Annotated in this window: 45 protein-coding genes and 3 pseudogenes (2 of these 48 only partly in view); 17 read left to right on the top strand and 31 right to left on the bottom strand. The window is 59.8% G+C overall.

Annotated elements, in window-relative coordinates; genetic code table 11:
• Window positions 1-314, top strand: partial view of a DISARM system helicase DrmA gene (gene drmA / locus V1286_RS29830; RefSeq protein ID WP_334485702.1) — the final stretch only. 3211 nt of this gene lie to the left of the window's left edge; the window shows 314 of its 3525 coding nt (coding positions 3212-3525); the start codon falls outside the window, past its left edge; the stop codon is at window positions 312-314.
• Window positions 311-2173, top strand: coding sequence for a DUF1998 domain-containing protein (locus tag V1286_RS29825; RefSeq protein ID WP_334485700.1), 1863 nt, complete (start codon window positions 311-313; stop codon window positions 2171-2173). Before drmA ends, V1286_RS29825 begins: the two co-directional genes overlap by 4 nt.
• Window positions 2174-2253: 80 nt before the next feature.
• Here the strand turns inward: V1286_RS29825 and V1286_RS29820 are convergent, their stop codons facing one another.
• The 3 genes from V1286_RS29820 to V1286_RS29810 form a co-directional block, all read right to left on the bottom strand.
• The gene (locus tag V1286_RS29820; RefSeq protein WP_334485698.1) at window positions 2254-2853 is read right to left on the bottom strand and encodes a hypothetical protein; all 600 of its coding nucleotides are present in this window, start codon (window positions 2851-2853) and stop codon (window positions 2254-2256) included.
• 5 nt (window positions 2854-2858) lie between these two features.
• Entirely contained in the window at window positions 2859-3335 is a 477-nt protein-coding gene (locus tag V1286_RS29815) for a hypothetical protein (protein ID WP_334489993.1), read from the bottom strand.
• Window positions 3336-3464: 129 nt separating this feature from the next.
• The gene (locus V1286_RS29810) at window positions 3465-4037 is read right to left on the bottom strand and encodes a hypothetical protein (RefSeq protein ID WP_334485696.1); all 573 of its coding nucleotides are present in this window, start codon (window positions 4035-4037) and stop codon (window positions 3465-3467) included.
• A gap of 340 nt (window positions 4038-4377) precedes the next feature.
• Between V1286_RS29810 and V1286_RS29805 the strand changes: the two genes are divergently transcribed.
• Together V1286_RS29805 and V1286_RS39060 are read left to right on the top strand one after the other, a co-directional pair.
• Window positions 4378-4938, top strand: a complete 561-nt coding sequence (locus tag V1286_RS29805) for an ATP-dependent DNA ligase (RefSeq protein WP_334485694.1) — start codon at window positions 4378-4380, stop codon at window positions 4936-4938.
• 87 nt (window positions 4939-5025) lie between these two features.
• Window positions 5026-5262: pseudogene (locus V1286_RS39060) on the top strand (ATP dependent DNA ligase); the annotation flags it as partial.
• Between the two features lie 176 nt (window positions 5263-5438).
• On the opposite strand, the gene V1286_RS29800 reads toward V1286_RS39060, so the two are convergent.
• From V1286_RS29800 to V1286_RS29750, 11 genes are all read right to left on the bottom strand, one after another.
• Window positions 5439-7079, bottom strand: coding sequence for a recombinase family protein (locus V1286_RS29800; RefSeq protein ID WP_334485692.1), 1641 nt, complete (start codon window positions 7077-7079; stop codon window positions 5439-5441).
• Window positions 7080-7781: 702 nt separating this feature from the next.
• The gene (locus tag V1286_RS29795; RefSeq protein WP_334485690.1) at window positions 7782-10142 is read right to left on the bottom strand and encodes a hypothetical protein; all 2361 of its coding nucleotides are present in this window, start codon (window positions 10140-10142) and stop codon (window positions 7782-7784) included.
• Window positions 10143-10242: 100 nt separating this feature from the next.
• Window positions 10243-12915: a hypothetical protein gene (locus tag V1286_RS29790; RefSeq protein ID WP_334485688.1), complete on the bottom strand. Its 2673-nt coding sequence runs from the start codon at window positions 12913-12915 to the stop codon at window positions 10243-10245.
• 902 nt (window positions 12916-13817) lie between these two features.
• Window positions 13818-15143 carry an acetamidase/formamidase family protein gene (locus tag V1286_RS29785; RefSeq protein WP_334485686.1) on the bottom strand — a complete coding sequence of 442 codons (1326 nt, stop codon included), beginning with the start codon at window positions 15141-15143 and terminating at the stop codon, window positions 13818-13820.
• 333 nt (window positions 15144-15476) lie between these two features.
• On the bottom strand, window positions 15477-15665 hold the full coding sequence (locus V1286_RS29780) for a hypothetical protein (protein WP_334485684.1): 189 nt from the start codon (window positions 15663-15665) through the stop codon (window positions 15477-15479).
• A gap of 290 nt (window positions 15666-15955) precedes the next feature.
• Window positions 15956-16639, bottom strand: a complete 684-nt coding sequence (locus tag V1286_RS29775) for an alpha/beta fold hydrolase (RefSeq protein ID WP_334485682.1) — start codon at window positions 16637-16639, stop codon at window positions 15956-15958.
• A gap of 433 nt (window positions 16640-17072) precedes the next feature.
• Window positions 17073-17891, bottom strand: a complete 819-nt coding sequence (locus V1286_RS29770; protein WP_334485680.1) for a Crp/Fnr family transcriptional regulator — start codon at window positions 17889-17891, stop codon at window positions 17073-17075.
• 256 nt (window positions 17892-18147) lie between these two features.
• A complete protein-coding gene (locus V1286_RS29765; protein WP_334483926.1) occupies window positions 18148-18480 on the bottom strand; it encodes a hypothetical protein in 333 nt (110 codons plus the stop codon).
• 54 nt (window positions 18481-18534) lie between these two features.
• Entirely contained in the window at window positions 18535-19230 is a 696-nt protein-coding gene (locus V1286_RS29760; RefSeq protein ID WP_334485678.1) for a cupin domain-containing protein, read from the bottom strand.
• 82 nt (window positions 19231-19312) lie between these two features.
• The gene (locus tag V1286_RS29755; protein ID WP_057902424.1) at window positions 19313-19681 is read right to left on the bottom strand and encodes a VOC family protein; all 369 of its coding nucleotides are present in this window, start codon (window positions 19679-19681) and stop codon (window positions 19313-19315) included.
• A 236-nt stretch (window positions 19682-19917) separates the two neighbouring features.
• Window positions 19918-20169: a DUF1488 family protein gene (locus tag V1286_RS29750; RefSeq protein WP_057902425.1), complete on the bottom strand. Its 252-nt coding sequence runs from the start codon at window positions 20167-20169 to the stop codon at window positions 19918-19920.
• Window positions 20170-20612: 443 nt separating this feature from the next.
• Here V1286_RS29750 and V1286_RS29745 point away from each other — a divergent pair, with 443 nt between their 5' ends.
• A complete protein-coding gene (locus V1286_RS29745) occupies window positions 20613-20858 on the top strand; it encodes a hypothetical protein (RefSeq protein WP_334483915.1) in 246 nt (81 codons plus the stop codon).
• A 240-nt stretch (window positions 20859-21098) separates the two neighbouring features.
• Here V1286_RS29745 and V1286_RS29740 read toward each other — a convergent pair whose 3' ends face one another.
• Together V1286_RS29740 and rpoH are read right to left on the bottom strand one after the other, a co-directional pair.
• Window positions 21099-21335 carry a zinc-finger domain-containing protein gene (locus tag V1286_RS29740; protein ID WP_334485676.1) on the bottom strand — a complete coding sequence of 79 codons (237 nt, stop codon included), beginning with the start codon at window positions 21333-21335 and terminating at the stop codon, window positions 21099-21101.
• 180 nt (window positions 21336-21515) lie between these two features.
• A complete protein-coding gene (gene rpoH / locus V1286_RS29735) occupies window positions 21516-22415 on the bottom strand; it encodes an RNA polymerase sigma factor RpoH (protein WP_334485674.1) in 900 nt (299 codons plus the stop codon).
• 96 nt (window positions 22416-22511) lie between these two features.
• On the opposite strand from rpoH, the gene V1286_RS29730 reads away from it, so the two are divergent.
• Both V1286_RS29730 and bfr read left to right on the top strand, forming a co-directional pair.
• Window positions 22512-23114 carry a MarR family winged helix-turn-helix transcriptional regulator gene (locus V1286_RS29730; protein WP_057852598.1) on the top strand — a complete coding sequence of 201 codons (603 nt, stop codon included), beginning with the start codon at window positions 22512-22514 and terminating at the stop codon, window positions 23112-23114.
• 672 nt (window positions 23115-23786) lie between these two features.
• Window positions 23787-24104 (top strand): annotated as a pseudogene (gene bfr, locus V1286_RS29725) (bacterioferritin); the annotation flags it as partial.
• 1449 nt (window positions 24105-25553) lie between these two features.
• On the opposite strand, the pseudogene V1286_RS29720 reads toward bfr, so the two are convergent.
• Window positions 25554-27007: pseudogene (locus tag V1286_RS29720) on the bottom strand (IS1182 family transposase).
• 127 nt (window positions 27008-27134) lie between these two features.
• On the opposite strand from V1286_RS29720, the gene V1286_RS29715 reads away from it, so the two are divergent.
• From V1286_RS29715 to V1286_RS29695, 5 genes are all read left to right on the top strand, one after another.
• Window positions 27135-27746, top strand: a complete 612-nt coding sequence (locus V1286_RS29715; protein ID WP_334485671.1) for a hypothetical protein — start codon at window positions 27135-27137, stop codon at window positions 27744-27746.
• A 179-nt stretch (window positions 27747-27925) separates the two neighbouring features.
• Window positions 27926-28402, top strand: coding sequence for a hypothetical protein (locus V1286_RS29710; RefSeq protein ID WP_334485669.1), 477 nt, complete (start codon window positions 27926-27928; stop codon window positions 28400-28402).
• 586 nt (window positions 28403-28988) lie between these two features.
• Window positions 28989-29453, top strand: coding sequence for a cupin domain-containing protein (locus V1286_RS29705; RefSeq protein WP_334485667.1), 465 nt, complete (start codon window positions 28989-28991; stop codon window positions 29451-29453).
• Between the two features lie 246 nt (window positions 29454-29699).
• Window positions 29700-30731 carry an IS110 family RNA-guided transposase gene (locus V1286_RS29700; protein WP_334485665.1) on the top strand — a complete coding sequence of 344 codons (1032 nt, stop codon included), beginning with the start codon at window positions 29700-29702 and terminating at the stop codon, window positions 30729-30731.
• A 363-nt stretch (window positions 30732-31094) separates the two neighbouring features.
• On the top strand, window positions 31095-32879 hold the full coding sequence (locus V1286_RS29695; RefSeq protein WP_334485663.1) for an adenylate/guanylate cyclase domain-containing protein: 1785 nt from the start codon (window positions 31095-31097) through the stop codon (window positions 32877-32879).
• Window positions 32880-33163: 284 nt separating this feature from the next.
• Here the strand turns inward: V1286_RS29695 and V1286_RS29690 are convergent, their stop codons facing one another.
• The 5 genes from V1286_RS29690 to V1286_RS29670 all read right to left on the bottom strand — a co-directional run bounded on the left by V1286_RS29690 (window position 33164) and on the right by V1286_RS29670 (window position 38646).
• Window positions 33164-33880 (bottom strand): TIR domain-containing protein, encoded by a 717-nt coding sequence (locus tag V1286_RS29690; RefSeq protein ID WP_334485661.1) that lies wholly within the window; start codon window positions 33878-33880, stop codon window positions 33164-33166.
• Window positions 33881-34013: 133 nt separating this feature from the next.
• Complete coding sequence (locus tag V1286_RS29685; RefSeq protein ID WP_334485659.1) at window positions 34014-34499, bottom strand: hypothetical protein; 486 nt, start codon at window positions 34497-34499, stop codon at window positions 34014-34016.
• The gene (locus V1286_RS29680; RefSeq protein WP_334485657.1) at window positions 34496-34846 is read right to left on the bottom strand and encodes a hypothetical protein; all 351 of its coding nucleotides are present in this window, start codon (window positions 34844-34846) and stop codon (window positions 34496-34498) included. The genes V1286_RS29685 and V1286_RS29680 overlap by 4 nt, the downstream gene beginning before the upstream one ends.
• Before the next feature lie 633 nt (window positions 34847-35479).
• On the bottom strand, window positions 35480-38296 hold the full coding sequence (locus V1286_RS29675; protein WP_334485655.1) for a primase-helicase family protein: 2817 nt from the start codon (window positions 38294-38296) through the stop codon (window positions 35480-35482).
• Between the two features lie 140 nt (window positions 38297-38436).
• Window positions 38437-38646, bottom strand: coding sequence for a helix-turn-helix domain-containing protein (locus V1286_RS29670; protein ID WP_334485653.1), 210 nt, complete (start codon window positions 38644-38646; stop codon window positions 38437-38439).
• A gap of 86 nt (window positions 38647-38732) precedes the next feature.
• Here V1286_RS29670 and V1286_RS29665 point away from each other — a divergent pair, with 86 nt between their 5' ends.
• Both V1286_RS29665 and V1286_RS29660 read left to right on the top strand, forming a co-directional pair.
• Window positions 38733-39194 carry a hypothetical protein gene (locus tag V1286_RS29665; RefSeq protein WP_334485651.1) on the top strand — a complete coding sequence of 154 codons (462 nt, stop codon included), beginning with the start codon at window positions 38733-38735 and terminating at the stop codon, window positions 39192-39194.
• Window positions 39195-39269: 75 nt separating this feature from the next.
• The gene (locus V1286_RS29660; RefSeq protein ID WP_334485650.1) at window positions 39270-40436 is read left to right on the top strand and encodes a tyrosine-type recombinase/integrase; all 1167 of its coding nucleotides are present in this window, start codon (window positions 39270-39272) and stop codon (window positions 40434-40436) included.
• Window positions 40437-40686: 250 nt separating this feature from the next.
• Here the strand turns inward: V1286_RS29660 and V1286_RS29655 are convergent, their stop codons facing one another.
• Both V1286_RS29655 and V1286_RS29650 read right to left on the bottom strand, forming a co-directional pair.
• Window positions 40687-41583 carry a caspase family protein gene (locus tag V1286_RS29655; protein ID WP_334485648.1) on the bottom strand — a complete coding sequence of 299 codons (897 nt, stop codon included), beginning with the start codon at window positions 41581-41583 and terminating at the stop codon, window positions 40687-40689.
• A gap of 58 nt (window positions 41584-41641) precedes the next feature.
• The gene (locus V1286_RS29650) at window positions 41642-47320 is read right to left on the bottom strand and encodes a DUF7379 domain-containing protein (protein ID WP_334485646.1); all 5679 of its coding nucleotides are present in this window, start codon (window positions 47318-47320) and stop codon (window positions 41642-41644) included.
• 306 nt (window positions 47321-47626) lie between these two features.
• Between V1286_RS29650 and V1286_RS29645 the strand changes: the two genes are divergently transcribed.
• Entirely contained in the window at window positions 47627-48169 is a 543-nt protein-coding gene (locus V1286_RS29645) for a hypothetical protein (protein WP_334485644.1), read from the top strand.
• A 368-nt stretch (window positions 48170-48537) separates the two neighbouring features.
• Window positions 48538-49359, top strand: coding sequence for a class I SAM-dependent methyltransferase (locus V1286_RS29640; protein ID WP_334485642.1), 822 nt, complete (start codon window positions 48538-48540; stop codon window positions 49357-49359).
• 25 nt (window positions 49360-49384) lie between these two features.
• On the opposite strand, the gene V1286_RS29635 is transcribed toward V1286_RS29640, so the two are convergent.
• The 4 genes from V1286_RS29635 to V1286_RS29620 are packed head-to-tail and all read right to left on the bottom strand — an operon-like array spanning window position 49385 to window position 53055.
• Window positions 49385-49798 carry a hypothetical protein gene (locus V1286_RS29635; RefSeq protein WP_334485640.1) on the bottom strand — a complete coding sequence of 138 codons (414 nt, stop codon included), beginning with the start codon at window positions 49796-49798 and terminating at the stop codon, window positions 49385-49387.
• Window positions 49795-51024: a glycosyltransferase family 4 protein gene (locus V1286_RS29630; protein WP_334485638.1), complete on the bottom strand. Its 1230-nt coding sequence runs from the start codon at window positions 51022-51024 to the stop codon at window positions 49795-49797. The genes V1286_RS29635 and V1286_RS29630 overlap by 4 nt, the downstream gene beginning before the upstream one ends.
• Window positions 50987-52264 (bottom strand): glycosyltransferase, encoded by a 1278-nt coding sequence (locus tag V1286_RS29625; protein WP_334485636.1) that lies wholly within the window; start codon window positions 52262-52264, stop codon window positions 50987-50989. Before V1286_RS29625 ends, V1286_RS29630 begins: the two co-directional genes overlap by 38 nt.
• A complete protein-coding gene (locus tag V1286_RS29620) occupies window positions 52261-53055 on the bottom strand; it encodes a WecB/TagA/CpsF family glycosyltransferase (RefSeq protein WP_334485634.1) in 795 nt (264 codons plus the stop codon). Before V1286_RS29620 ends, V1286_RS29625 begins: the two co-directional genes overlap by 4 nt.
• A gap of 205 nt (window positions 53056-53260) precedes the next feature.
• On the opposite strand from V1286_RS29620, the gene V1286_RS29615 reads away from it, so the two are divergent.
• A complete protein-coding gene (locus V1286_RS29615) occupies window positions 53261-54361 on the top strand; it encodes an endo-1,4-beta-xylanase (RefSeq protein ID WP_334485632.1) in 1101 nt (366 codons plus the stop codon).
• Window positions 54362-54372: 11 nt separating this feature from the next.
• Here V1286_RS29615 and V1286_RS29610 read toward each other — a convergent pair whose 3' ends face one another.
• The 3 genes in view from V1286_RS29610 to V1286_RS29600 are tightly spaced (at most 1 nt apart) and all read right to left on the bottom strand, a layout consistent with a single transcriptional unit that may run on beyond the window.
• The gene (locus V1286_RS29610; RefSeq protein ID WP_334485630.1) at window positions 54373-55812 is read right to left on the bottom strand and encodes a lipopolysaccharide biosynthesis protein; all 1440 of its coding nucleotides are present in this window, start codon (window positions 55810-55812) and stop codon (window positions 54373-54375) included.
• A 1-nt stretch (window position 55813) separates the two neighbouring features.
• Entirely contained in the window at window positions 55814-56869 is a 1056-nt protein-coding gene (locus V1286_RS29605; RefSeq protein ID WP_334485628.1) for an acyltransferase, read from the bottom strand.
• Window positions 56866-57671, bottom strand: the 3' portion of a protein-coding gene (locus V1286_RS29600) for an acyltransferase family protein (RefSeq protein WP_334485626.1). It continues 301 nt past the right edge of the window; 806 of the gene's 1107 nt are visible here — the last part of the coding sequence; the start codon falls outside the window, past its right edge; its stop codon occupies window positions 56866-56868. The genes V1286_RS29605 and V1286_RS29600 overlap by 4 nt, the downstream gene beginning before the upstream one ends.

The raw sequence follows: 57671 nt of genomic DNA, 5'->3' as shown, positions 1-57671 counted from the left end.
GCAGACGCGCACAGTCCGCCGGACTGGACAACGAATCAATCGAAAGGGTCGCCTCTCGCGCAACGCAGTTGTTCGAAATGTGGGCGGATGTTGCCGAGAACCAAACTGCCACAGGTGGCGGCTTCACGTATGATGGCCCAGGAGCCGAGCGCCGGCTCCTCCAATACCCTTTGGATTTGGCATCAGAACTTCTTGATCCGGAGCATCAGCAATTTGCTGCAGCTCGCTCAATGCGCGACGTCGAATACTCTGTGTTCCTCAAAACCTGCGACCCCTTGGGCAGGTCTCTCAACGAAAGGGACACTGATCAATGAGCCCGCCCAAACAAAGTCTCAGTCAACTCTTCAACTCCTTTGGTCCAGGCGCAATGATGGATTTGCCAACGCGGTCCGTGGTGATTGCGGGCCTAGACCATTGGGATGGTAGCAAGGCTGCATTCAAATCAATAAGCGAACCGCGACTCACGGCTCTCCTTCAGACCGTCCTTTCTCAAACGGGAAGATGGGAGCCAGGAAAGCCAGTGCAGTTGCGCACGCCGCCCATCGCTCGCGAGAATCGCAACGAGCCGGATCCGGCAGGCATCGCTGTTCGGGTTTTTCCCACGTGGTTCACCTGTGAGGGAATAGTAGAATCTGGCACTACCAATCCGCGGCGCCGCCGGCTTGTTCGTTGGACTGAGCTCGATGCAGCCGGAAATCGTAAGAAATTTCAGAGGGACGACGGGAAAAAGATCGATGTGACACCTATCCGTTTCGTCGGCGCATGCAAAGATGGTCACATACAGGATATCGATTGGAAGTGGCTCGTCCACCGTGGGACGAAGTGCGACGAGGCAATGTGGATTGAAGAACAGGGCACAAGTGCAGACCCGGCAAACATACGGATCGGGTGCCTCTGCGAGCGACCCAGCGTGTCGCTTGCCGACGCGTTCAAACCAGGCTTTCTCGGAACCTGTAAGGGGCATCGGCCTTGGCTCGATTCGGCAGAAGCCGGCTGCACAGAGCAGCTTCATTTTCTTTCGCGTTCGGCAACAAATACCTATTTTCCCCAAGCTGTGACGCTTATTTCACTGCCAATTCTGGAGGATGCGCTTAGCCAAGCAATTCGAAAGCACTGGGCGAGCCTCCAATCTGCAACCGATCCAGCCTTCATAGGCGTCCTTAAGAACGTTCCGGAAATCGGCGCGTCGATTGGCAGCTACAGCAACGACGAGATTTATGCGCGCGTTGTGCAATTGCGCGACGCGGTGATGCGCGAAGCCATTCAGGATCCCAAGATCGCAGAATACGACCTTTTGAACAGCGGCGATCAACTGATAGGCGCCGACGCTCCAGGCGAACCCCTGTTCGCCGAAACTTTGAACGTTGAGGCAATGGATCGGTGTTTGTCATGGAGCAATGAGCCGATTCTCCAGTCGATTGTCGCCGTCCATCGCTTGCGGGCTGTTACCTGTCTTTATGGCTTTACCCGGCTCGAGCCAGCACCAACCTTTGCCGAACAAATGCTTGAAGACGTACGGTTGGCCGTCGATGGAGCCCCGCTTTCAGAAAATGCTGACTGGCTTCCAGCAATGGAGCAACTGGGCGAGGGAGTGTTTTTGACGCTGAAGCCGAACGTCATTCGCGCTTGGCTACAGCGAGATACAGTAATCGCTCGCAGCAAAATGTTGGTTGCCGGTGCTGCTAACCATGCAGCCAGGAATAACGTTAAAAACCTATTTCCGGGAATGCCCTACGTTCTACTTCATTCGCTATCTCACGCACTCATGGAAGAAATCGCGTTGGAGTGCGGCTATCCCCTGAGTTCGTTGAAGGAACGCGTGTATGCAATCGCTGGTAATGATACCGATCGGAGCGACAGATTCGGGATCCTAATCTACACGGCCAGCGCAGGCGCTCAAGGAACCCTCGGCGGGCTCACAGAAATCGCGAAGCAGATCCCACAACTTCTTCTCAGTGCTTGCGACCGCTTTAGACTGTGTTCGAACGATCCGATTTGCGCTGATCACGATCCATCCGTTTCGGGAGACGAGCGGTCGCTATTGGGCGCAGCTTGCCATGCTTGCGTCCTAGTTTCCGAAACAAGCTGCGAAGCTAGAAACACATTTCTTGATCGGGCACTGCTGGTCGAAACGATTTCCGGGACTCGTTCTCAATTAATTAGAGACACGTAAACCTCGCGCGACATCTTTTGTGTTGATTGTTCGTCAACTAGAGGCGTTTGATCGCGGCGACTTTTCTCGCGTTTTCTAGATTAGGTCGGTGAAAGGTTGCTGCTGCATGTCGCGTGCCCTGAGGTCGGTCGCGATAGATAGCTGTTTTTCCGATTTTCTTGGGTAAGGCGTTGCCTGATCAGTTCTAGATCGAAGGTCAGTTTGTATTCAGCCAAATCTCCGAGCGGCTCAGGGACGGTATGAGCGAGTGCTTTGCTCACAAGGTTACAGAACACAAGAAATGGCAGCGTTACCTCGATGATGCTCATATCCGTCTGCATGACGGCCATTTGGCTTGCTATCGGGCCTGCCCCAGCCGTGTTGCCAAATACGACGCCACCTCTAATTGGTATTTTGAGATTGTCGCAGGCTGCCTCAACTCGATGGATCAGATTTCCGAGGATTTGAATCGCGCCTGGATAATCGAAAGCTGAGCCTTGCGGCATTGCAGATAGTATTCTGAGATAGTGGTCGGCGACAGCATCAATTTCCTGCTCGTTTGCACCCGCTCGCCTCGCTGCCTCCAATAGCACTTGTCGATCATAGGCGTCTTGATGGTGTACTGGTTCGTCACCATGCTTGCGTGCATTTGCGTTTTGTCGCTGCCGTCGATAGTCTTCTGCCGCCTCGCGATCATCCACGGACTTCAGTTCTCCCAGTACTTCTTCAGCGCCGCGGTGAACGTATTGAAGTTGCCCGTCGGCCAAGAAGTCGGCGAATTGTCGCGCACCAACCAGTGCATATAGTTTGCCGTGACGAGTTTATCCCGGTCCGCGGTGACGACGTGATTGAAGCATTCTATCCAAGTGCTCTGATAGCTGCCGCCGAACTTGCTGCAGGTCCTGAAGGCATCGAACCGCGAGCCGCCAAACACATCCCTTGCAAGCCTCTCCAGCGCGGCTGTCGCGCTGCAACCCAAGCATTTGACTTCGAGATAGAGGTAGCCGGCATTGAGTGCGTCGCCCAACGCAGGAGAAGGCTGCGCCGGTCCCTGAAGGCCTAGCATCCGCTTATTCCATGCCTCGCAGGCCAAACGGTCGGCGGTCTTGCGCGCCTCCGCTGCCTGTTCTGCGGCGGCCCGCACTGACGCGCCGTAGATGGATTCCCGCGACCTGGTGCCCATCGCCCCATCAAAGCGGGTCGCGAAGCGCAACGCAAATTGCACTAGGGCTGGTAGTCGGCGATTGCCGAAACCCCGGCGAATTGTGGTTGGGATAATTCCCGGCTGCCGGAGCCGCGAACGGTCGCTATATCATCGGCCCACGATCTCTTCCCGGATCAGCGTGGCGGCTTTTTCGTAAGCATTGGCAAAAAAACGGAACCCTTCTCTGGAGGAAAACCCGCTGTGCTCTGGTGAGCTAGGCTCGTTCGCCACTTTGTTTAGATAATGCTCCATCGATTTGAGGTGCTTCTCCAACTCGCTGCTTCCCCGGAAAAAACCGGCTCTGTTGCGCATGTGGAACTCCACGTCGATCTGGAGCTGATTGAGGTCGTCAATGTCGGTCTTTGTGAACGTCTTAGAGGCCTTGACCTTCCGCCTTACCAACTTCACGTCCATGTATGTTCTGCTTAGTTCGGTCAGGATATCTTGCCGCAGCTTACTATAGTCCCGCTGTTGCTGAATGCTGTCCTTGAAATGCTCAATTACCACAGCGGTCACGATGCCCAACACGCCGACAAGCCCGGCTTGAAGCAGAGCGCTCACCCATTCCGCCTCGTTTCGAAACGCTATAGGTGAGGGTCGCATGGTTATCGCCAATGCTCCACCCACGCCGCCAGCCGCGATCAGCACCAGCAACAACAAAAGCCAGAAGTGCTTCCGCATGCTTCACCTCTCCGGGGTAAGAACCAGCAGCTCGCCTCGACCAGCTTACCACTCGACGGTAATGCTTGCGGCATGTCGTTTCATGGCGACGTGCGGCGGAAGCGCCTACGCCCACGGGGCGGGCTCAATAAATATGAGCCGTAGCATCCGAGCGCGCGGGGAGCTGCGTTCCAATTTGCGCCGCTGAGCCGACTCCCACCTTATAGCAGTGGTAGTGGTAAGTGCTAGCAGTGGTGGTGGTAAGTGCGATCACGTCCACTGATTGTTCGGGAATTTCAGGGACTAGGTAAAATACCGCCGTTGCCCCCCAAGGTGCGGCGGGCGTTTGTGAGTTTCCAGAGTGCCAAAGCGTATCGAGATGCCGGGGTTCATAAAACCCCAGCTCGCCACCCTGAAGACCAAAGCGCCCCAGGGTGGCCAGTGGCTTCATGAAATCAAGTACGACGGCTACCGCGTGCAGGTCCATCTTAATCGGGGAAGGAAGAAAGTCTTTATCCGCAACGGACTGGACTGGACCAAGCGCTTCACGGAGATCGCCGGCGCGCTGGCCATTTCGGGCGAAGCCATCGTCGATGGCGAGGTGGTGGTCGTCCATGAAGGACGCACCAACTTCTCGGAACTGCAGGCCGAGCTGGCTGCGGGCAGGCAGGGCCGGCTCGTCTACTACGCCTTCGACCTGCTTTGGCGGAATGGCGACCTGCGCAAGCTGCCGCAAATTGATCGCAAGCAACTGCTGCTGGACCTCCTCGGCGAGAACGATGTCGAGCTGCCCGTGCTTTACTCCGAACATCTTACCGGGGACAGACAGGAAATGTTCGAGCATGCGGCCAAGCTGAACTGGGAAGGCATTGTATCCAAGCGTGCCGATGCTCCCTACAAGTCGGAGCGTGGCGAAGCATGAGCGCGAGAAGTTTCCTGTCGTCGGGTTCGTCAAAGACCTTAGCGGCGTCGCGGCGCTGTATCTCAGCAAGAAGGACGGCAGCGAACTCGTTTACATGGGCAAGTTGGGACGGGCTGGTCTCGCACCATCTCAAGCCAGATCAGAAAGCAACTCGACACCGTGGCCAGCCCGAAGTCAAAGCTGACGAGACCCATCAGGAAGCCGAAAGCAACATGGGTAGAGCCAACATTCTATGCCGATGTTGAATACCGGGACATCACATCGGAAGGCTTGCTACGAGCGAGTTCGTTCAAGGGCCTGATCAAGGGAGCGGGGCGCGCCTGAACAACCGTCGTATGTCCGTTGCTGAGTGTAATGCTGACCGACGCCGGTAGTGAGCAGATATCGCCTTTTGACCCTTCGCAGACATTCGACTTGATGTCCATGTGGTCCCGCTTTCGATCAACCTGCGGCTTTGAGCGTTGTGATCTACTGAATACTGTCCCACCCTAACAAACGCGTTAAGCGCCTTTCGACTTTCTCGGGCTAGCCACCGGAGCGCGCGGCAGCGCCTCGACGTCTCGCGAAGGCTTTTCCTTGCCGACGCGCTCGATTAGGAACCGTGACAGTGCCTCGAACCTGTCAAAGCGGTTTATCGTGTGGTCCTTATAGACCTCCTTGGAGAACCAGAACATGCGACGGTTGAAGGTGAGCCACGTCGAGGGCATCAAGACGTAGTCGAAGATCGCTTCGTTCTTCTCGTCCAGCCGGACCGCGACAACCCATCCCTTCGGCCATCTCACGCGATACTGCAGCGTCCAGCGCAGGGGCCGACTTTCGTAGTTGCGGCATCTTGCGACACGAAAGACGACATTCACGGCATTATCGATTCGAAGACATTCGGTCGCAGCGTTGAGGGTGGCATGGCGACCAAGTTTCTCGAAAGCGTCTCGAAGGCGCGCAGCATTGCCAAGCTGCAGGGCGACCCATCGTTGATGCGCGGCGTATTTGTCAAACCAGCCTTGATTGCCGTTGTACCCGATGAGCCGATAGATGTTCCGCAACGCGCCGAAGTGCACAAAATACGAAGACATGGATGGCAGACCAGAACTTGAATTGATGATCGTTTTACTGAGCCTGCCTTTCTTCATCAGGACCTTGCGAAGGCGAAGCAACATTTCTTCTTCGGGAATACTGACGCGCCCCTCGCCCATGATCTTTTGCACGCGCCGGAATGCGTCGCGATGGATGATGGGCTCGATGGCATCTTCATTTCTGATCCAAAGCTCCCTTGGGTTGCGCGTGACCTTGGCGCCAAGCTTCCTGCTTTTGCGATTGTAGGTCAGAACGCCAATATAGGCTTCGTTCCGGAGAAGCTCGCCGACCGCTTTTCCAAGCCACGGTTTCCCCTGGCTATTCATGATCCCTCGCCGGTTGAGCTCTCGGGCAATGGTCGCCTGCGATTTGTGACGGAGATACTCGTGGAAAATCCATTTCACGATTTCGACTTGATCGGGTGCCCCAAGGATGAGCTTGACGTGGTCGGTGAGCAAAGATTTGCGCTGGCCGACCGTCAAAATACCCTTCGGCCTGCATTGATCGTCGACGAGACGTCGTTGCAGCGCGTAAGCGGTAGGGCCGCCCATTTTGAAGCCGCGACGCGTCAGTCGGATTGACCCTGCAAAAACTTTGGCGGAGAGTTCCCGACTGAACTCAGCCGCCATCACTCTCTTAATGTTCTTCATGATGCTGGCGAGAAGGCTTCCGTCATTGTCGAATTGCTCCGCGCAATAAGCGACCTTGACGCCCGCCTTGCGGCAGATGAACTCGTAATGCGCGCTCTCGTCAACATCCTGAAAGCGTCCCCACCGGCTGACGTCGAAGACAAGCAGATGAGCGAAGTCAGCGCGCCCCGATTGCACGTCTTCGACCAGTTCGGTAAGGCCAACCCGGTTTTCGATCTTGAGGCCGCTTTCGCCCTCATCACGATTGGTACGGACGATGGTTAGCTTGTGAAGTTCGGCGTAGGTCGCGATGACCACTGCCTGATTCTCAATGGAGTATTGCTGGTAATCCGTCGACATGCGGACATACTGCGCCGCCCGTAGGGCTTTTTGCGACTGAGGCAGGCGTTTCGCATGCACGACAAGGGCGTTCGCCATGTTGCCTCCACGCGGCGATGTCGTGTCGCGCCCTTTGGCGCATCTCGAACCATTTAGGCGCGTCATGAGGTCCGCGCCACCAAAAAGTGTATTCGGAAACGGTCAACTGCTATGTCGTATTTCTTGAAGGCAGGCTGCGGCGTGCGAAGCGAGCTGCGGTGGATCGTGGGCTTGTCCGCTTCGGCACAAAACGGACTAAGGTTGATGCCCGACTTGAGTCCGGACGTCGCCGACGTGCAGCGACGAAGTAGAGCGATGGCGCATACAGCGAACGGGCGCGCTGCTGTTAAGTTTCTTAAGAAGTCCGCCCCTGCTGAGCACACCTTAATTAATTGGCACCGCATGGGCGCGCAGGAGGCGTTACAGCGGATCGAGGCCGTGACCGCTGTCAGGGCAGTGGCCATAGCATTTTCCGCACCCAGCGCGCGGCCTGCGGCCCATGGCGGGCTTTTGGGGGGCCGGGGGCGGAGACCAACACGGAGAGGGCAGCCTCTCCCAGCGCGGCGGCGCTGCAGTGTGCGCGCCCTAGGGTTAGCCGTTTCTGGGAGGAAAAATCTTCCAAAGCCGGATCGCGCTATGTCGGCTGTTGGAGGAAGAGCGGAAGTCGAATTTTTGAGGCGCGAGGGCAGCCTTTGACCCAAAGCGGATGATAGCGGGTGACGCGAAGCATCTGCGCTAATCGGCGCAGGGGATCACTACGTATCACTGCGTTTTTTTGTCGGGATCCTTAGGTTCCAGCTTGTCGATCAGCGCCTGGATCCACTTGGGGATCGCGACGATTGGCGGGGCGTGGACCTGTACGTTATCCCCCCCAACGTCCTTGCGCACCTTGTCTTCTAGGGTCTTGGCGTCCTGCTCGAGCTTCTTGCGGTCGACGACCTTACCGGTGAAATCAACCAACTCCACGTATTCGTCAATAGTAGCAGCGTCGCCGGCCTGCAGGGCGGCATAGACCCTAGCATTGTCTTTCTTGCTCAGGATCTTCGTCCAGTTCGGTTTCCAGCGTGCGAACAGAATCCTGAGTGGCAGCTTGGCAAGCTCCTGCCGGTAACCGGCCCCACGGACTTTCTTTTGCGGGTTGGCCTCTATCATGTTGATCAGGCGCTCGATGCGTCGGTTGGTTCGCTCTAGCGATTTGAGCGTTCCCGGCGCCAGCTCGTTGTGCTTCAGCGCCGCCTGATGGGATTTCTGCGTCGCCTCCCGTTGCTGGGCGAAGGTGGTCTTCGGCGCCCTGGAGAACGCCACGGAGGTCCTGAGGTCGATCGGCCTGTTGGCCTCGAAAGTAGCCTTGTCCAGATCTCCAATTATGGCTGGCGCGACGCCCGCGAACAGCGGATGAGTGGCGACATAGATCTCGTCGCCCCCCAGCATAAATTGGACGCTTTCGTCGAACGTGCCCAGTTTTCCGTCTGTCGCGCCGCCAAAGACTGCCTGCGCCGCCTTGAATCCGCTCGCAGGATTCTTGGCCAGTTGGTCGTAATGTTTCTTGAAGGTGGCCACAACGATGTCGTAAGTCAGCCTGCGGCGCACATCGATCGGGTCCGTGGAACGGAGGGTCTCTCGCATCAAATCCTGGTCGCTGTATCGGTGATAGCCGACCTCGCGGTTGGAATTCTCATAGATCAACATCAGATCCACGCCCATATCGCGGATGTCCATAGTGAAGAAGATGCGCTGCTCGTAGTCCGAGACCTTGGCATAGAACTGGTATTCGCAGGCAGTCCCGATCACGGCGATCGGATCCGTCTGGCGCACATCGTGCGTCAGCACGTATTGAAGGTTATCCCAATCGACGTTGGTGCCCGGCTTCTTATCCAGTTCCCGGAAGCCCTTCAGCGCCTTGTCGTGATAAGCTTTCAGCTTGTTGTCGAATTCCGCCGACTCGAACGACTTCACGAAGTCGAGCATGTTCAGGACAACGAGCCAAAGCTCCATAATGTCCCTTTGCAGACGAAAGGAAGAGGTCACGTTCCCTTCGCGGAACGGCGCCCGATCCAACTTCTTCTTACGCACGTCGCGGATGACATCGGGGTTGCCCCAATGGAGGTTCTTGTACTCCATGTAGGCGAAGGTCCAGACTGTGTCCACGTAGATGGAGTTCATCTCCACTGTGACGCCGGGCAGCGTGCCCTTAAGCACCATTTGCTTGATCTTCTCGGCGAGGTCCGACGCTCGGATATAGACCTTCCAATCATACGCCTTGCCGCGTCGGTCATCTCCCCTGCGATCGAGACTGACACCGGCCTGGGCCGCCACCTTCCGGACCGGCGGGCTCGGGATCGTCTTGCCCTTGGCGGCAAAACGCGCCAGCGCCGCGCCCTTCATCGCCTCCGTTACCAGAAGATAGACGTTGGCGAGCGTCGAACCACCCTGGGGGGGCAGCGTCCGAAGCCCGAAGAATATATCGAACCGATAGCCCTTTCTTAGCTTTTTGGTAAGCCTTTTGATCTCGGCTTTCTGATTGTCAGTGATGGAGTCGTCGGCTGCCGCCTGCTTCAAGATATCGAGTAGCACCCGCCGGAGCGTTTCGTCGAGCAGAGCCAATTGCTTGATGAAATGTTTGCGAGACTTCTCATGAGTAAGGATGAAGGCGGTCTTATAGGTCTGGGCCGCGACGAAGAAGCCGTGCTGGGCGGTGAAAATGTTTCCGATCGCCTCATAACGCATCTGCTGGTACTGGGCATTCCACCATTGGCCGATAACGTTGTCGTTCAGGTCCTTGGTACCGGTGTTGTCTCGCGCCTCGCCGGGGAAAAGCAGGATGTAGAGACTGACCGTCTTGCTGGGCGGTTTCAGTGCGGTTTGAGACTCGTTCATCCGCCAGTACAGGTAGAGTGTCGGCAGCTGCATTACCAACCACGCCTTCAGGGCATACTGGTCGTTATGATCCGGCGGGTTGCGCTCGGTCAGCAGCTTGCGAAGCATATCCGAGCGGGACCAAGCCACCGCCAGGCGGTCACTGTCGGCGCTGCCCCACGACGCCGGATCAAAGTCAGCCGGATCGTCATCGAATGTCAGCGCGCTATCGGCGCTCCGGCCTGTTGAGTCGAAGTCGTCGCCCATCAGCCTTCTCCTTGGGCCTCGGGCGCGATCAGTCGAAGACCACGGTATCGTCCGGCCTGACCAGTTGCCTCGGCATCTTCACTCCCCCTAACTGGGCCCATTAGACCTGCCGTCCGGTAATCGGATCGTACGTCACCTCCACCGGTACGATCTGATCCGTCGGCAAGATCTCGACCCATTGGTCGACGATCGGAAACTTGTCGTCGTCCGGCATCGAAAAGCCTCCTTGGAGCGGGTTAAAGCCATACTCGAACACCCGATCGACGGGGCGGGCGTGAACGGTGTTGTTGTCGCCGAGGTCATATTCGGTGATCTTCTCCGAGGCCTGGTGCTTCTGTTTGATCCGTTCAGCGAGATCTTGGAGCACTTCAAAGATTGTGAGCTGGTTGTAAGGCGTGCCGTCCAGCGTCACTTCGGAGTCGTCGCCCGAATAGACCGCATCGAGCCCGTTGGCTCCCTCGACCTCAACGCTGGCCAGCCATTTCAGCGCGGTAGCTTCCTGGCCCGGGCGGATCGGGATCACCGCCTTCACCCAGGGCGCGTTGAGGAATGCGTTGCGCATGTTATCGCCATCGAGCTGGAGCAGCCAGCCGAGCGAGCTGCCGAGCCGGGCCGGTTCGGAGTCGTCTGTGATCATGTAATTGTCGCGGCCCACCTCGCGCGTGCCGCCCCAGCCAACCAGCGGGAGCGTGGCTCCGCCGGCGCCCGCTGCTCCCGATGCGAATTCCTGCTGCGAATGGTGTAACCGCGGCCGCCACCATTCTGGTGCAACATAATAGAGCATCTTTTCGACGTCGAAGATCGAATTAATGACTTCTGCCGCGATGTGACGGGTGCGATCGTCGGGCATGCGCAGCTTGTTCATCAACATGTCCTGCACGAGCCGGCGATAGACAACGATCCGCTCTTCCTCGCGTAGGTCGGTCGAAGGGCGGCGCACTATCTTGCTTACGGCTGTGACTCGTTCCCTGACAGCTTCGACGAAGGCCTTTTCGACTTCCGCGCGCATCGCGTTCGTCCGGTTCGTTTCGATCTCCTTTATGCTTGCATCGATCTCTGTGTTGGCATTGGCGTTTGGGACCCAGTGCAACACCATGGGCACGTTGAGCTGGGGCTTACCGTCGAAGCTGACAAGATCGAGGTGGACAGTGAAGGTCGCTTTGCTGGCCGAGCCAGCCTCGCTCTGCAAATTCCGAACGGACAATTGCACGGCATCGGTTGGTCGCAATTCGACCGCGGACAGTTCATGGTTCGGCTTAGCGCAATACACGGTTTGCGGAAAGTCGGCCTGGATACGCTCAAGGCTTCCCCAGGTCTCTTCGTCATTCTCCTCAACCCCGTTGCGATAGACCTCCCCGCGATTGTCGGCCCCGCCGCGGACCGGAAGAAAGGGAATCGTTAGCGCCTTGTCGGTTTCGGCGAACGGTTCATGCCGCGCCGGCAGTTCGGGATCTGGGATCGAATCGAACGACGCGGGCTTGGCGACATGAACTAGTTGCGCGACGCCGAGCTCGCGCCCCGGATCGTCAACATAGCTCTGCCAGGAAAGGAACGAGCCGATATCCTGCACCTGGATCGCCACCTGACGCATCTTGCGGCGTAACTCGTAGTTCTTAAGGTCGTTGCCGGGGTTAGCGAAGACGTGCTTGACGCTCGATGTATCGGTTAACTCCGTTGTCGAGCGGAAGGTCGACTGGTAGTTGGAGCGGATAGAGGCCGCGATTTTGGAAGATTGTTCGCGCGACTGCTTGTGGAGCTCTTCGCGCGAACGTTCCTGTGTGCGCGACATGTCGAAAGTAGCGGTGGCCGAGACCTTCGGATAGGATGCGGTGACAGAGGCGCCGAGGCTCAAGTCGTTGGACGAATCCTCTCGCATCTCGTCCGACAATTCGTCGCGCACCGTGACGGTTTGTTCGCTGGTTCGAATCGTCTCGATCAGCCGCGACAGCAATCGTTCGGTGACTTCCTTACGTGTATGGATTTCATTCAGTTCGACTGTTGCCCCCGGAGCCAGCCATACGTGATGCACCGGTGTACCCAGGAAAGTGTCGAGCTCGAAGAAATATTGACGGTAAAGGTGAATGATCCCGAGCGGGGAAATGACACCGCCCGAAAGCTGATCGCGGTCAGTCGGGTCGACGCCTGGCACAATCCGGTCGCTACCGGCACGAAGATCGTCGAGGCTTTGGCCGATGATCTTCTCGACGTCCGCAAAATAGAAGAGGGAGTTGAGAATACCCGTTTCGTCTTTTGCAACGAGCATGAGCAATGCGGCCGCAAGCCGGGATTCGCTTTCGGCGATACTCCTGACGCGTTCGACAGCCTCTGCATTGCGGGCGCTTCTCTTCAGCACCGCTTCGAGGTTGTTCTCTATCTCCTCGATTATGCTGCTCAATGCATCTTGGTTGATGAAGTCTTTCCATGTTGCTCCGTTTCCGGAGGGAGGCTCGGGCGGCAATCTGCTGGCGATTACAGAAAGCAGCATGCTCGTGCCCTGCATCCGCAAGCGGGACGGGATAACGCCGATCTGGATGTCGAGCAGGTCGCCCGGTGTCCCCGCGGCTGCAGCGGCCATCTCTACCTTGGCCTGAAACTGCTCGGCGAACCGATCGAGCAATTTGCGCCTGTCGCGGGCCGCTCCTGCTTCGAACCTTCCGCTGGACCTGCCACCTTTCCAACCAATCATTGGCTGAAATGTGCCGGTCAGCTCACTCGCATAGGGCAGAACCCCGGCGTAACTCGAGAGATCCAACATTGCTCTTGGGGTTGGCATCACATGGTCCTCCTTAACGGAGACGTCACGTCAGGTCGCCCCAAGGCGGCGAGACTTACGCTCCATGCAGTTCAAGAGCGACGGATAAGGCTCAAGCCGATGCATATAGCGGAAGAGTTAGGTTTATCTCCATCAGAAGATTGTTTCAGTCCTTCACCAAGGTCTTCAAGCAATCGAGATAAAGCTCATAGACTTTTCCCTGCGGCAACGGCTTTGCTATTTCGACCAAAATTGTATGAGTTGCGCGCCCCTCCGTTGATTTCTGTTCGTACCAGCTCTGCATAGAGCCTTGTAGTTTAGCATCAATAGACACTTCGATCCCACGCCGCACGCTGCGACAGCATTCATGAACGTCGAAGTCGGCGCTGCCAGCGCTTGGTTGCCAAGCAGGATCCCGATGGCTATCCCAAGCAAGCCTGTCTGCCTCGGGCATCTTCGAAAGAAACGACGTCTCAGACTTTAAATGTGCGGTCCCTCCGTTCGATCTCCTTCGTATAGGGAACGAACTGAACCTAAGAGTTTTGTATCGATACTGACCGTTAGACCACCAGCACAACTCAGCACGCTATTCATGAACTTCTCAGTGCTTTGCGCGGAGGCGGACAGCACGAGGCAATGTGGCAATATCACTGCGAGTGCAAAGGATAACTGGCGCCATCACTCGCCCTAGTTGCGCATCAATACTGCATCATTTGGTAAGCGGAGCGCAAGCGCGAGGCAGCCCTGCTTGTGGCAGTAAAGCTTACGCATGCGCGTGGGCGCATTTTCTGCTTGTGGCCCATCGCGTCAGTTACTGCGGTGCAGCGACATGTCCGAAGCTGGGGGAAGAACGGAAGTCACCGGCGGAGGGTCAAACCGACGCGATTGACCCACAGCGGAAGTCGGCGCCGCACTCGAGCCGCTCACACCATCGTCATCTCGCGCCTGAGCTGGGGAGCGAAGATGGTCTTCGGTATCAGTGCGTGGACGCCGCGCACGATGTCTACCACCTGGGTCACGCGGAAGCTCACCGCCACGCTGCACAGCGCGTAGGCGTCGAGCTCGCTGATCTTCGCCCGGGTCGCCAGGAACTTGATCGCATTGCGCGCAGCAAGTGCCATCGCCGTGTTCAGGTCCTTGTCGAGCCCGATGACGATCCAATGTGTGTCCGTCTCCGCCACGGGCCAGGCCAGGTTCTTCTGCTTGTGGAGGATGATCTGGATGCGCAGCTCTTTCATCCGCGTCTCCAGCGCTGTGAGCGAAATCTCGCCGTCCCCCTGCACCGCGTGGCTATCACCCGTATAGATGAGGGCGCCCGGCTTCCACACCGGGATGTAGAGCGTCGAGCCCTCGGACAGCTCGCTGAGATCGAGATTGCCCGCGTGCGGGCCCGGCGGCACCGAGCTGGTGACGCCGGGACTCAAGGGCGGGAAATAGCCATCGGGTGGCGCAACGCCCAAGGTGCCTTGGAAGGGCTTCAACGGAATGGTGATGTTGGGCATGAACTTGCCCTTCATGGCGCGCAGGTCGAGATCGACATACTTGATCTGCCCCTGAGCATAGTCCTGCGGCAGCAGGCCGGTCCCCAGCGAGCCCGGGTTGTTGAAGACGGCGCCCCATTCGTAGGGACGGATCCGCTGGTAGCGGATCTCCAACACATCGCCCGGCTCGGCCTTGTTTACGGCGATCGGTCCGATGATCGAATGCGGCCCTCTGCCGGGATTGTCGACCCGCAGCTTCGCCAGCCTGTCGATCGGCACGCCAGGCTGCATTTCATTGAGGAAGTGCGACCAGGTATCGGGAAAGCTGATGACGTCGCCTGAATCGATCGCGAGAATGGGCGCTAGGTTGGCGTCGTACACGCCGAGCTGCACCGTCTCCTTAGTCGACGGGACCACGTGCACGCGGCCTCCACGATCGGATTGGCGCTTTGGCGCCGCGCCGGCCTCCTGCGCCCGCGCCAGCCTCGCAAACCACGGCTCGATCGCGGCGAGCGCACCCATGAAGCTGCTTGCTTGCAGGAACTTGCGCCGCCAATGACCGCGCGCCGACAGATAGCCGTCGAGCGTCTCCTGATCGACCTCGTCCATGTGGAGGAGGGTATCGGACGCGCGATTGTCGAACGCGGCATCCTTGATGTCCTCGCGGATGATGCCCGTGCCCTTCTCGTCGCCGCAGCCAAAGAGATTGGTGCAGGCGTGATGGTGAGGGTGGGCGTTCTCATTTCCGTCGCCGTGGTTCACCGACATGATGACCCCCTAAGCAAACGCCCCGTCCGCCATGGACCGTCTTGCGCGGTAAGTTAACTCTCGCGTCGCCGCGTCAATGGACCGCTACCCGCACTCACTTGCTGTCGGGCAACGCGCGCGATGGAAACGTCACCTCGCCTGTATGGCCAGATCGCGGAGTTATCGCGGGCCTCTCCCAAAGCTCACATCGCTTTGGCGTGCCGAGAGAGATTCAGTACCACATTACCCGCCTATTTGGAACAGTCCGGAATTGGACCAAAACCAGACGGTGTTACAGGACTTAGGTGTGGTTGGCACCGTCGCGAATTAATTTTCGTTTGGCAGGAGAAGCCGCTAGATGATCTCCACGCCAGGATCTTTGCCTGGTACGACAAAATCCGGGTTTGCAGGTGACGGTGAAATACCGCGCTCAACGATGCCAGTGGCTACCAGCCACTCGTTTGCATTGCCGCTTGCAATAATTGCAAGCGCATCCTGGTTGGGAAGCGCCTGCAGTCGAACTATGAGCTCCTTGACGGTCATCGCGATTTCCCCTGACGACAGGCCTTGCAAGCCAGTCGAAAGAAATCGTCGCCTCGATCTCCATCTTATCGAGAAGAGACCGTCGTCCACCAAATCAAATGTTAGGGGGCAAGCTTGGCTAGTAAATTTCCGCAACATGCCACGCCGACCGACGCTGACCAAGTCTGCTTATAAAACTGGATGGGAAGTTGTCGGCTCGTGATCAAACCGACCGGACTGACCTGAATCAGCTCAGAGTGGCCTCGCGGCCGGGCAGCGGGCTGCAAAATCGCTCCAATGGCTCGCATACCCTATTGCGCGACGTAGGCAAGCAGGAGTTCGGCGAGTTCGCGTGGATGGGAGAGCGCAACCAGGTGGCCACCTGGGATTTCGTCAATGGTCTTGCCGAGCCGCTGGTGTGCCACGCGCGCCTGAAAGTCACGCGGAAAGAACCGATCGTCTTTACCAACTACCACGTGAATCGGAACGTCGGGCCACGCTTGGAAGTTCGCGGGCTCGCTGAAGGCGATCTCGGATTCCTGGCGCTCGTGCGCGGCTCCTTCTTTGGCGACATCCTTTGGCACATCATGGAGGAAATACGTGGCGAGATCGAACTCGACGCTGTAGCCACTACGCTTGGCCGCAGCCTTCCGCGCTTCGAGCCATCCAGTGTGATCCCACCACTCACCGGCCGTTTCGCCGGGAAGAGGGATCATCGCGTTCACGAAGGCGAGCATGCGAATCGGCGTCCGAGCGCGAGTGCACACGAGCGCTGCCGTAAATGCGCCCATCGATTGGGCAACGAGTGTCACGTCGTTTCGCTTCCCGATCGAGGCGACGACGAGGTCGGCGTAGGCGTGTAGGCCTGCGTGAGCGTCGTCACCGGGGAGGTCGACGGCAAGCGCCTCGTGACCGGCTTGCTTGAGCAATGGCAGGACGCGATGCCAATACCATGCAGCACCGCCAGCTCCGGGAATTAGAACGAATGTCGTCATCAATGCATTAGCCACCGTCTCACATCCCGTCGGTTCGTCGGTTCGCGGATCGTGACCGCAACGGAACCATAACGATTTAGTCGTTCAGGTCGCCGGTCTTCTTCTCCAAGGTCAACGGTCTCGCTAAAGAGGCTTTCCATGAAGGACATCGTGACAGCCAGGCGAGTTTGCCGCGAACAAGCTGGGCTGCGGCACGTCCCGCCGGTCACGATGGTACTGCACAGTCGCGGGCCGCGGAAGGGTGCATGTCGCCTTCTGGCACCTTTGAGACATGCCGACGCACCCTGCGAATGTCTGCTTATCGGGGTAGATCGGAAGTGGTCAGTGCACCGGCAAATCGCCGCGAATGACCCACCGGATATCGTTGCGTCGCGAGACCCGCACTGCGTGGGGACGTCCTGTTACCCAAAGTGCGGACATCAAGAGCCAACGGTTAAGCTATATCATCCGTGGCTGGAGTCTGCCGCGCGGCTTTTTCTTGTGCGATAATTCCTTCTAGCCGCGAGATGTTCTCCAGCAGGCGCTGGCTGGTCAGCACGAGAAAGTAGTAACCGAATTGCGGATTTTGAAAGTAGATCTCGAGCAGCCTATCATAAGTTATAGTCATCACCTGCCCGTCTTCAATGCATTCGACGGTCGCGGTTCGCCGTTTATTGGGAGTAAGGAAACCAAGCTCGCCCATCAGTCGTCCCGGCGGAAGTTCGACGTCGATTTCCCTGACCAAAAACTTTCCTGTGACCGTCAAGAACATTTCGGTGGCCGCATCATCCTTCTTGAACAATTTATCGCCCCGGCGATATTTGCGCTCGGTCATGAAAGGTTTGAGCCATTCCAATGAGGTATCGCCCTCCGTCGCGATACGTGCCCTCTTGATCAGATTGAGCATTTGACGGAGGCGAATTGCATTGATAGGCAGCAACAGCAGATACAAGATAAAAGTCGCGACGTTTCCTGAAAGCGCGCCAAAGGCGACGAAGAATGTACAGCCGGCCATGTTCGCGACGCGCAGCGGCACCATTGTATGCATCAGCAAGGTAGCGACAAGAAAGATGGCGCCAACCAGAGCGAACATGTTGGCAAGCGTAATGTTGGCTAGCACAATTTCCAGCAGCCGATTGAATAGTGCGTCGTAGGTGATGCTGTTGGGATCGAGGCCCATCTGAACCAGAATCTTTGCGATCCTGAGGTTGTCCGCCGCCGTATCAAGAATGCGGTTTAGTATCGTCGAAAAATCTGCACTGCTCGACTCCATCGGATCTTCCCCCGCGCAAAGCCGTCGGTATTTCGGTCGGATAACGCTTGCTGAGAACGCTGTTCAAAGAACGCAGCGCTTCCGACGAGGTGATCGATTAACCCTTAACGTTTCGCCTGCCATTTGGGCTCCTTCAGGAGCATTCGTTTGGCCTTCTTCTCCGCACGCTTCTTGAGATCGGCCTTAAATCTTATCGATCAAAGTCCGTGTTCCCGGCGTCCAAACTTTGAGAGTCGAGTTCACTTTCGCCTCGACTTCATCGCTTCGTTTTCTTTGCAACCTTCTTAGCGGTCGTTGCTGACTTCTTGACGGTTTTCTTAGCCGCGTTCTTACCAGACTCTTTTGGCGCGTTCTTCGAAGTTGATTTCTTTCGACGAGGAATTACCACAAATGGCGGCATCATAGGGTCGGCTAGTAAACCGTCACCGGCCATCGGCATATAGGTAACGGGTTGTTCGCCCGGCTTCACGGGGTCTGGCTCCATTGCATGTTGCACGGCGTCCGATACCGTGGTTGTTATGTTTTCGACGGCGTCGTTGATCTTATCGACCAACTTCTCGATTACGTTTTTATCCTTGTCGTCGTCCATCGCGCCCTCCAGGAGTGGAATGCGGGCATGACACTGTTGGCCGCCCGTCGGTAGCTAGAAGGCCAAGAATATCAACGGCTCGTCGCCTGGGTTTCCCCATTGGTGCACGAGGCCGTAGGGTTCATAGATCAAAGAACCCGGTCCCCTTGCTTCTGTCTTACCGTCGACCGTGTTGGCCCCGGTGCCGGAGATGATAAAATATAGAGCCGCGCCTGACCGATGGTGTGGAGGGTTGGAGGGCATCCGCGCCGGAAATGTGACTCGCGTGAGATTGAGATCATAACCGCCTGGCTTCAGGTCGGGGATCGGATTCGCTGTGCGATACAATTCTCTCACGGCGGCAGGTGCCGTCTCGGCAGGCCGACCCAAGTCCACGGCGGGCGCGAGGAAGAAGTGGAGGAAAGTCGATGGCCCTCCGCTGCCCGCCGTTAGCGCCGCGGTCTTTCCGCCGGCGATGAACAGCCCCTCTCCGGCGTTGACCATTTTGGCCTCGCCATCGAGCGCGACCTCGGTCGATCCTGACATCTGGTAGAGGATGCCGTTGGCTCCCAAAACGCCGCTCTTCTCATCCGGCTGAAGAGTGACGCTCACTGCTTTGAAATGGAGCGGCACGTCTGTGACGGTCGGCAGTTTGGTTGCGGCGATCACTGTTCGTGTAATTGCCGGTGGAGCGGGGGTGATTTGTGCGGTCCCGGAGGCGGGAAGCGCCATCGCGCCGAGCAACAGTAGTCCGGTTGTCCTGAATTGCATGATTGCCTCCCAGGTTCAGCGGATAATCGCAGCACCATACGCTCTCCCAGCGCTTCTTGGAATGGGAGGCCGCTTCGAGCTGCTATTGGACGGAAACCGGGAGCAAAGGCCGAGCGAAACTGAGTTCGTGGCCGTCGGGGTCAATTAGGTGGAAGAAGCGCTCACCCCATTCGGCATCGCGGGGCACGGTAGCTGGCTGGTATCCCGCTGCGAGCGCACGGTCGTAAAGTGCGTCAACATCGGCAACGTAGAAGATTACCCGCCCCCACCAGGACCAGCGCCGCTCGGCTGGCTGGGCGATGAGGTTAAGAAAGCTCGCCCCTGCTCGAAAGCTGGTGAGGGACGACCCTTCGCCGCCATGCAGGACCTCAAACCCCAGCGCGCCGTAGAACCGGACAGCTCGTGGCATTTCGTGGGTGCCCAGTGTGACCGCGCTGATCCCCTCGATCATGGACAGAACTCTCCTGTTTCATTTCCCCGCGCCACTTGTAGCCGACACTTCTCCACGGGTCAGAACAAAGCCGAGTGCGCGACGTACGGGCTGACCGTCGCCTCATGGATCGACTGGGGCAGGAATAACCGCAATGGACGAAGCCGGTTCATCGGATAACCTAAACGAACGGCGCTCAACAGCTAGTGGCCACGTCGTCGCTTGCGCAAGAGTTGGCGTCGAACAGCCAGCCTGCATCAAGGGTTCAGATCCTCAGTGGTCACTACAACACCGCGGTCAGAGTGCCCCTCCCGCTGCAACTTCGCGCGAGCGAGATGTTCGATCTCGGCTCGGTGCCTTACAAAGATAGCGATGAGTTGTGCATGGCCTGCGTCCCTTCTGCTCATACGCTCTCTGTTCAGAAGGGCAGTCTCCGTTACCCGGCACTTTTCGATTTTGCCGCCGTACTCCACCACGAAATGGACGTAATCGCCGCCAGCAACAACCATGAGAATGGTCCTCAGACGGGGGTAAGACTAACATATGGTGGTTTATCCGGCCTCCTACAAGCGAGGGCTGCATGAGCGCATCAATCTGCCAGCGCCCATCTTCCCTAGACCGCCGCGATAAGCGTTTGGGCAATGGCCAAGCCCGCTCGCGTCGGCATCGGATCAAGCCTGCCGTAGGTCCAATTCGGCCCCGTTCCTTTAGGGAACAGGCGAATTAACGCGCTAAATGCATCGCGTGTGCGGATCCATCGCCAGAAGAAGGCACTCGGCCAAAAGTTCGGCTGCGGATTTATGCGGCATCTCTCCATCAAGGTTCTCCGGCTTCGGGAGTGCTGCGGGGTGCCGTGGCGCGCCTTTTTCTTTGCAGTAATGGGTTGCTCCGGACTTGCCCGGACCGGAATCGCACCAATCTAATAGGCATCGCTTTATATGGAGTAGCAGCGATGGCAGGGCTCAAGACCCCGCGTCAGCTGGCGGACCGGATGCGCGATCATCGCGCGCAGCACCGCGCCCGCGATGGTTTCGTGCGAGAGACCTTCACCCAGCGCCGTGACGACGCCCGCCAAACGGTCAGGGAGTTCCTCGATCACTACCCGAAGCCGGCCTACATGAGCGAGGTCGAGCACTGGCGCGAGCTGCCAGGCGGGGGGATCGAGTTCACGATGAGGCGGCTGCGAACGGCAGTCTGAACGGGAACGACCCCGAAATCAGATAGTCGCATCGTGCATGAAGAGACCTGTGGAAATTGCCGCTGCTGCCGCAGCTCTAGCTTCGGCCGTCGTGACGCTTGCATCCTGCCGGCTTGCATCCTGCCGAATTCGGATCGTTCGTGGTCATGGTGAACCGCCCCGAAACTGCGGGACGATGGCGCCTGAGGCTGGTTGGCTGCGGCCGGCATGACGAAGGAAGCAGCGTTGCTGCTTTTTGACTCAGTCCCTGTCACCGTAAGCACAATCTGCCGGATCAGCTTGGTGTGCGCCCAAGCTCGGATCGAAGCGGAATAGCGTAGAGCAATAGGGGCAGACGATCTCACTGGCATCGCCCATCTTGAGGAAGATGTGTGGGTGATCTTGTGGCGGTTTATCCCCAATGCACTTGAACTCGCGGCAGCCAATGCGGACGATCGGCACCCCGACTTCGTTATGAAACGTCGGATAACTTTCCATCTGCAGTGCGCGGCTTAGGCGCCCGATCGATGATGCGAAGTGCCGTGCATGGATCGTCGAGCGAGGGCTCGATCAGCACCCGGTGAGCGGCGCCCCTCTCGCGTCGTTCGGTTGCCGTAAAACGTACCCATAGCGACACGTCCATCGTCAGTTTCTCCCACCAAGGGAGAGGGTTGGAAGCTAACGCACCTGTAGAGACGCCGGGGTCGCCATCGCCGCGACGGGGTGCTTCACTGCGTTCTGCACCTTCTCGAAGGCGCTCACCTCGATCTGGCGCACGCGCTCGCGCGAGACGCCGAATTCCTCGGCCAGCTCCACAAGCGTGATCTGTTCCTCGGCGAGCCGGCGCGTCTCGAAGATGCGCCGCTCGCGCTTGTTGAGCACGGTGAGCGCATCGGACAGCGTCTTGCGGCGGTTATCGAACTCCTCGCCCGCGGCGAGCGTCGTCTCCTGGTCCGGGGATTCGTCCACCAGCCAGTCTTGCCACTCGCCGGAATCGCCGTCCTCGCGGATCGCAGCGTTGAGCGAGGCGTCGCCGCCGAGCCGCCGGTTCATGCAAATCACGTCCGTTTCGGTGACGCCGATCCGCCGGGCGATGATCTTCACCTGGTCCAGCCGCATATCGCCATCGTCGAGGATGGAGATTTTGCTCTGGGCCTTGCGGAGGTTGAAGAACACCTTCTTCTGGTTGGCCGTGGTGCCCATCTTCACCAGCGACCACGAGCGCAGGATGTATTCCTGGATCGCCGCCTTGATCCACCACACGGCGTACGTGGCGAACCGGAAGCCCTTCTCCGGCTCGAAGCGCTCGACCGCCTGCATCAGGCCGACATTGCCCTCGGAGATCGCCTCGGAGATCGGCAGGCCGTAGCCGCGATGGTCCCTGGCGATCTTGGTCACGAGCCGCAGATGGCTGGTAACCAGCTTGTGCGCCGCGTCGCGATCGCCGTGCTCGCGCCAGCGCTTGGCTAGCATGTATTCTTCCCGGCGTTCCAACATCGGGAACCGCCGGATTTCCTCAAGATAACGGGTGAGGCCGGGTTCGGCTGTAAGGATCGGCAGGGCCGCGTTGCGGGCCATGATCAAGCCCTCAAACTAGTTTCGAAACAAAATTATCTGCATCCAATCGGTTGTCAAGTTAATTTCGAAACGCTATTATATCTCGAAGAGGCAAACATGTCAGCGCGCGAAACGGCAGAGCTCCTGCTGCAGGCGGGACGGCTCGTACAAGCTGAGGGCTATGACGGCGAGCTCAGTCCGGCCCAATGGATGGCGCTCCGCTTCTTCGCCCGTGCCAACCCGTTCTCGCGGACCCCGTCGGCATTCGCGGAATTTCAAGCGACAACCCGCGGCACCGCAACACAAGCCATTAAGGCGCTTGAAGCGGGCGGGTACTTGGTCCGACAGCCATTCAAGACGGACGGGCGAAGCGTAAGTCTGCGACTGACGAGCAAGGGCAAAAAAGCCCTTGCACGCGATCCGTTCGAAGTTCTGGTGCGCGCCGTGGATTCGCTCGACGCGACAGAGCGAACTGCGATGCGCCGCGCCCTGCACCAAGTGTTGTCCACTCTAGCTACGAGTGGGGCGCATCGGCGCTTCGGTGTCTGCCAGGACTGCACGTACTTCGGCAGAGAGATGTGCGGCAACCTGCCGAGCACGGGCCCCTCGGCCGCTGAATGCCTGCTCCTCGGTGTTCCGATTCAGCCAGAGGACGTAGGTCTTCTGTGCGTCCATTTTCAACCAATGAACGAGCACCGCAAGGACGGACACCATGAATGAGTTCACCACTGCGATCTGCTGAAAGGACGCTTAATTGACCTTCGTCGTCAACGAGAGGGCGCAGAGCTTTGGGGTGATCTCTGTCGCTCATGCGCAAATCGCTTTCGGGAAATCTACTCTCTTCACGCGGGCCAATTCGGCGAGATCACAATCCCGCATTTTCTGTTCGCCGAAGTGATCGAATAATTTTAGTTGTTTGCTGCGGTGCATGAGTCTCCGAATCTGGCACGAGACGGACATCGCATCGGCTGTCGCCGATGTCCGTTCTTCGGGGTAGAGCGGAAATCGCTGGGATTTGCGCCGAAGTCCGAAGGTGACTGCGATAAAGCAGACAAGGAACGGAGCTAGCGGGCTTCCGATGATCGTTTGTTCCTGCAACGTCCTAAGCGACACCGAGGTGCGAACTGTCGCCAACACTGCGACGCGCCGAACCACCAGCTATGTCTATAGCTGCCTTGGCTGCAGAGCCCGCTGCGGTCGCTGCGCCCGCAACATCCGAGAAATCATGGACGAGGTTTTTGACGGAGCGAAAGTCGGTCGTGCGGATGGCGGCGCCGTACTCGCTGCGCCCGCGGACAAGCAGCCCTAGGCTTCAATGGTGCCGCCATCCAGTGGCATCGTTCAGACTAAATTTTCTAGAGTCTGAACCATGGCCAAAACAGGAGCGTGGTTATGAAGGGTGATGCAAAGGTCGTCGAATTTCTAAATAAGGCGCTGCGGCATGAATTGACCGCGGTCAACCAATATTGGTTGCACTACCGGCTGCTCGACAATTGGGGTTACAAGGATCTGGCCAAGCAGTGGCGTAAGGAATCGATCGAAGAAATGGAGCACGCTGACAAGCTGGTCATGCGAATCATTTTCCTCGAAGGTTTCCCGAACCTGCAACTGCTCGATCCCCTGCGCATCGGTCAGAACGTCAAAGAGGTGCTTGACTGCGACCTGGCGGCGGAGATTTCCGCCCGCACGCTCGACCAGGAAGCCGCAACGGGTTGAAATTCCGCAGCGCAGGGTCTCCTGCACCACCGAGGTGTGCTATCCTTTCCCTGGAGGACAAGAGGCCGACCAGGTGCGAATGAAACGACGCGCGTTCATCACGCTGCTCGACGGCGCTGCAGCCGCGCCGGATTGGCGTCAATCGCCCTCCCGGAGGGAGATCCGGAATTGAAAAAGCGGCTCGCGGCGTTCCGGCAACGGCTCCGGTCAAACTGAGAAGACGCAGCACCACGACGGCACAGCGAGGAGCCTAGCAAGATGGTCTAGTAGGGGCCTCCATTCAAAGGCACTCGCGCTGAATGACTAGACTCTGCGACACAAGGAGGAAAAAATGAAAATGTTACCTCAAGTCTTGTTTTGGTTGGGACTAATTTCTATCCCGTTCGCATGGGTGGTATGGTACTTTGGGCCACAGCTTGAAGTCCTAAGGCCAGTCCTTGCCAGTATTAGCGATCCTGCTTTAAGAGCGGCTTTGCAAGAAGCCCACGCAGAGCGGTTGGGAATTTGGGTCGGTGTTTGGCCAGTATCACTCCTGGTATTGAGCCAAATCCTGGAAACGAAAATGCGGGGATAAAAACGCCGTCGCCGCTGCTGACGAACGATTGGCTCTCGATTGGTAGAGTTGAACGATCTTCGCGTATGCGCGGCAATATCCCGAGCACTTTGGAATCGAGCGCAATGTAGTTGCGTATACGTCTGCCCCAGCGTTGCGCGAACTCGATCGCTTTCGGAGGAGATGGAGAGCTAGACAAGCCGGTCGCCTTCCTCCACGACGACCTCCATCGCTTTCGTATCGACCATCCGCTCTTCAGCGCCAAGACCAATCGGCGGTTCCCGCCCGTCGCACTGCCCAGGCTCGATACCAGCACTATCTCTTTCCATCGAGCGTGACGCAGTAGAACAGCGCCGATCAGTATCGAGGCAAAAGGAATTGTCATCGATACTATGAAGATCAATGCGATGATCCCGACCGTGAGGAGCAGGTAAGTGCGCTCGGGCATCGCTTCCTGTAGATAAAACTTGCATCGCAGCCTCTAATTACGATGCGAGGACCAAATATTAATACGCCCCCAAGCACCAATAGAATTGACCTGGGTCAAAGTGCACATCGAGTAAAATCACGGCAATCCTACGCACGTCGTTTGCTGCGGTGCATGAGTCCGGAATTGGCACGAAACGGACCAACGGGACCGGTCTGACGATGTCCGTTCTTGAAGGCAAAGCCGACTTCCCGGTGACCCACCCGGACTTCTCAGTTTGACCCAGGCTGTGTAAAAACGGTTTTCCTCCCCCAAAAACCGCACGCAACCGGGAACGATCCGCGTCGACACGACGGTCTGAGCGTATTTTTGCTGTATCGAGTCTGGAGTCAACCCGGGCGCAACCTCGGGCTACGCCGAGCGACCTGAACGGTCACACGATGCGTATAACAGCACGAGTTCTTCACGCCCGGATTGTCACCAGGAGCGGCTTGATGCCGACGATGTTCATTACGCGCGTGAGGTTGTAGGCGAGTACGTTCAGCGCCATTTCGGTCGCGACATTGGGCAACCGCTTCATTAGAAAGTGTGTCGCCCCCATCCGCATCTTCAGCGTGGCGAACGGATGCTCGACGGTTTCGCGGCGCACACGCATGGCTTGCGGGTTCTGATCGAGCCGCATCTGCGCGGCCTCGACGACGTGTTCGTGTTCCCAGCGTTTGATGCGGCGCTCGTTGGACCTTGTGCACTGATCCTTGAACGGGCATGTGCGGCACGCCTTCGTCAAGTAAATCCGCATTTTCTGGCCGTCTTCATCAGCGGTGAAGTGGTGCGCCAGCTTTTCGCCAGCCGGGCAGCGATAGACGTCGTCCTTGGCCAAATAAACAAAATCAGGTTTCCCAAAGCGGCCTGCCGACTTGGCTCCCGAGGTTTGCGCTTGGGTAGCGTCACCGCGACCCCGGCCTGTTCGCATACCAGGAGTTCCTCACCTTTAAAGTAGCCCCGATCCGCAACGACGTCCAAATGATCGCTGCGCAGTGCGGCTTTCGCCGCCTGCGCCATCGCCGCCAGTTGCGATCTATCGGTGCCGACGTTGGTGACCTCGTGCGCGACAATCAGATGGTTCGTGGTGTCGACCGCACTTTGTACGTTGTAGGCGACCATGCCGGAGCCGCGCCCGCTCGTTGCCATCGAGCGGCAATCGGGATCGGTCATCGATATCTGCTTGTCGGGCGAGGCGAGCAATGCCTTTTCAATCGCGGCCAGCCGTTTCACTTCTTCTTCGAGCTTCGCCAGCTTTTCCCTAAGCCGCGTCTTGGTCAGCAGCACCGTTTCCGACGGCTCTTCTCCTGCGGCAGTCTGGCGGTCGGCGGTGTCCAGTTGACTCATGTAGCGCGCCACGCTCTCTTCGATCTGCTTCTGGCGGCGCTGGATCTTGCCTTGCGTAAAGTTGTTGTCGCGACTGTTCACGGCCTTGAACTTGCTGCCGTCGATGGCAACGCTGGCCTTCGTCAGCAGGCCCATCTTGCGGCACAACTCGACGAATTGCGCGCAAACCTTCTTGATCGCTGCGCCATTGTCCTTGCGGAAGTCGGCGATGGTTTTGTGATCCGGCGCGAGCCGTCCGGTCAGCCACATCACCTCGAGATTGCGGCGAGCCTCGCGCTCCAGCCGCCGGCTCGATTGCACCCGGTTGAGATAGCCGTAAATGTAAAGCTTGAGCATCGGCGAAGGATGGTACGCCGGCCGGCCGGTCGCTGCAGGATCAACGCCATCGAACCCGAGGTCGCGCAGTTCCAACGCATCCACGAACACATCGACCGCGCGAATAGAATTGCCCTCGTCGACCCAATCATCGAGGCATTCCGGCAACAGCGTCGTCTGCTGGCGATCCGCCCCTTGAACGAAACCCCGCATCACTTCCCCCGCCGATTCAGCAAGAGAATCATAGCATCGACGGGGTTTTCACACAGCCTGGACCCATAGCGGAAATCATAAGACGGATTAGTTAAGTTGCGACTGTGGCTCCTGAAAGAGAACAAGTATGCGCCCGATCCTTTCCATTCTTCCTCGACTTGTCGCCGCCTGGATGTTGGTATTCAACTCGGCCGCAGCGGTGCTTGCACAGGATCGCACGGAGACACGTCGCGAGTGGGGCACGCTAGCCAATGGACGAACTGAGTTTGAAGTTTCGGACCCCGCTTTGGTGCCCGGCACCCTTGCCCTTGCGGCCGAACAATCAGGCTGTCGCTACAAAGATTACATCAAAGAGCGTCCAGCTCGTTTCATACGCCCGGAAGGCCGCCGTCTTGCTATCGTGTTCTGCGCCGCAATCGTTGGCTCACATCAGGTGTTCGACGTTTCAAACGTGCTGAGGCCAACGCCGGTGGAATTCCCGATTATCGTGCACCCGGACGGCTTTGGTACAACAGCCAGGCCGGGTGTGATCACATGGGAAAAGGAAGCCAAAGTCTTTCAGGCTGAAAGTGGCTCGGACACTTCGCCCGCGCGGCTCCGGCACATCTATCGACTAGACCGCGGGACCGGAAGCTTCGTGGTCGTTCGCGTTGAATTCACGCCGCACGGCGGCATCAAGGACGGATGGACAACGATTTGGGACGCGCCCATCTGGTCTTTCCCCGGGATGCCGAACTAAGCGGCAGGTCCATAAACAATCGGGCAGGGCCTGCTGTTGGCACCTTTGAGACATGCCGACCGGCTCCTGCATTGTCGCTTGTTGCGGAAGACCGGAAGTGACCGGTGCACGGTCAAAGTGACGCGAATGACCCCGTAGCGGAAGTTGCGCAATGACTGTTTACATCTATAGTATCAGCCATGAACACTGCAACCGTCACAGCAAAGAGCCTCGTTCGCGTATGGCTCATCTGTTTGTCCTTTTGCTTCGTCACCTGCACCAGTGCATCTGCCTGCTTCAACCAGGCAGCCAGTATCCTATTCGAGCATGTTCCGTCCGACGTTGATGCGCCTGTGATTGTTGAGGCGACGATCTATGACCCCAAAAGGAATGTTAGCGACGCCATGGGGCGTCTGTGGGTCATAATGAAAGCGCGCGTTGATAGGGTGATCAAAGGCCCCATCGATGTTGGCCCACTGACGATAATCTTTATTCCGACTGCCTGCACCCATACTGATGTCGGGCGAGGGATCGTTCTGGGAGCGCTTCGTGATGATCCGCAGCACGGGCATGTGCTAGACGCTAGTCATTATCAAAGATCCGACCCGATGAAGTGGTCGAAAGAATTTTCCCAAATGCAAGCTGACATTTGGATCGCTTTGAAGAGTGATAAGTAAATGACAAACGGTCGACGCGTTGTCTTTGCGCTCATGATCGCGACCAGCCTGATCTGCGGCAGCGTCTATTGTTTGGCATTGTGGGCCAGTTACGGATTGGCGGAGAAATCCCGGCAGGTTAGGGCCAACTTCCGTGAGTGGCCGCCGTGTCCAAGCTACCCAGACCCTAGACTAAATTGTTCCGATAAAGCGGACAAAGCTGAAGCCGATAAACCCTAGTTCTGCAATTGGCACGAACCGGACCAACGAGACCGGTCTGTTGATGTCCGTTGTTCGAGGTAGGCCGGAAATGGCAGGCAGAGGTCAAACGACGCAATTGACCCTAAGCGGTCCTCTGCGCCTTCCGTCAATCGAGCGCCGAGGCGATGCCCTACAATCCACTAAGGCCCGCAAGGGCGCTCCCCCAAATGGTTTGGGAACCGGGCCCGACATAGGCGGCTGGGCGCTCGAGGTCACTCGCACGCTCAATTTTATATGGCCGCCGCTCATTGACTGCCCTAATGTTACGAACCTTTGGCGCGTCGTTGGAACGCGTGTCGATCGCGGCGCGCAGGGCTTTTAGTCAACCATGCCAGGGAGGACTTCCATGAAAAAGCTTCTTATCTTGGTCGGCTTGATCGCGTTGGCGAGTTCGGCATTGGCGCAAGGTGCCATGATGGGGATCGTGGTGAAGCCCGATGCGCTGACTTGGAAGGACAGCCCGACCCTACCGAAGGGTGCGCAATTCACGACCATTCTGGGCGATCCGGCAAAAGCTGAGATGGTCGTCCAACGCGTTAAGTTTCCACCTAACTATCAAATTCCGCCACACACTCATCCCTTTGTCGAGGTTGCCACCGTGATCAGCGGTACCTTCGGGACCGGCGAGGGTGAAAAGTTAGAAAAGAAAAGCGAGATGTTGAAGGCGGGTTCGTTGTATACGCACCCGGCGAACCACCCACATTACGCTTGGACAGGGAACGAGGAGGCGATCATCCAAATTCAGTATCTCGGGCCAGCAGGCATCGACTACATCAACCCGGCTGACGACCCGCGCAAGAAGACGCAGTGAAATAAACACGCCAACGGGAGAGCCTGGCTTAACGGCCGGGCTTTTTCTGGCCCGACTGACAGCACGTAATGGCGCATGTGAGACATCCCGGCGTACAATAACGATGTCTGTTTATAGGGGTAGACCAGAAGTCATCGGTGCGCGGCAAAACCGACGCGAATGATGTGGTGGACGACGCCCGCTCCCGGCATCGAATGTGCCAAAGGGTGATCGTTCAACAACGAATCACTGGAGGGGGTCGTCCACATGCAGGTTAGCACCATCGGCGTTGATCTCGCCAAGAACGTGTTCCAAGTGCACGGCGTGGATAGTGCGGGCAAGGTCGTCATCACTCGTCAGTTGCGGCGCAAGCAGGTCATTGACTTCTTTAGCAAGATTCCCCCTTGCCTGGTCGGCATGGAAGCCTGCGGAACCGCTCATCATTGGGCACGTGAAGTCTCCAAGCTCGGTCACACCGTGCGTCTGATGCCGCCGAGCTACGTGAAGGGCTATGTCAAACGGTCGAAAAACGATGCTGCCGACGCAGCCGCCATCTGTGAGGCCGTGACACGCCCATCAATGCGGTTCGTGCCGATCAAGTCGGCCGATCAGCAAGCCTTGCTGATGTTGCATCGAACGCGGGATCTTTTAATCCGTCAGCGCACGCAGCTGATCAATGCGCTGCGAGCCCACCTTGCCGAGTTCGGCCTCATTGCGGAGACGGGGCGCGAAGGTCTCGCGCAGCTCGCCGCGATCATCACGGACGAAAGTAACCGCGAAGCTCTTCCATCTGCGATGAAACAGGCGCTGCAGGCCATCGTCGATCAACTCGCTGCTCTGGAATTGCAAATCGGGACTCTGGATCGCGCCATTCACGCCCATCATCGTGCCAATGATATGAGCTGCCGCCTCGAGACCGTGCCCGGGATTGGCGTGATCGGGGCCACGGCCATTGCTTCTACTGTCACAGACCCGAGTGACTTCAAATCCGGTCGGGATTTTGCGGCATGGATCGGACTTGTTCCGCGGCAGCATTCGACGGGGGGCAAGGAGCGGCTCGGCGGCATCTCCAAGCAGGGAGATCGCTATCTCCGACGGTTGCTCGTCATCGGTGCAACAGCTGTTGTTCGACACGCCCGGCAGCATCCGCAAAAGCACCCCTGGGTCATGAGGCTGCTGGCCAAGAAGCCGGCCAAGCTCGTCGCCGTTGCCGTTGCCAACAAGATGGCGCGCATCGCTTGGGCGATCATGGCCAAGGGAGGATACTATCGAGCGCCGGAGCTTGCTGCAGCCGCCTAAAGAGGCTTGGCAATGGGAGCGTGAGGCGACGACGGAGCAAGACAACCGAATTGCGAGGGTGATGATGGCGTGATGCGAAACGGTCGAGCCGTCGATTGGGACAACCCGCTTCTGGGTCATGGGCGTCAAAGCCCGTGCGAATGATTGGGACCCGATCCGCGGACTACATCAGGGCCAGCGGTCATGGTGCCGCGCAAACAGGCCGGACACATGACTTGCACCCGACCGCAAGCCGAACGTCAGATTCTTCTTGCAACGCGGGCGTCGTCCACACATGACCCGTTTCGGACATGAGCATAGCCGGACATCGGCCCACAATCCTGCTATATAACCATTCAATTTCCCCGAGCCCGGGGGTCGATCTTGAGCAGCGAGCACGTAGAGCGGCGACTGGCGGCTATTCTGGCGGCGGATGTCGCGGGCTCTTGCCGCTTAATAGGGATCGACGAAGAAGGCACGCTGGCGCAACTGAAAGCTCTCAGAAAGACGCTTTTCGATCCCAAAATCGCTGAGCATCACGGACGCATCGTCAAGAATACCGGGGACGGCGCTCTCGTTGAGTTCGCCAGCGTGGTCGATGCCGTCCGATGCGCCGACGAAATCCAGCGCAGCATGGCGGAGCAAAATACCGATGTGCCGCAGGACATGCGGATCGAATTTCGCATCGGCATTCACGTCGGTGATATTATCATCGCAGACGATGATATCTTTGGTGACGGGGTCAATATTGCGGTGCGTCTCGAAGGGATCGCAGAACCTGGCGGCGTCAGCATTTCAGACGATGCTCATCGGCAAATTCGGGGCAAGATCGGTATCGATTATGACGATATGGGTCCGCAGGTATTGAAGAATATCGCCGAGCCAATGCGCGTCTGGCGCGTGCGCATCGGCCCAAACTTTTCGCCGGCAATGCTAACAAAGCCACCGATCGAGACTGCCCTGCCGCTCGCTCTCCCCGACAAACCCTCCATCGCTGTTCTGCCATTCACCAACATGAGCGGTGATCCGGAACAGGACTACTTCGCTGATGGAATGGTCGATGACATCATCACGGCGCTATCTCATTTCAAGGCGCTGTTCGTCATCGCCCGCAACTCGAGTTTCACATACAAGGGGCGCGCCGTCGATGTGAAGCAGGTCGGGCGCGAGCTTGGGGTGCGCTACGTGCTGGAAGGCAGCGTCCGGAAAGCAGCCAACCGAGTGCGCATCACGGGACAGCTCGTCGATACCGCCACTGGGGCACATCTTTGGGCAGATCGGTTTGATGGTGGGCTTGATGACATCTTCGATCTGCAGGACAAGGTCACCGCGAGCGTGGTGGGTGCGATTGCACCGAAGCTGGAGCAAGCCGAGATCGAGCGCGCCAAGCGCAAGCCGACGGAGAGCCTCGACGCCTACGACTACTATCTGCGTGGGATCGCGAGCGTCCACCTCTGGACCAAGGAGGCCAATGCTGAGGCGCTGCGGCTGTTCTACCGGGCTTCTGAACTGGACCCCGATTTTGCCACCGCCTATGGCATGGCGGCGTGGTGCTACGTCTGGCGCAAGTTGAATGGCTGGATGATGGAACCCGCGCAAGACATTGCCGAGACGAAACGCCTCGCAGAGCGGGCGGCGGCGCTGGGCAGGGACGACGCGGTCGCGCTATCTTACGGCGGATGTGCGCTTGCCTACGTCGCCAATGATGCTGAAGGAGGCGCCGCGTTGGTCGATCGGGCGCTCGTCCTCAATCCGAACCTGGCGGCTGCGTGGACCGCCAGCGGCTGGGTGAGAACCTCGCTCGGCGAAACGGACACGGTGATCGAGCACATGGCCCATGCTATGCGCCTAAGCCCGCTCGACCCCCTCATGTTCTCGATGCAGGCCGTGACCGCAATTGGTCATTTTTTCGCTGGTCGCTATAGCGACGCGGCATTATGGGCGGAAAAGGCAGTCCGGGAACAGCCGAGTCTCATCACCTTACGGGTGGCAGCGGCAAGCTACGCTTCGGCCGGGCGCTCCGAGGACGCGCATCAGGCCATTGCGCGCGCGCTTCAATTCGATCCAGACATGTGCGTTTCCAATCTCAAGGATCGCCTCATGCAATTTCGACCAGAACATTTCGCCAAATACGCGGACGCCTTGCGCAAGGCGGGGTTGCCGGAGTAATTGCCGCGTTTGAGGGCTGACCGTCGCTAGCCCCGCCGACGAGGAAATCGAGCAGGTTTGCCTGTGAGTCCGTTGTTGGCACGAAACGGACATAGCACCCCCCGTCCTCGAACGTCTGTTATCGGGGGACGAACGGACCTAGCTCAGACGCCTGCAAACGGCCAAGTATCGCACGGAGAGGACGTTCTACCTTTGCACTTGCCAGAACTACAGCAATGGGACGGTCACCGGTGCGCCGGCCAGGCTGCAATCTGCTTACGCTAACGTTCGCTGTCATGGTGTGATCACGCGGAAGCAGCAGCGATCTTGTGTGGATCGATATCGAAACCAGCGCTCTGAAGTCGCTGCGCCAATTTAGGAGTGATTTCGCGAACGTGGTCGTTGAACTCAATATACAAAATGCCCCCAGCATCCGAGGGAAGCTCTAAAGCTCCCTTCTTCAGGATGACCATGCGGCTTCGTCCGAGCGCTGCCATGATCATCCCCATCTCAAGTATCACGTTCTGTCGGGCACGCGGCTGTCGATCTGCGTCCGTGCCCGTCTTGACGTACCCGTAGTCGTCAGGAGTGAGCAAAATGATGCCGAACGCCGCCTCTTGGTAGATGTGCTGCTCTAGCGCCTCGATGATGGTTTTGCTGCCGCCATCCGAGTTCTGCAAAATGAACGGCTGAAGGCCGAGGCGCATCAGCACGAGTTCAAGTTGATCGCGAGCATCGCGGTCATGGCCATGCACTACAAAAATCTTCGCATTTGCCGTGGGCGCGACAGCAATGACCGGTGCAGGTGCACCCAAAGCCGTAGCGAGTTTATCTCGAAACACATCTTGGTTTTTGCCTTGGAACTGAAGTGTTCCTTTTGTGGGCCACCAATTCAATACCTCTCCGGTTTTTGCTCTGAAGGCCTGCAAACCGTTCGTGGGAGCGGCGGTCCATTCCCCATTCGGGTGACATGCGGCCACCGCTGCCTTCAACTCATCGAGCGAACCGTGAAATTGTTTCATGCCATTCTCCGCGCCATTCTGTCCCAATCATATTGTATTGATTTAGCAGACTGGCGCTGCACGACCAAGTTGCGCAAAGCTAAGGAATGAAACCTTGTTACCGTTGGTTTGGTATCCAGTCGGTCCCACCGGGTTAATTTCCCCACGAGTAGCCGTCATCGAGCGCCGGATAATTTGCAATACCATCACGCTTGTGCCGATCGACCACGTAGCGCGCTACTTCCGCCGTGGGGAAGGTTACTTCTTCGCCGTCGCGAAGCAGTTTTTCCGTACAGCGAGTGGCAACCCATTGTCCGTCTTCTTGCTGCTTTACTTCAAACACCCCATAAAAAGACCATTTGGAATAGACCGTACACATTACGTACCCAGCGTCCCCACCAAATTGGCCGTCTCTTCTGCGCACCCACTTCGGAAGGTGCTTCAAATAGTAATAGCTAAGTTTAGGCAACGCCTCTTGGATGGATTTGACAACGCCGATCTGATCGCGCTCGTTAATTTCCGTCAGATCGCGATGCACACTAAACCCCCGGCCGTTTTCCAGAGGGGTAACATAGCCTGCAGACTGACCCGTCTCCACGTGAATGAAATTGTTGCCTTCCTGTCGAAGCTCATATCTCATTGGATCATCCCCTGTAGGTTAGGACCGGCTCTACCGGCGTTGCTCGTCGTTGGGGACGACTTTATTGTGCGAACAGGGCGTGCCCAGCCGCGTGTGACGGTGTTTCCTGCCCGGCCGCCCGGCATGAGCCGCCGCGACTTGATCGGAATGAAATGAAGGTCGCGCATGATGGCAGCAAGGCGGCGTGCGTTGCCCGTCGAAGCCGGCACGCGAACAGCGTCGAGCAGCGCAGCGGTGGAAATGGCATCCTTACCGCGCACTTCGGCTTCCACCTTTTTACGCCAGGGGTCCTGATACTGCGCATCAAGCTCCGCGCACGCTTCTTCTAGTCTCTTGAGTAGTGACATTTGCACCTCCTGCCGCGGAAATCGGCCACCCACTTCGTGGTCGATCCGCCACATGTTCCGGAACCCAGTAATCTGGTGCGAAATGGTAAACCCGGGGCAAACGCCGCTGGGGCCGCCTCAAGATTTCAAGGTGGGACGTGAGCACCGCGATGACGGGGAGCCGTCGTGCGCCGGTGGTGGAGGGGGCGGTGAAACCTTGCTACCTTTGTTATCTTTGGCGGGGAGGGAATGAGCCGGTCCGCACGTCCGGATGCACGCCGCGTTGGTTGGACGCGAGAAGCCTCGGGCTTTTCAGTGCCGGTCCAAGGTGTCCAACCTGTCCAACCAAAATTAAGAAAGAGAAAGGCTTCTATTCCCCTGCCGATTTCTCAACGAGGCCCCTCCCACTCTCAAACTGCAGACTGGGGTTGGATTCGCCGCCGTGGACAGGTTGGTCTGGTTGGACTGCATCAAGGAAGTGACGCATTTCTTTCGTCCAACCTTACGATTGCGAGGTTGGACGTACGTAGGTGTAGGTCGGACACCACGCTGCACTTCGCCCTGCATCGGTGGCTCGGTCCTGGCCCTTAATCCGGTGACCCGTTCTCTATCTCTAGTTCGCACTCATTGTCGGGGATCGAGGCGGGCGTCGTCCTAGCCGGTTTCCTCTGATTGATAGTCTGGTTGGCCCTCCATCTCCCATTCCAAGTCTGGGGCGCACAGGTGGGATGCAAACTGCCGCCGGCAGTCGTCGAGGGGCGCGAACTGGAATGAGCGGACGCGCGTGTTACCCTTAGTCGGTCGAGTAGGATTAATGTGCGAACCAAGGGCAGCCCGAATATTTTTTGACCATACTGATTTAATCTCAGGTTTCCAGTCGCGCTGGCGTTTGCTGAACTCTACGTAGCACATATAGGCGCGATCGGTGTCTATGGTCAGACCGCCGTCCTGCCACTGCTCGCTGCTGATGGAGCCCTCCTGCAGGACGTCGTAAAGCCACGCCAGCGCACCGTGTAATGAGAGCGCCTGCTGTTTTGCTTTAGCAGCCGTATGTGGGATAGCCCGAACATCAAACGCCTTGAGGTCCATGTTAAGCAGGTCATGCAGCATCGCAGCAGCCCCGCCGTTTTCGATCTCGGCGTAGAGCGGAGCGAAATAGGTCTGATGGCCCAATCCGGCGTAGGTGTCGGCAACATCGAGTACGAACCAGCGACGATCGCCCATGCCAGCCGGGATAGCCCACTCGTTGTTGGACGCGACCATGATGAAGAGCAAGTTCTTGACCATAATTGGATCACGGAACTTGGCCTCTAGCTGAAACTGCGGCTCCGTGATGAGAGCCTTCAGGACGCCTTCGCCTTTCTTGTCACCAGCCCACAGGGCTTCGTCCAAGAACACCGTAGAGGCCGTACCGAGGGCCGCATTGAAACGACCAGTGAGCTGATCTCCGTGGGTGATATGAGCAAAGTGCTTCCCAAAGAAATGGCCGAATGTTCGGGCGAGGACGCCTTTGCCTGCCCCTGGGGCGCCGAGCAATGCGACCGCCACCCCAGTTTGTGTGCCAAGATGCTGCACGCGATATGCCAACAGCCTCAGCAGATAATCAAAATGCTGCTGGTTTCCTGAGCACACTACATTGAGCATGTGCGAGCGCAACAAGGCCCAGTTACCGGGTTTAGGAGTTACGCCGAAGCCGCGCCAAAGGTTGAGCATGTCGTTTGGAATATCGAGCGGACCGCCCGGCTCGAATACTACGCCGCGTCCGAGATATTGCCGGCGCCCCGTCCACTCGAACCATCGCCTGCTCACTTTGATGGTTTCCGTTGTCGTAGCTGTCTGTTTGAAGATCACCAGATTGGCGAACATCTTGTGGAAGTCATCGATGGTCATGAAACTGATGTCATTACCAAACAGCAAGGCAATCACAATCTGCCCACCGTATTTTGTAACCGCGAATGCCTCGTTCATTACGGCAAACAGTGTGTCGATATCGGCGCCTTGATCACGCAGACCCATAAGGCGCATGGCCGGATTAGGGAGATGTTGATAGCCGGAATTGCTCCCGGGGTTCACTTTGGCTTGCGATGTGACCTCGTCCGCAGGATTTACCGTGGCGGTAATATCCGCCTTAATGTTAAGGGGCGACTTTCCTTTTGCGAGGAGCGGGCACGTCTTGCACGCTTCGCAGCCAGCGCCTGCAATGGTGATGCAGCTCGGCCATCCAAATCCTCGATCAGCCCGCTCAGCCACCGCCCGATCGTACTCCTTCTGTGTACCGTCCTCGGAATAGGTCGCGTGGTCTTTAGAAATCGCGTGTGCGATGGCATTGCCATTCTGCATGAACGTGGTGCCAAGGATCGAGAGATGCCAGAGAAAGTTGTCGTAGTCCTTCCCGCCGTTCAGTAGGGCATCCCGGTAGAAGCCGCATTTCGTAAAGATTGGCCGGGGGTCGAGCTTGTGATCCTCGTGCTTGTCGATCCCTGCGTTGAGATCGGGCTCATCCTTGAGCATAGCGAACGCAGCCGCAGGGCCGTTCTTGAAGCTGTCACGCGCACAGGGCGGGACTGTTGGGTCATCTGCCCAGATCGAGTGCTGGGCTGGCGCGGCTGTCGGCGCCACCATCGGTCCGGCGAACTGCTGCAGAAACATCAGATGCTTAGGGAAGTCGTAGACCGCCAGAGGCAGACCATCAACTAGTCCGACTGGCATTGGTTGCGGATACTTCGGCTTGTGATTGAGCGTGCCGGGTACCCGCAGGAGGCGCGCTGCGTCCGTGGTGACGACGGTATCGGCGAGGACGTTGTTGGCACGCAGCAGGGTCTTGAGCCCCTGCGCGTATGGCAGCCACTCCTGTGGGCTGAGCGCCTCGCGGCTGATCCAATAGATGTGAAGACCACCCCCAGAGCGCACGATGGCGCTCGGGTCTGGAAGCCTCACTGTCTTCGCAAACAGCAGGATCGCCTTCAGCGCCTCGGCCTCGGTGTGATAGTGCTTTGGGTCACCCGCCTTGACATCAATGTCCACCCAGATCGACGTCAGGGCCAGCGCAGCGGCTCCAGACTTGGCAGCGCGCCTCGTACCATTCGGGCTGGTCTTATGGTCTCGCTGCATCGACGTGCAGAAGAACATGTCCTTGAAACCCTCGGGGCGCTGCAGCCGCCACGCCACGTCCGTCATGAAGTCCGCGATGTTCTTACAGGGCTTGCCGCCCTTCAGGACGTTGGTCTTCGGCACGGCCGTGCTGTTCTTGTCCGGAAAGGACCAGTGCAAGTTGACCCAGCCCGCGTCATTGGGGGATGCGGGCCATGGCACAACGGCGGCCATGAAGGCCTGTACGGCATTCCGATCAGTTGTCGGCTTCTTCAGCAAGAGGGTAGCTATGCGAGCGTCCAGACCGGCGTCTGGGTCCTCGGGCTTGCCGGTGTCAGTCACGGTGTCGAGCGTCGGCTGGGTCTGCTGGACAGGCCCCAACGTTCCGTCCAGATCACTGAGCCCGGTATCGACGGACGCAGACGCATGTACCCGGAGGGCGGCGGCTCCGCTTACGTCTGCGTCGGCGCCTCGTGCAGGGGCCCGTTGATTTGGATTAGCATTCAACATCCCGAACGCTCTCACGCTGTCTCGGCCAACATCCTGTCCAGGGCCACCTTCGGAACGAGGCGACGACCTGCGATCTGAACGGTAGGGAGCACTCCCTTCCGGTAGGCGACTGCACGGCAGATGCCCAGGATTTTGGCCGCCTCTTCGATTGTATAAGTCTGGCGCTCGATGCCATTAACTACCTGTTTCAATTGTGTTTTTTTATGAACTGCGGGCTTCATGGTGCTATCCTATGATTTATTATGCTACGTAATATACGTTTTTCATTGACTTTCAACATAATAAGTATAGCTTAACAGTCAATAGCGTGGGCAGCACCGATCATTCAGGAGAAGGTAATCCTTTGAAAGAAAAGAGAAAAAGTGGACGCCCTCGTGCCGAGAACCCGATGCTTCACACGGCCGTAGTGTTGCCTCCGGAACTGGTCGCTCGATTGAAATCGGACGCTCAGGCGAGTGATCAGGGATTGAGCGCTGAGATACGGCAGCGACTGCAGTTGTCGTATCTCTCGCAGGGACGTGAGACGAACCGATTTCTTGCAGCTGTTGGGAAGCTCGCTGACATGCTCGCGCGCGACCTAGGCACAGAGTGGTACGAGCACTCGTATGCGTTGTCGGCGTTCAAAGCCGGTGTGGTCGAACTTCTCTCGCGATACTTGCTTGAAGGCAGCGAAAATCAGCGTCCAGATGGAAATGGCGATGACCCACCCGACGTCGTTGGACGTACCTACGCCCGGCTCATAAAAATTACGGACCATGAAGATCAATGAGCGACGTGTGCGGCTGAAGTCGCGATGGTCCATGCACCATGCCCGACCGGCCAATGTAGGGAGTGGTAGCTGATCATGGCATCGGTTCGCAGGCGCACATGGAAAGCGACGAGCGGCGAGACCAAGGCCGCGTGGGTTGTCGACTACGCCGATAGTCGAGGCGTCCGGCAACGGAAGCATTACCTGAGTAAGAAGGCGGCAGATGCCTTTCGCATTCAGGTCGAAGGCCAGATGCAGGCGGGTACGTATCGAGCGGCTGCCGACAAGGTCACTGTCAAAGAGGTTTGCGAGAGCTTCCTAGAGCACTGCGCTGGCCGATATGAGCGCGATGAGCGGATGACGCGCAAAATGCTCGCGGTCTACAAGGGGCACGCCAGCAATCATATTCTGCATCCTGATCACGGGCTAGGTAACCGCAAGCTATCGCAACTCACTGCTCGATCCGTTGGAGATTTTCGAGACCGCCTCCGCAGCGCCGGCGTAACGGTTCCAACTACCAGAAAGATTCTGGCAACGCTGCACAGTGCCCTCGCGTATGCCGTTTCTCAAGACTGGATATCAGCCAACGCGGCCCACGGAACGAGGGTCATTGGTCCTCGTGATGAAGGATCAAAGAAAGTTGTCCCGCCGTCGAAGTCTGACATGGGGGCTACGCTCAGCGGTGCGGATGAGGATTTAAGGATCAAGCTAACCTTTGCAGCGTCCACGGGGGTTCGAGCTGGGGAGCAATGGGCCGTCCGTTGGCGCGATGTTGATCTAGAAAGTGGCCATCTCCACATTGGCCGCCGCGTTGATGCCTATGGCGAGGAAGGTGTACCGAAAAGCGCAGCTGGAGTGCGAACTGTTCCGATTTCCAGCCAACTGACGGCGATGTTGAAAACGTGGAAACTGAGATCGAAATTTAAGACGCCGGATGATCTAGTTTTTCCGAATGACAACGGCAATCACACAAGTCATGACAACCTGACTAAGCGCCGCTTCGGTCCTCTTTTTGACCGCCTTGAGGCTGCCTATCTGAGGGACCCGACCCGTTTTCCTGCACCTCCCCGTCGTTTTAATTGGCACGCGCTTCGACACTTTGCAGTGTCGAGTTGGATAGAAGCCGGGTTCGCGCCGAAGACAGTACAGACGTTCGCGGGCCATGCTTCGCTGCAAGTCACCATGGACAGGTACGGGCATCTGTTTCCTAGCGATGATCACAAGAGGGCAATGGACCAAATTGCCAAGGGTCTATTCGCCTAACATACCTCGCAGTTTGCTTGATCAGTGGGTCGCCGGCGCGGCTTTGGCACACCAGCGGCACATGATGGTTGCCAAGTTTCGTTAGAACAATGGGTTAGCGCGTGTTGAAGTTACCCTCATAACCTGAAGGTCATAGGTTCAAATCCTATCCCCGCAACCAAATATCCTGCTGAACGCTCAGCAGTCCGATGAAAAAGCCGCCCGTTTGAGGCGGCTTTTTCTTTGCGCAGCTCGTTGCGCGGCAGGCGTCTCACGGAGTGAACGGCCGCTCGGTCAGGAGCTTCCCGACCGGACCGAGGGTGAAGAGGTTGGGCACTTGGGTGCGGGGCATCCGCGCCTTGATGGCTGCGTGGAACTTGGCGTGATTGCCCTTGAATGCGCCGTGATTCCACACCCGAAGCAGTTGCTCGGTGAACGCGCCGTTGTGATCGCCGTCCAGGGACGTCTGGTTGTCCTGGCAGCCCGATATCAGGATCACGGCCGCCTTGCACTCGTTGGCGATGGCGGTCAGCCGCTTGCTGACGGCAACGCGCGCCAATGCGCTGTCCGGCGTCGGCACGGACGCCTTTCCCGCGGCCTCGGCCACGTCGCGCTGAAGCTTGTCGTAGAAGGCCTGATGCTCACGATAGGTCCGCATCGCGACGGAAGGCGGCATCATCTTTGATCGCCCGGCCGTACTGCCTTCCGGAACCCGCGCGCGTATCACGGTGCCGCTGTGGCAACTGTCGGAGAGGACCAACACCCGCACGCCCGCGGCAATGCGGCTCAACTCCAAAAACACCTCGTCGTCGATGAGCTCGCCATCATAGAGGCACCAGGTTTCGTCCTTCTTGTCCTCTTCTTCTTCGCCGCTCACGTCGTCGATCTGGCCGCCATGCCCGGAATAGGTCACGAACAGCAGATCGCCCGCCTGCAGCTTCTTGGATGCGGCTCTCACGGCTGCGAGCACATTCGCCCGCGTCGCCTTGGTGGTGAGCAGCAGCGTCGATTTCATGCCGGCGTCGTGCGCGATCGCCGCCATGTCGTTGGCGTCGAACTCGCAGGCGAGGAGGTCCCCGCTCCAGCCCGCGTAGTGCTTCGGGTCAACGGAGTTCAGCCCGATATGGATCGATACCGCCTTCGCCTTGTGCTCTGCCGTCTTCGCCATTTGGATCCTCCTTCCAGACATTATGAAGCCGCCGGGTCGACGATGCTGGACCGAGCGGTCACCGTTTGCGCTTTGGCGTGCTGCCTTGCTGCGTCCGCGCTCCGCCGGCCGGCTTCGCCTTCAACTTTATCTTCCTGGCCTTCTTGGCGGCCTTGGTGTTGCCCACCGGCGCGGCTTTCGGAGTGCCTTTCGTCGCACCGCTTCCCGTGGATGCGGGCGCTGCAGCGCGACCCGCCAGCGAGCCGAGTGCATCGAGAAGCTGCTTCGCGGCCGCAGCTTCGGATTGACTGGCACGCGCGCGGTATTTGGACAGCACGAAGGTCGCATTGTCGAACACGGAACCCCAGAGCCGCGTGTTGTCGACCCGTGTATGGTGCTCACGGAACTTCTCGATCAGGGGACCCGCTTTTTCCGCGAGCGAGTTCGCCGCGATCGCCACATACATGTCCAGTTCAGTTTGCCCGACGACGGACCAGAAATCCGGCGCGACAGTGCCCATCGAGCTGCGCACCAGGGTGATGGTTTCGTTGTCCATCGCTTGCGTACCTGCATTGCTCGCGAGCTGCGCGGCAATGCGGTTCATCGCGGGGTAGAAGAACGCCAGGGTGGAAGCGGAAGGCGATTTGCGGGCGATCGTCTCCGCGGCCTCGTAGTGCGTCAGCATCTGTCCGATGGCGGCCGCTTCAGCGGCCTCTGCCGCTGCCGTCGCGGTCTGGTCATCGGCCTTCGCCGCGGCGGCGGCCGCTGCCGCTTCGAGCAGGGCCAGTCGCTTGTAGCCGGAGCCATAGAGGCTTTCCCGCTCGACGGTCGGCGCGAGCGCAATCAGCCTGTCGAGCAGCGTCATCGCGTCCTCGATCTCCTTGCGCGCCTGGTCGATCGTCTTGCCGTCGCGTTCGACGCGCTCCCACGCAAGGCGGATCCTGGCATTCGCCAATTGTTCGATCGAGACGAAGGATGCCGTCCCGTCCTGCGCCTCGCGCGCGCGCTGATACCATTTGATCGCCTCGTCGAAGCGCTTGGCTTTCAGCCATGCGGTGCCGAACGCTTCGGCAACGTTGCCGCGCCCCTCCCAGTACTGGGCGAACTTCTGTTCCAGGTAGTGCAGGCGGACGGCCTGATCCTCGGGCTTCTTGCCCTGATATTCGGTTTCGACGGCGATCCGCTCGAGCGCGACGATTAAGGCCGGAGCCGACGCGATGCCGGAAAATTCTTGCCCCGCTGGTCGCGACGTGGGCTTCTGGGCATCGCCGGTCTGTGTCCGAAAGCGCCAGTCCGGATCACCGTAGCACTGATAGGCCGCCCAGGTGTTGTTACGGCTGCTGCGCGCGCTCTCCCGTGCCGTTGCGACGGCGTCGATGAAGCGGTCCCCGCCGAGCAGGGCCTTGTAGAAGCTCGTGGCAAATACGCTCGCCGCTTCGTCGTCCACCGCCCAGCCGGCCGCGATCACGCAGCGCACGCCGCCCTCGATCAGCGCATGGGCCACGCCCGAGGCGAATTCCGCGCGATTGTAATTGACCGGCTCGAAGAGCTTTTTCGGGGCGTCTGCCGCCAGATGACAGCAATTGACGAACACCAGCTCGGGGATGACGCGCAGCGCTTTGATCTCGTGCGGCCCGAAGAACGCGCCGTCGGACAGCACGACGCCGCGAGTGACGCCGTCGGTCGGCGGCTCGCCGTGGCCGGCAATATGGATGATGCGCCAGTCCCCGTCGATCAAGGCGTTGATCACTGTCCCCAGATCGGGTTCTTCGTCTCCGGGCTTGGGCCCGCTGATGACCCGATGGACGTGGCGAGGGTTGACCAATTCAGTCAGGCAGTCCGCGACCTTCGTCGCCTCCCGCCGCGCGCCCATCAGCGGCGGATAGACCAATCGGTCGCATGCGGGATCGCCGATCACGAGAATGTCGTCGTCGGCCGAAGCGTCGGTGACCGCGCGTGTGGGCGGCGACGGCGTCCGCAACTTGCGCAACAGCTTGGTGCGGATGGACCACGGCAGTCCGCTCGACTTTCCGTCCGATTTGGAGGGCTCGAGCGCCTCCCAGGGGATGGCGGCGGTGCTCGTGTCGAGCTCAAGCACCGTCTCCGTGCTGCTGCCCAGGAACGGCTCGAGATCGACCGGGACGAGCAGCCTGAAGAGCGTGCGTCCGATCTGCGCGTCGGTGTTGGCGTTGTTGGAGGCCGTCAGCACGAGGTTTCGAACGAGCCCCACCTGCATGGACTGGGGACGCACGTCGCTGCGTGCGCGCTTGGAATTCACCGTGTAGACGATCGATTCCGGCTCGTTCTCGGTTTTCTGGATGATGGCGCTGATGAAATCGTAGTCGGCGCCGCGGTATCCGGCATCCGTGGGCCGGCGCATTGCGCCGATGCCTTCGGCGATGGTCGGTTCGACGGTGAAGCGGGCGCTGTCCGCCGCCGCGAGCGCCCGGAGGGCGTTCCACGCTTCGCTGGCGCGGTCGAGAAACAGCTCGATGATCTTGAGCTGGCTCACGCGCGGCCAGCGCGGCGGCGCGGTGCCGTCCCGGGCGAGCTGTTCATTGGCCTCGCGCACGCCCTGCGCGATGAGTTGTGCCGCCTGTCCCGCCGTGATGCCGCTGCCGCCGCTGCCAAGCAGTGTCGTCGCGAGCGTGAATTCGGGCGGCACGGGACGCCGCTCCGTCAGACGCTGCGCCCATCCGATGACCGCCTGCCGGACGGTATTCACGAGATGCGATCCGCGCAGCTCGCCCTCGGCGCCGAGACCGGCCACGATGACGGCCTCCGGCCGCGGCAATTGCCAGGGATTGTCGGCATTGGTCGTGACGTTGACGAAGACCTGGTGGCTGCCGGGCGCGTCCGGATAGAGGCCCCGCTGGAGTGACGCGATCATCGCGCCACCGATCGCGTGGTCCATCACCGCTTCCGTGCCGGTGAGGCGCAGTGCGCGGTAGTGGCCGATCAGCAATGGCTCGGAGACGTAGGTGAGATCGCCGTTCATGACGGTGATGTGCAGGCCCGCAGCCCGCGTTTTCGCCTGCGGCGCGGGCGCCGTGGCCGCGGGCGCCAGCACGTCGGTTTCGCGCTGTGGCGGTGTTTCACCGCCCGGCAGTCGTGACGGACGGCTTCGCACCAGCGGTTTGGCAGTTGGTTCCGCCTGTCCCCGCGCGGTCTGGGCCGCGGTTAGCGTGAAGAGGCGATCCGTCCGGCCCATGCTGAGCAAGTCGCGGTATCCGCCGAAGGCTTCCTTGTGCCGGGGCAGAGATCCATGATCAGCGTCCACGACCCAGGTGGCCACCCCCGGCAGCACGGCGCTGTCGAGCAGCACCCGGCCGTCGCCCTGGTCCGGCGCGTCCAGATACATCACGCCGTCGTCCGACTTCTGGTAGCCCGCTGGCGTGAACTCCGCCTTGCCGACGACGAGCAGGAGCTTGTGTGCGAACGAGGCGAGGTCGGTGTCGCGCTGCCGATCGAGCGCGCGCCGCAGTTCGACCGCTTCGTTGAGCACGTCCTGGGTGGGAATTCCCCACTCCAACTGGGCAAATTGCAGCGGCAGATTGTGCCAGGGGTTGTTCCTGCGCGCCGCCGCAAGATCGGCGGCTGCAAGATCTTTCCAGGTTGCGTCGGTGCCGAGACCGTTCAGCAGGCCGGCCTGGAGTTGCAGGATCCCGGGGAAATTGGCGATGAGCTTGCGCGCCCCGTTGCCGCCGAATGGTGCGCCCACGCTGGTCAGGAGATTGCCGAACGTATCGTCGCCCGACAGGACCTGCATCGGCGCCCAGGAGCCGCCGTTCGGCGTCCCCAGCATCAACAGGCGCGCGCCGTCGGCCGCCATCATCCGGTCCCACGTGCTGCGGCTGACGATCTGCATCATCCGCGCAACCAGGCCGCCCATCGAATGCGCGATGATCCGCACCGGCTGTTTCGATGTTTTGCGCGCGTCGAGGGCGGCGGCGACTTCGTCGGCGAGACGTTTGGCCTCGGCGGCCATCGGGCGCCGCCAGTCGAAGGCGAACGGCTTCACGTCGTGGTCGTCGAAGAAGAACGTCGCGAGGTCGTCGTAGTAGATGCCAACCGGCCCGTCCGGCAGGATATTGGTGCCCTTGGGATCGTAAGCGAGCTGCTTCAAGCCGTTGACGAGGCGCCATCCGAGCCAGATACGATCGTTGTCGATCTTCAAATTGCTGCCGAGTATGCCGGGCAAGATGAAGAGCGCAGGCAGCTCGGCGGCCGCGGCCGCACCGCGCGCTTGCAGTGCCGCCCGAACCCCCGTCGACGACTCCCCGCTCCACGAGAGCGGGCCGATGACGCGAAATTCGTCCGGCGGATCGGCGCTGAGCGCCAGCGCGTTCACGATCGCATTCGCAGTCCGCGGGTTGCTGAAATAGTTGAAGTGCGAGACCTTGCCGCCCTGGTCGAGGACGAACGTCGAGTCCTTCTCCCGCGGCGACCCGCCATACATCGATCGCGTTTGCACCACCAGGTCGTTGTCGGTCCAGAAGAAGGCATCGGACAAGAGGGTCTTGACCCAGGTGCCGACCGAATCGCCCTCGAGATCGCCGGCCACGACGCGCAGATCGCCCTTGATCGGCTTGTCGGTCGCATGCAGCCATTTGACGAGCGGCGAATCCGGGATCTGCGCCGCGAGACCCGGAACCACGTCTGGGTCCGCGCGTCGACGGGCGACTTCACCCAGAAATTTGACCAGCTCATCCGCGACGGGAATCTGAGCGAGCTCGAGCGCCCACTTCACCACCGACACATAGGCGTCGAGACGCTTGGAGGCGAGCAGGGTGCCTCGCGCCGGGCAGGCGACGCGGACGACCCGATCGATCGAAATGCGCTTCCTGGCGACGAGCTCGGCGAGCTTCTTCAGCTCCTGCGCGCTCGAACCGTCATTTGCGAACAGCTCGACGGACGCCACCGGTTCGCTGCAGACCCGCGCCAGCACTTCTGCGACCAATCCGCCGCGCGAATGCGTGAGCAGATGAAGCCGCGCGCCTTCTGGCGCGGCTTCGGCCAGCGTGATGGCGTTGGCGATCGGGCTTGCGCCAAGCGTCGGGTGGTCGAGCGCATAGACCCTGTCCCGAAACCTCTTGAAGAGCAGATCGACGAGCTCCGGGTGCTCGTTCCACAGCTTTCCGAACGTGCCGGAGGTTTCGCTGAAGGTCCCGTGAATCAGCACCAGCGATGGTGTCTCGCCAGATGCGATCGTGGACGGCGTCCGGTCCTTGAGCGATCCAGGCGGCTGACGATCGAGCCGGTACACGCCCGCCTTGACCTTGGAGTCGAACGCCTGAACGACCTTCGAGGCCGCGAAATCCGCCGCCTTGTCCTCGGCAAAACCGGTGAGGACCTGAATCCCCCGCACCAGCACGTCGCTGAGGAAGCCACGTGTGGCGCCAGGCACGGCCGCGCCTTCTTCGAGACGCCACTGCAAGCGGGCCGGAATACGTACCTCGCCCGGCGCGAGCGTCGTCCCGCCGCGCGAGAGAAGCGGGTCGTCCTGTTGGGATTGCAGCAGCTCCCGCGCGGTGTCCGGATGCAGCCACAGCTCGGGTCCTCCGGCGACTTCGATCAGAACGACGTCTTCTCCGGGAATTGCGGTCGTTCGGACTTCCGATTCCCCGGCGGCGCGCTGGGCCGTGACGGTGATGGAGTCCTTCACGCGCCCCACGGGTAATGCTGCGCCGCCGGCGCCGCGCGTGGCGCCGCGGTCTGCGCGGACGCCAGGGACGACGAACGTGATCGGAGCGGCCATGTTGTACCTCCGCAATTGCCTCCGCCGGGATCGACCGCCGCGCGCGATCAATCCGCGCTTGACCGCGCACAGCAAAGCTCATCCGGTGTCACCCGGCTGCATGCCTTTGAGCTTGTCGACGGTCGTGAGCGAAACGCCTGAAATCGAAATTCTGAAACGCCTGTACGATACTCGCCTCAATAGAAATGGCAATAGGACACAACGTCGGGGTCATCGTCGCATCGCGCGGCCGGAAGCCGATACGTTCGCTCGGCCACAGATCGTACCATCTGTGCATGCACTGCGTGCCAACGCGTGGGGCTCAAGGTGGTCAGACGAACAACGACCGGCGCCGCAACTCGGACTGCGACGAAAGAGGTGTCGTACGCCACCACGGCCTACGAAGACTTCGTCATCGTCGCAAAGCGCAGGAACGCGCGCGAGATAGGCGTCCGGATCGACGCATCACCCGCCGGTCGCATGGCCGAGGAGGAGACTGTCGCGTTTCCCGTCGAGGAAGGCGTTGAGCTGCGTGCAAGCTTCTTCAGTGGGAGCGCGCGTGGCGGGCGCGCCGAGATCACGATCGACGAGGCCGTGGCGATCGGAACACGGCTCGCCGATGTTCTTTTTCCGAAGACGGTGTTCCGCCTGTTCGCCGAGAGCCTCGGAAAAGTGGTGGGGCGGCCGAACACCGGCCTGCGCATCCGGCTCGACATGTTGCTCGACCCGTCGATCTTGATCAGGAACGTCATGGCCGGCTGGTCGGATGCCGGGGCCTGTCCGACCGCATGGCGGAACGCTGCGATCTCCTCTGGTGCGGCCGGCCGCAGGCGGAGCAAGCCCGCTGGAAGGCGTTTCGAGAAATCCTAAAATTTTGTTCGAAACAACGGGGCGGGTTCGTGCGTTGTGTTCGCGCAAGCCCTCTTGGCAGCGTCGAGGGGGACCTTCCTGCGACATCCAGATTGTCACCATCCGAATTGTTCCCGGTCCCGGCATTGTTGCGCTGTCGGTGCATTCGAAATAGCATCGATTGCGAACAGGCGTGGGCAGGGCAGTAGAAATGACATACGAGGCCTTCTTTGCAGTCTTCTGCCGTCGATCACTCGGTAGCGAATACGGAACCTGCGCACTGGAAAATGCGTCTTCGCTGCCCTCGCTGTTTGTCGGCGCTGCGGAACGCGTGGTCACAGCCGTCATGTTCCAACCGTGCCTGCGATTATAGCAGGGCAGGGTTTCCCATGATCGGCACCCAGCCGGTGCTGATCGATTTTGCAGCCAGCATTTTTGAGCGCCGAATGTACGACGCCGAGAACGGCTCGGCGCTGCAGCGGGATGTCAGCCGCCGTTCCATGGGGTCGCGGCTGCATCGCCTTACCTTCGGAGGCAATCCGGTGGCGGTTTCCAACAGCACGAAATTCATCGATCTGTTGAAGCGGGAGTCGAGGCGGCCGGTCGTGCTCGTGATCGGCGGCGGGACGATTGGTTTGGGCGCGGACGAACTCTACCGGGACGATTGCATCGAGCTCGTCGGCACTGATGTCTACGCCTCGCCGCATACCGTGCTGGTGGCGGACGCTCACAAATTGCCGTTCGAGGATGGCGTGTTCGATGGCGTCTGGGTGCAGGCGGTGCTGGAACATGTGCTCGAGCCCGCCACCGTCGTTGCCGAGCTGCATCGCGTGCTCCGGCTGGACGGCCTGGTCTATGCGGAGACACCGTTCATGCAGCAGGTGCATGAGCAGGCCTATGACTTCTCGCGTTTCACGCAGAGCGGTCACCGCTGGTTGTTCAGGCGATTTTCCGAAATCAGCGCCGGGCCGGTCGGTGGCGCCGGCGTGGCGCTGGCATGGTCGATCCGTTATTTCTCGCGCGCGCTCGGCGCGGGTAACAAGCTGTCACGCCTGATCGTGCTGCCCTTCTTCTGGATCAGGTATCTCGATGCGTTGGGCCGCGGCCGGGCCGCAGCCGACGCTGCCAGCGGCTTCTTTTTTCTCGGGCGCAGGGCCGAGCAGGCGATGGATCCGCACGCCATGCCGGAATACTACAACCGGCAAAAGTGAGGTTTTGAGAGGCGGCGCGCGGGCGTTACGAAAGGCCCTTGATCTTCTTGCATGGCGTCGACGAGGTCGACGACATCCGTGCGACGTCGGTTACGGATCGGATGGCAAGCTTTTCCTTAGCCGTGATGAAGCGCAGCACGCCGTGCGGATGAGCGTCGCAGAACTGCGCAAGCGTGGCGGCCGTCGCCGCAACGCTGTCCTGCTTGGGGACCACGGCGATGCCGCCATCCCTCAGGATATACGCATCCTTCACGTTGGGCATGGCTGATGTCGCGATGCAGGTCTTGAACAGGTCGTTATAGGCCTGCGGCGTCAGTGACAGGTCACCGCCGGGAGTGCCCAGGAGATACTCGCGGCTCTTGCGGCAGTTCTCGCTATCCGCCCGCGCCGTACCGGTCGCGAGCGCGAGCAGCATCGCGGTCGCGACCAACAGCTTCATGCCACTGTTCCGATGGCGCGGTCCGCGGTTGCCCGCTTGCTGGCATAGGCCAGGCCATAGGTTGTCGCCGCGCAGCGTTCCCATGAAAGGGCGCGGGCATGGGCGGAGGCGCCCGCCGCGAGAATGGCGCGCAGGCCCCGGTCGGCTGCCAGTTCCGCGATCGCCAGCGAGATGCTCTCCACCGATGGCGGCACGAGAATTCCGGTCTCGTCGGCGAGCACGGCATCGGGCACCCCGCCGACCTCGGTCGCGACGCTCGGCAGGCCGGCGGCTCCGGCCTCGAGATAGACCAGTCCAAATCCCTCCACCCGGCCGGTCGTGTCAGGCAGTCCCGTCAGGCAGAAGAAATCCGAAGCCGCGTAGAGATCGCGGATCGCTTCATTCGGCTGCGGGCCGAGGAAACGAATGTCGCAGGCCGCCTGACCGGCAGCCCGTCGCAGTTCATCGACATAATCGGCTTCGCCGTCCGGTCCGATCACAAGCCACGTGATGCGCTGGCGCAGATTGTCCGGAAGCTGCGACAGCGCAGCGAGCGTCAGATGAAGCCCCTTGCGGCGCGTGATTCGCGCCACCGTGATCATCACCAGGCGGTCCTCCGGCAGCCGATAGGCAAGGCGAATCTCGCGGCGTTTCCTTGGCGCGCCGAACCAGAATTCCGATACGCCGAGATTGATCGCGCTGATCCTGGCGGGATCGACGGTGAACCGCTCGCGGAACAGCGTCTCGGTGAAGCGGCTGTTGGCGACCACCTCCGTGCGCGGCCCGAACACGCCGGCGCTGCGAATGGCGATGCGCTTCAGCGGCGTCTGCGCTTCATTGATCTCGGTGCCATGCACCGTCATCAATACCCGCGCCGAGGTTCGCCACCTCGAAAGCGCGACCGGAATGAAGAACGGCCAATCGGCCGCGTGGACCACGTCGTATCGATCGCCGCGAACGCCGCGACGCGCCAACATGATCTTGCGCGGCAGGTCGCGCATGGAGTGGAGCCCGCCGCGAAACCGAGCGACTTCGAAGGGCAGGGCCCGGTCGTCGTCGCGGGTCTGCCGCGCGTAGTCGGGCGCCACGACAGTGACCTTGGCGCCGAGCCGGCTGGCGGCCGCGGCGATTTCGCGGGCGTAGGTCCCAATGCCTCCCATCGCGGGAGCGAACTCGCTGGTCAACAGAAGGATGTTCAACCCGGCGCCCTCAATAGGTCGGCGCCGCGGCGGCAAGTCCGCGCGCATCCTGAATTTCCTGGTGATAGCGGTACACCCGCGCGAGCTGGGTGCCAGGGGTGAACGCCCTGATGGAATCGGCGATGTGTACCGGATTCATCGCGCCCGCCTCGATGCCAGTCCTGACATCGACAAACCGCTGCGCGAGCGCATCCACCATGTCGTCTCGACTGCCGTCCCGCGCCACCAGATAGCCGCTGACGCCAGGGCGGATCACGGATTCGAGCTGCGGCAGGTGCACGGCGACGACGGGCCGGCCGACCGCCAGGGTTTCCAGCACGCAACGCGGCATGCCTTCGAACTCGGATGTCAGGATGCCGGCATGGGCGCTCGCCAGTGTCTCCGCCATGCCCGCGGCATCCTTGAAGCCGTGGCGCACGGTGATGTCCTCGATGGCTGCGAATTCCTCGAACCGGTGCGGGTCGCTGGTGCCGATGTAGTGAAATCTGACATCGCCGTTCAATCGCTGCCGCAGGCGATCGATGGTGCGAAACATCAGCGGCGGGTCCTTGAACTCATCGAGCCGGCCGGCGAACACGATCTGGAACGGTGAAGAGTCCAGCGGCCAGAGCTGCGGCTTGAAGATGTCCGTATTGACCCATGTCCAGAGCGTGTCGATCTTGTCCTTGCGGCGCGGATAGGTCTGCTGCAGCCGCTCGGTGATGAACGGATTGACGCAAAGGAACTTCTCGCTCATGGCGACGGCGAACCGCTCGCCGGTGTTGTGGACGAAGGCGTATTTCCGCAGCAGCGAATCCATCTGCAGTTTCGGTGCGCCTTCGCCGTGAAGCATCTGAACGAAGGGAAGCCGCAGGATCGCCGGCAGCCACGAAAATTCAACGCGCCGCAGATCGACCGAGCATCGCCTGGCGCGGATCAACCGTGCGATCGGGCCGAAGTGGCGGAGCAGCGCCATGAAGAATTGGCCGGTCAGCGAGGTGCGGATGCTGCGGGCCGCTTCGCGCGCCTGCTGGTCCGAATAATGCAGGATGGGCAGGAAGTCGAAGCCGCGGCCGCGGAACGTCAGCCGGTGAAGCTTTCCCAACTCCAGATCGCCCGTCGAGTCGACGCCGATGAAGAGGATGTCGGTGTCAACGGGATGAAACGTGATGAAGTCGCGGATGTAGGTTTCGAGGCCGCCGACCTTTTGGCCGCGCGGGTCGAACGGATGGATCAGGCAGATCTGGTAACGCGGCTTGATCGGGTTGGCATTTCGCGCGCGTAGCGCCAGGGTCAATGTTGAAGTCATGCCGCTTTCCTCATGCGTGCCTGGACGATTTGCGGAATGGTTCGCGCAACGAGGCGCGGAACAACGCTCATGCATTTGACATAGCGGGGGCCGAGCCGCCGCGGCTCGCGCAGCATGCGCCACGCCCATTCAAGCCCCGTCTTGCGCGCGATGGACGGCGCGCGGCTCTGTGTGCCGGCAATGAAATCGAGCGCGGCGCCGATGCACAACACGCCGGTTCCGTTCAACTCGTCGAGGCATCGCGCGGCGAACAGCTCCTGCCGTGGCGCACCCAGCGCCACGAAGCAAAGCCTGGCGCCGGAGTCGCGAATACGTTCGATCGCCGCATCGGCTTCGCTGGAATAGGGATCGAACCCCGGTCCCGGCGCAAGGCAGCCTGCAATCTGCAATCCCCTGAATCGTTCCGAGAGACGTCGCGCCGTCGCGTTCAGCGTGAGATCGTTCGCGCCCAGCAGAAAGACCGGGAGGCCTTTCTTTCGCGCTTCGGCGCAGACCGGCTCGACGAGATCGGCGCCGGTCGTCCGCTCGATGCGCGTTCCCATGAGACGGCTCAGCACGACGATCGGGAACCCATCGGCTGTGACAAATCGGGCACGGCGATAGGCGGCGCGAAAGTTCGCGTGTTGCTGCAATTGAACAACATGATCGAGATTGAGCGTACAGACGCTGAAGGTGTCGCCATGTTGCGCAGCCGACACGATCGACGAAACCGCCGCGGGGAGCGATGGAACATTGATGGTGATGCCATCGACGGTGAGACTCGGCTGCAACGATATTGGCGGTTCCGACATGTCGATCCCCTGATGATGATTTGATCGAGAGACGCATTCACGCTGAACTATCGACATGCCCGCTGCTTCGTGACGGGAACTGTGTGTCGAAAATTTTCTCAACCGGCATCGTCACGAAATCGAACTAATGCGACGCAACGATGGCGATGTCGCGATGCGAAGGGCGAGACATGGCGGCGAATCATTCACGTGATGGAGATCAGCTATGCAGCAGTGGTCGAGGCGAAATGCGCTCGCTCTTATCGCAGGAGCAAGCGTTGCGTCGTACGAGAAGGAAGCATTCGCGGCGCAGCCCACGCAGAGTCTCGGCGCCATCGCCGCCCGTAACGGGATCGTGTTCGGCGCAGCTGCAGGCCCTGTCATCGACAAGGATCATGCCTATCGCGAGCTCTATCAGACGCAGACGCGGATCGTTACGACTGACATTGCGATGAAGATGGGAACCATCGCGCCGCAGTCGGGGCCGAAGCGGTTCGAGAGCGCGGACCGTCTGCTGCAATTCTGTGCAAGTAACAACATTCCGATGCGGGGCCATTGCCTGATCTGGAACGAATGGGTTCCGCAATGGATCAGGAACATGAGCGGGGCCGAGCGCGAGAAGTTCTTCGATTCCTATATCGAGGAAGTGGCTGCCCGTTATGTCGGCAAACTGCATTCATGGGATGTCGTCAACGAACCGTTCTGGCCCGGGCACAAGGCGCCCGGCGGTTACAGGCTCGGTCCATGGTACGACACGTTCGGCACAGGATACGTGCGCCGCGCATTCGAGCGCGTGGCGATGGTCGACCGGAAGACCAAACTGGTTCTGAACGAAGCACAGAGCGAGCGCGACGATGAGGTCGGCCTCACGGTACGCAAGGGATTGCTGCAGCTGGTGGACGAATTGAAGCATGCCGGCGTGCCGCTGCATGCCGTCGGTCTGCAAAGCCACCTGCAGCCCCGCTACCCGCACGACCCCGGACGCTTCGCCGAATTTCTTCATGCCTTGGCCGAACGTGGCGTCGAGATCTACCTGACTGAATTCGACGTGCGCGACGACACGTTTCCGGATGACATCGCGACGCGCGATGCCATGATCGCCGATACGGCCGAGAAGTACCTGAATAACGTGCTGCGCGTTCCGGCAGTCAAGGTGGTGATCGCGTGGGAACTTGCCGACAACTACTCGTTCTATACCGACGCGGCGAAGAAGAAGGACCCCCTCGCGCAACGGCTGCCTCGGCCGCTGCCGTTCGATTCATCGATGCAGAAGAAGCCGCTCTGGTTCGCGATGGCGCGCGCGTTCGAGAATACAAGGAAATCGTAGGTCGAGATCACTCACGCTCCCGAATGTTGGGGGCGCGGGCGGAGTATTCGCACCAGCGTCGGTGCGTAGAGCAGGGCGAGCGCGCCGAAATAGACGGCGGCGCCGGCCGTGACATGTGCCGCCAGCACGGCAATGGTGCGGGCTTCCGGGAAGATCCGCAGCAACGCCGCCATCGCGATCGTGGCCAAAGCGATGCGCACGAGATGGCCGACCGGAAGCCGCAGGCCAAACCGGGTAAACCCGATCGAGAAGCTGACACTTGCCGCCGCCAGCGCCGCCAGCACGGTGGCGCCGGCCACTCCTGTGAGTCCCCAGCGCGGCAGGAACAGAGCGCTCAGCACAACGGTTGTCGACGCGTCGATCGCCGCAATTCCCATCATCCAGCGCGTGCGATTCTGCAGGAGAAACACCTGGTCGCCGAAATGGGCGCGCAGGTTGCGGATCGCGCCGGCAAGCGTGGAGAGCGGCAGCACGGCGAGCGTCACCGCCTGGAACGGAACTGCGATCAACAGATGCACGATCTCCGCTCTCAGCATGAAGATGCCGGCGAGGCTCGGCGCCAGGATGGCGACCAGGAGCGCGCTGTTGGCGGCAAGCTGGCGCATGCCGGCCTGGCTGCCCTCCTGTTCCATGCTCTTGACCGCCAGCGGAAACGCGGCGGCCGTCACCAGCATGGCCGCAACCGCCGCGGCGCGCTGGCCGAGGCCGTAACCGACCGCGAACAGCCCGGCCGCGGCCACGCCCGACATCTGGTTGACGATGAAGCGCGACGCGTTGAGGCCGACCCAGCCGAGCGCGCCGCCGACGATCAGTGGAATGCCGTAGCGCAGCGCGTGCGTGACGATCTCCCGGTCGATCGGCCAAAGGCGGTAGCCGCAGCGCAGCGTCGGCATCACCATCAGCGCCGCGGTCAGTTGCGCCGCCGCGTATCCCGCAAGCGGCCACTCCGCCGATTGGCCGAACAATTTGATCAGCACCAGGCCGAGGACAAATCCGACCGACGGCCCGAATACCTGCTGGATCGTGTAGACCCGGATCTGCTGCTGCGCGCGGGCGCGCTCGCCGATATAGAGATTGAGGGATCGGGTAATCACATAGGCGACGGCGGCAAGGAGGAGGTCCGTTCTGGCGCCGGGCGCAATCACCAGAAGCAGAATTCCAATGACGGCCGCGCTCTGCAACGTAACGGATGCGAGCAGGACCGCGTTTTCGGTACGGTAGAAGCGCGGCGCGTCGTTGGCGTCCTGATAGCGTCCGAGGAAACGCAGCGCATATTGCGACCACCAGGCGAGGAAGCCGATCTGCAGCAATTCGTGCGTGGCTGTGATCAGCGTGATGACGCCGAGCGTGTGCTCATCGACGACATGCGTCCACACGATCATCGCCACAAGCTGGAACAGCGGCCCGACGAATTGCGCAGGCAGATAGAGCAGGGTGTGTTTTAAGAGCATCTCAGGCCCCCAGCCAGCGGCAGAGTCGGGCGGAGGCGAACTGCCGGACGGCCAGCAGCGCGGCGGCGCTGAGGAGGATGGCCAAGCCGCCGCAAACGGCGAAGCTGGCGATGCCGCCGAGCTGATGCAGCGTGGTGTGATCGCGCAGCAGCATGACGATGAAGATGTGCCAGAGATAGATGAAATAGCTGCCCGAGCCGAACCATCCAAGCAGCGGCGAGCTTGGCTGGACGGCGAACAGTGCAACGCAGAACAGCGCTGCATAGAGGAAGAAGGCGGTCGAATCGTAGGTGGCGGCGTCGCCGAGGCCGAGAATGCGCACGGCGGCATAGAACATGTAGGCCGCCAGCGTGGCGCCAGGCAGCGCGCGGCGCATGTTGTGGTCGCTCAGGTCTGCGAACATCGCGGTCAGCGCGCCGAGCGCGGCAAATGAGAACCAGAACGGAATGTCGCGCACGCGGACTTCGTCGAGCAGTGCGTCCGAGGCGCCCAACCTGGACATAGCAGGATCAAGATAGCTGCCTGCGAGCAGACCGCAGCCGATCGAGAGGATCAGCAGCGCCGCAATCCGTTTTCTTGAAGCAGGTTGTCCGGTGCCGCCAACCGCGAAGACGAGCCATAGGCCGAACGTGCAGCAGACATAGACGAAGACGTAATAGTAGACGAAGACGTACCCCAGGGCGAACCGCGCCAGCGTCGTGCCGATGCGATGGTCCATCGCCGGATTATGCAGCGCCATGTAGGCATAGGCGGCGACGAACGCGATCGCGTAGGGAATCAAGGCCGCCTTTAACCGTTTCGCGAACGGCACGCGGCCGGAGAGCGCCGTCAGATATCCGGAGGCGAACAGGAAGACCGGCACGCAGGGCCGCAGCGCCGCGTCGAGCGATTTTGCCCAGATGGCATCGAGCGGCTGCGGCAGCGAATGAATTCCGATCACCATCAGGATGGCAATGCCGCGCATGGCGTCGATGATGCCGTCTCGGCTTCGGGCCGGCGCCTGTGCGACGCTCAGGGATCCCGCGTTTGCCGGTATGCGCTCCACGACCGTCATCATGCACCCTCCTGCCGCGAGATCGCGGGAGACGGTTCGGGCCTGATGGCGCGGCGGTCGTAGGCCTCGGTCAGATATCGCCGCAGCGGCGTTTCAAACGCGCGCAATGAGACGATGCTCGCGAATGCAAGAACGACGATCGCCACCGGCGCAAGTATCAAGCGTTCATGCGGCGACAGCGAAAGCAGCCGCGACCCGAAGGTGATGATGACGGTCGCAACCGGAATATGCAGCATGTAGCAGGAATAGGTCAGCGGCGACCAGCGATCGAAGCGGAGCCGCGACAGCAGCGTCTCGCGTCCCGCGCAATCGGCCTGGATGGCAAGCATCGCGATGGCATAGATCGCCAGCAGGGCAGTCATCGTCGGCAGCAGGGAACCGAGCACAATAAACGCCGCCAGCGATGCGGCCAGCGCGCCAGGAATTGTGGGCCAGCGCGCGATCCGGTCGCGGAACAGATAGCAGGCCATGCCGAGGTTGAAGGCAGGCAGCGCCCTGAAGGCGCCGCCCTGGTTGATCCAGTCGGCCCACGCCGCCATTCCTGCTGCCCACGCCCAAAGGGAGTTGGCGAGCGCGGCGAGAGCCACGAGCGCAATGACCGTCTCCTTGCGGCGTTGCGCGATCAGCGCGACGGTCGGGAAAAGCAGATAGCAGAACATTTCCGCCGACAGCGACCAACTCGGGAAGTTGAACGTCAGGCGCTCGCCGATGAAGGCGTGAAGCAGCAGGAACTGTGCGGGCAGGTCGGAAAGCGGGTAACGGGCGGGGTTGTCGGTCCGGGCGGCGCCGAAATGAAGCGCGCCGG

It is taken from the genome of Bradyrhizobium algeriense (assembly GCF_036924595.1).
GTDB classification, from domain to species: domain Bacteria; phylum Pseudomonadota; class Alphaproteobacteria; order Rhizobiales; family Xanthobacteraceae; genus Bradyrhizobium; species Bradyrhizobium algeriense.
Note: the sequence above shows the minus strand (reverse complement) of the source record. Positions and strands in the feature narration are given on the sequence as shown.

Excerpts from the sequence above, each read along its gene's own strand:
- V1286_RS29685 (WP_334485659.1), bottom strand. The coding sequence starts at position 34,499 with ATGAGATATGAGCTTCGACAGGAAGGCAACAATTTCATTCACGTGGAG.
- V1286_RS29810 (WP_334485696.1), bottom strand. The coding sequence starts at position 4,037 with ATGCGGAAGCACTTCTGGCTTTTGTTGTTGCTGGTGCTGATCGCGGCT.
- V1286_RS29710 (WP_334485669.1), top strand. The coding sequence starts at position 27,926 with ATGAACACTGCAACCGTCACAGCAAAGAGCCTCGTTCGCGTATGGCTC.
- V1286_RS29630 (WP_334485638.1), bottom strand. The coding sequence starts at position 51,024 with ATGCGCGCGGACTTGCCGCCGCGGCGCCGACCTATTGAGGGCGCCGGG.
- V1286_RS29655 (WP_334485648.1), bottom strand. The coding sequence starts at position 41,583 with ATGGCGAAGACGGCAGAGCACAAGGCGAAGGCGGTATCGATCCATATC.
- V1286_RS29700 (WP_334485665.1), top strand. The coding sequence starts at position 29,700 with ATGCAGGTTAGCACCATCGGCGTTGATCTCGCCAAGAACGTGTTCCAA.
- V1286_RS29690 (WP_334485661.1), bottom strand. The coding sequence starts at position 33,880 with ATGAAACAATTTCACGGTTCGCTCGATGAGTTGAAGGCAGCGGTGGCC.
- V1286_RS29730 (WP_057852598.1), top strand. The coding sequence starts at position 22,512 with ATGTCAGCGCGCGAAACGGCAGAGCTCCTGCTGCAGGCGGGACGGCTC.
- V1286_RS29745 (WP_334483915.1), top strand. The coding sequence starts at position 20,613 with ATGGCAGGGCTCAAGACCCCGCGTCAGCTGGCGGACCGGATGCGCGAT.
- V1286_RS29760 (WP_334485678.1), bottom strand. The coding sequence starts at position 19,230 with ATGCAATTCAGGACAACCGGACTACTGTTGCTCGGCGCGATGGCGCTT.
- V1286_RS29605 (WP_334485628.1), bottom strand. The coding sequence starts at position 56,869 with ATGATGACGGTCGTGGAGCGCATACCGGCAAACGCGGGATCCCTGAGC.
- V1286_RS29650 (WP_334485646.1), bottom strand. The coding sequence starts at position 47,320 with ATGGCCGCTCCGATCACGTTCGTCGTCCCTGGCGTCCGCGCAGACCGC.
- rpoH (WP_334485674.1), bottom strand. The coding sequence starts at position 22,415 with ATGGCCCGCAACGCGGCCCTGCCGATCCTTACAGCCGAACCCGGCCTC.
- V1286_RS29765 (WP_334483926.1), bottom strand. The coding sequence starts at position 18,480 with ATGGACGACGACAAGGATAAAAACGTAATCGAGAAGTTGGTCGATAAG.
- V1286_RS29775 (WP_334485682.1), bottom strand. The coding sequence starts at position 16,639 with ATGACGACATTCGTTCTAATTCCCGGAGCTGGCGGTGCTGCATGGTAT.
- V1286_RS29815 (WP_334489993.1), bottom strand. The coding sequence starts at position 3,335 with ATGGGCACCAGGTCGCGGGAATCCATCTACGGCGCGTCAGTGCGGGCC.
- V1286_RS29625 (WP_334485636.1), bottom strand. The coding sequence starts at position 52,264 with ATGACTTCAACATTGACCCTGGCGCTACGCGCGCGAAATGCCAACCCG.
- V1286_RS29740 (WP_334485676.1), bottom strand. The coding sequence starts at position 21,335 with ATGGAAAGTTATCCGACGTTTCATAACGAAGTCGGGGTGCCGATCGTC.
- V1286_RS29800 (WP_334485692.1), bottom strand. The coding sequence starts at position 7,079 with ATGGCGAACGCCCTTGTCGTGCATGCGAAACGCCTGCCTCAGTCGCAA.
- V1286_RS29705 (WP_334485667.1), top strand. The coding sequence starts at position 28,989 with ATGAAAAAGCTTCTTATCTTGGTCGGCTTGATCGCGTTGGCGAGTTCG.
- V1286_RS29790 (WP_334485688.1), bottom strand. The coding sequence starts at position 12,915 with ATGCCAACCCCAAGAGCAATGTTGGATCTCTCGAGTTACGCCGGGGTT.
- V1286_RS29825 (WP_334485700.1), top strand. The coding sequence starts at position 311 with ATGAGCCCGCCCAAACAAAGTCTCAGTCAACTCTTCAACTCCTTTGGT.
- V1286_RS29610 (WP_334485630.1), bottom strand. The coding sequence starts at position 55,812 with ATGCTCTTAAAACACACCCTGCTCTATCTGCCTGCGCAATTCGTCGGG.
- V1286_RS29795 (WP_334485690.1), bottom strand. The coding sequence starts at position 10,142 with ATGGGCGACGACTTCGACTCAACAGGCCGGAGCGCCGATAGCGCGCTG.
- V1286_RS29780 (WP_334485684.1), bottom strand. The coding sequence starts at position 15,665 with ATGACCGTCAAGGAGCTCATAGTTCGACTGCAGGCGCTTCCCAACCAG.
- V1286_RS29635 (WP_334485640.1), bottom strand. The coding sequence starts at position 49,798 with ATGAAGCTGTTGGTCGCGACCGCGATGCTGCTCGCGCTCGCGACCGGT.
- V1286_RS29615 (WP_334485632.1), top strand. The coding sequence starts at position 53,261 with ATGCAGCAGTGGTCGAGGCGAAATGCGCTCGCTCTTATCGCAGGAGCA.
- V1286_RS29660 (WP_334485650.1), top strand. The coding sequence starts at position 39,270 with ATGGCATCGGTTCGCAGGCGCACATGGAAAGCGACGAGCGGCGAGACC.
- V1286_RS29755 (WP_057902424.1), bottom strand. The coding sequence starts at position 19,681 with ATGATCGAGGGGATCAGCGCGGTCACACTGGGCACCCACGAAATGCCA.
- V1286_RS29620 (WP_334485634.1), bottom strand. The coding sequence starts at position 53,055 with ATGTCGGAACCGCCAATATCGTTGCAGCCGAGTCTCACCGTCGATGGC.
- V1286_RS29640 (WP_334485642.1), top strand. The coding sequence starts at position 48,538 with ATGATCGGCACCCAGCCGGTGCTGATCGATTTTGCAGCCAGCATTTTT.
- V1286_RS29770 (WP_334485680.1), bottom strand. The coding sequence starts at position 17,891 with ATGGAGTCGAGCAGTGCAGATTTTTCGACGATACTAAACCGCATTCTT.
- V1286_RS29680 (WP_334485657.1), bottom strand. The coding sequence starts at position 34,846 with ATGTCACTACTCAAGAGACTAGAAGAAGCGTGCGCGGAGCTTGATGCG.
- V1286_RS29785 (WP_334485686.1), bottom strand. The coding sequence starts at position 15,143 with ATGTCGGTGAACCACGGCGACGGAAATGAGAACGCCCACCCTCACCAT.
- V1286_RS29715 (WP_334485671.1), top strand. The coding sequence starts at position 27,135 with ATGCGCCCGATCCTTTCCATTCTTCCTCGACTTGTCGCCGCCTGGATG.
- V1286_RS29750 (WP_057902425.1), bottom strand. The coding sequence starts at position 20,169 with ATGGTTGTTGCTGGCGGCGATTACGTCCATTTCGTGGTGGAGTACGGC.
- V1286_RS29670 (WP_334485653.1), bottom strand. The coding sequence starts at position 38,646 with ATGAAGCCCGCAGTTCATAAAAAAACACAATTGAAACAGGTAGTTAAT.